Origin of the sequence: Lonsdalea iberica, assembly GCF_002111585.1 — a bacterium.
Classification (GTDB): Bacteria; Pseudomonadota; Gammaproteobacteria; order Enterobacterales; family Enterobacteriaceae; genus Lonsdalea; species Lonsdalea iberica.
Genome location: NZ_LUTP01000023.1, coordinates 1 through 57,671, shown reverse-complemented (window position 1 = coordinate 57,671; position 57,671 = coordinate 1). Strand labels below are relative to the sequence as shown.

The following is a 57,671-nucleotide window of genomic DNA, read 5'->3' as shown; positions in this document are numbered from 1 at the left end:
GGACGGACATATAACCCACGGCGGGCGATGCGGATGCCGGTCTGCCGGCATAACGCAGGGAAGCGCCGAAGGGGATCGCCTCGCGCAGATGATGCTGGCTGCAGTACCAGGCGCCCTGATTCAGCGGCTCTTCCTGACACCAGACGAAATCGTGAACGTGAGCATACGGTTCCAGCACGGACTGCACATATTGCTGAGGGAAGGGATACAGCTGCTCGATGCGGACAATCGCCACATTTTTCTGCTCATTCTTGCGTCGTTTTTCCAGCAGGTCGTAGTAGACCTTGCCGGCGCACATCACGACTCGCTTCACGTCGCGCGGATCGATATCGTCGGCTTCGCCGATCGCGGGCTGGAATTTGCCAGAGGCCAGCTCATCCAGCGTCGACGTCGCCAACGGATGACGCAGCAGCGACTTGGGCGACATCACCACCAACGGACGCCGCATTCCGCGTAGCGCCTGACGTCGCAGCATGTGGTAAACCTGCGCCGGGGTGGAGGGGATACAGACCTGCATATTTTGTTCAGCGCACAGCTGCAGATAACGTTCCAGGCGGGCCGAGGAGTGTTCCGGACCCTGCCCTTCATAGCCGTGCGGCAGCAGCATCACCAAGCCGCACATCCGTCCCCACTTCTGCTCGCCGGAGCTGATGAACTGATCGATAACCACCTGTGCGCCGTTGGCGAAGTCGCCAAACTGCGCCTCCCAGATGGTCAGCGTACGCGGCTCGGCCGTGGCATAGCCGTACTCGAAAGCCAGCACCGCCTCTTCCGAGAGCACCGAGTCCCATACCTTAAACTCTCCCTGTGCGTTATGCACATGCGACAGCGGCGTATAGGTTGAGCCGTTTTTCTGGTTGTGGACAACCGCGTGACGGTGGAAGAAGGTGCCGCGGCCGGTATCTTCACCCGACAGCCGGATAGGTATGCCCTCATCTACCAGCGTGGCGTAGGCCAGCGTTTCGGCGCCGCCCCAGTCAAAAGGCTTTCTGCCCTCCGCCATCTCAGCGCGGTCGTTGTAGATCTTCGCCACCCGGGATTGCATTTCTATCGCCGGGGGGATTGTGCTGATTCGACGGGCCAGCTCCTGCAGGCGCTTCATCTCAATCTGATACGGGTAATCTTCATCCCAGTCGTGATTAAGATAGGGCATCCACGCCAGCGCCTGCATGTCCATCGGCAGCCACTCTTCCACCACGCATTCGCCCGCGTCGAGCGCATCGCGGTACAGATTGACCATCTCGGTCGCGTCTTCAAGCTGAATCAGCTGTTGCTGCTCCAGACGGTCCGCGTAGATTTTACGCGGCGTCGGGTGCTTTTTGATTTTGTGATACATCAGGGGCTGCGTGGCGCTCGGTTCATCGGCCTCGTTGTGTCCATGGCGGCGGTAACACACCATGTCAATGAAGACATCACGCTTGAAGGTGTTGCGGAAGTCGAGCGCCAGTTGGGTTACGAAGGCCACGGCCTCGGGGTCATCCGCATTCACGTGGAAAATGGGCGCCTGCACCATTTTTCCGATGTCGGTACAGTATTCGGTCGAGCGCGCGTCGCGCGGATTGGAGGTCGTGAATCCTATCTGGTTATTGATGACGATGCGGATCGTACCGCCGACGTCGTAACCGCGCGCTTTGGACATATTCAGCGTTTCCTGCACCACGCCCTGCCCAGTCATGGCCGCATCGCCGTGAATGGTGATGGGGAGGACCAGCGCGCTGCTGGGATTATCCAGACGGTCCAGACGCGCCCGCACCGAGCCGATGACGACCGGGCTGACGATCTCCAGATGCGAGGGGTTGAAGGCCAATGCAAGGTGCACTCTGCCGCCTTCAGTATCGACATCCGAAGAGAAGCCCTGATGATATTTCACATCGCCCGTGCCGAGATGCTCCTTGTGCTTGCCGATGAACTCGTCGAACAGATCCTGCGGCTTTTTACCCAGGACGTTGACCAGCACATTCAGACGTCCGCGGTGCGCCATTCCCAAGACGACCTCGCGCGTGCCGTTTTTACCGGCATGCCGCACGATTTCCTTCAGCATCGGGATCAGCGCGTCCCCGCCTTCCAGAGAGAAACGTTTGGCGCCGGGGAATTTCGCGCCCAGATAGCGCTCCAGGCCTTCCGCCGCCGTCAACTCTTTCAGAAAACGCTTACGCTCATCGACACTGAATGACGGCTGACCGACCACGGATTCGATGCGCTGCTGAATCCAGCGTTTCTCTTCCGTATTGGTAATATGCATGTACTCCGCGCCGATGGGGCCGCAGTATGTCTGCCGCAGCGCAGCGTACAAATCCCGCAGCTTCATGGTCTCTTTGCCGATAGCGAACGAACCGACATTAAAGGTATCGTCCAAATCTGCTTCGGTCAGATTGTGATAGGCGAGGCCGAGGTCAGGAACGGCCTCTTGTTTCCAAAGATCCAGCGGGTCGAGGTTGGCATGCTGATGGCCGCGAAAGCGAAACGCATTAATCAGCTGCAGCACCTTGACCTGTTTGGCGTCGCTGTCCGGATCGTGGATAGAGGAGGTATACCGCGAGCTGTCCTTCGCCAGACGACGAAAATAGTCTCGGGTTTGAGAGTGCAGTTGATCGGGTTTGACTCCCGTCGCCACCATTTGCTGGAAAAGCGTTTGCCAACTGGTGTCGATTGAGGCCGGATCGGTTAAATAATCTTCATAGAGCTGCTCTATGTAGGACTGGTTCGCCCCCGCCAGATACGAGGAATCCAGCCAGGCCTTCATTGCACCATTCTGCATTGTGATCCCTTAAGCTGATGTGCTTCAGTTTTCGCCGTGGTTAACATTTTTTGTCGTGCCGTATAAAAGCGTCATTGTCGGATAAACGGTTCACTCTTTATGCCGACGGAGAGCATATAAAGGTGAGTACTGCCCGCCAAAAGAACCTTCAAATCAGAGGCTATCCTGCCTGTTCGCTGTATAAGTCAGCGTCCCCGACGGTCTCCGTCCGACGGCGGAGACCCTCCCGTCGATGCGGTCATCAGGCGCCGCGTTGCAACAACATCGACTTGATATGGCCGATGGCTCGCGTCGGATTCAACCCTTTGGGACACACGCTGACGCAGTTCATGATGCTATGGCAGCGGAACACGCTGAACGCGTCGTCCAGCCCATCAAGACGCGGTTGGGTTTCCGTGTCGCGGTCATCTATCAGGAAGCGGTAGGCCGTCAGTAATCCGGCCGGACCGATGAACTTATCCGGGTTCCACCAGAAGGACGGACACGAGGTGGAACAGCAGGCGCACATGATGCATTCGTACAATCCATCCAGCTTCGCCCGATCCTGCGGCAACTGCAAATTTTCGCGTGCTGGAGGATTCTTCCCATTATTCAACAGGTAAGGCTTAACTTTCTCATATTGGGCATAGAATTGTCCCATGTCTACCACCAAATCACGGACAACCGGCAACCCCGGCAGCGGACGCACCACAATTTTGTGACTGCCGCGACGCAGGCTCGACACCGGCGTGATGCACGCCAGTCCGTTTTTACCATTGATGTTCACCCCGTCCGAACCACACACCCCCTCACGGCAGGAGCGGCGAAACGTCAGCGTCGGGTCCTGCTCTTTCAGTTGGATTAATGCGTCGAGCAACATCATGTCTGTGCCCTCGTCGGCCTCCAGTTGGTAGTCCTGCATCCGCGGGGCATTATCAATGTCCGGGTTGTAACGATAAATCGAAAATTCAAGTTTCATCGCTCTCTCTCCGTCCTTTAATAGGTGCGCGCTTTCGGCGGGAATGCTTCACGCAGCGTCGGCTGCATGTTCACCTCACGGCGCGTCATGCTTTCAGTGTCCGGCAGATACAGCGTGTGGCAGAGCCAATGTTCATCGTCCCGATCGGGATGGTCGGAGCGGCTATGCGCGCCACGGCTTTCAGTGCGGTAATTTGCAGCCAGCGCGGTGGCGAACGCGGTATCCATCAGATTATCCAGTTCCAGACACTCAATGCGCTGGGTGTTGAACTCCTGCGATGTGTCGTCCAGACGGGCGTGTTGCAACCGCTCGCGAATCGTTTTCAGCTCTTCCAGTCCCTGAGCCATCGCATCGGCTTCGCGGAAAACGGAGAAGTTATGCTGCATACACTCCTGCAATGCCCGGCGGATCTCCACAGGGTTTTCCCCATCGCGGTTGTTGTTCCAGCGGTTAAGTCGGGTCAGCGAGGCCTCGATATCCGACTCGCTGGCATCGCGGCTGGCGCCCTGCTCAGACAGCGACGCCTCGAGGTGCATCCCCACGGCGCGGCCGAACACCACCAAGTCGAGCAGCGAATTGCCGCCGAGACGATTGGCGCCGTGTACCGAAACGCAGGCGATTTCCCCCACGGCGAACAGGCCGGGGATCACCACGTCCTCGCCACGCTCGTTGACGGTCAGCGCCTGACCGGTAATTTTGGTGGGGATGCCGCCCATCATGTAGTGACAGGTCGGAATGACCGGAATCGGTTCTTTCACCGGATCCACGTGCGCGAAGGTACGGGAGAGCTCAAGAATGCCCGGCAGGCGGGACTCCAAAACGTCTTTGCCAAGATGGTCGAGCTTCAGCTTAACGTGCGGCCCCCAAGGGCCATCGCAGCCGCGGCCTTCGCGGATTTCAATCATGATGGAGCGCGCGACAACGTCGCGGCCCGCCAAATCTTTAGCGTTCGGCGCATATCGTTCCATGAAGCGTTCGCCATCCTTATTCAGCAGATAACCCCCTTCACCACGGCAGCCTTCTGTCACCAACACCCCCGCCCCCGCGATCCCCGTCGGGTGGAACTGCCACATTTCCATGTCCTGTACCGGCACGCCGGCGCGCAGCGCCATGCCCACCCCGTCACCGGTATTGATGTGCGCATTGGTCGTCGACTGGTAGATACGGCCTGCGCCGCCGGTCGCCAGCACCGTCGCGCGTGCCTTGAAATAGACGACTTCGCCGGTTTCGATACAAATCGCCGTACAGCCCACCACCGCACCGTCCTGATTTTTCACCAGATCCAGCGCGTACCACTCGGAAAAAATGGTGGTGTGATTTTTCAGGTTTTGCTGATAGAGCGTGTGCAACAGCGCATGCCCCGTGCGGTCGGCCGCCGCCGCGGTACGCGCGGCCTGCTCGCCGCCGAAGTTTTTCGACTGGCCGCCGAACGGACGCTGATAAATACGTCCGTCATCCAGCCGTGAAAACGGCAGCCCCATGTGTTCAAGCTCAAGCACGGCCTCCGGCCCGGTCTTGCACATGTACTCAATGGCATTCTGATCGCCGATATAGTCCGATCCTTTTACCGTGTCATACATATGCCATTGCCAGTTATCTTCGTGGGTATTTCCCAGCGCGACCGTGATGCCTCCTTGTGCGGAGACGGTATGAGAACGCGTCGGAAATACCTTGGAAATCAGGGCGCAGGACAGCCCCATCTGGGAAATTTGCAACGCGGCGCGCATACCCGCGCCGCCCGCGCCCACCACAACTGCATCAAACTCTCTGACTGGCAGATTCATTACGCCCCCCACACCACAATCGTTCCATAAATGACATACACCATCAGCACGACCACAACCGCCAACTGTAACGTGAGCCGAACGGCCAGCGGTTTGATGTAGTCGGTCAACACCTGCCACAGGCCGATCCAGGCATGCACCAGAATCGACAGCAGGGCCAGCAGGGTGAGCACTTTAGTGAGACGCAGGGCGAAGAAATCACGCCAGAGGGGATAGGTGAGTTCGGGCGCAGTGACGTAAAAACCCACCAGATACAGAACGTACAGCACGATGACGATGGCAGCAGCGCGAAGTAATAACCAATCGTGTACTCCATTACGCCCGAGTGCAGAAGCATTGCTTACCATACAAGGACTCCAGACAAGATTGAAAGCACGACAGTAATAACAAAAGCGATCCATGCGGAGCGCTCACCCGAGGCGAAGGTTTCCTCGATGCCGCCGAAATCCATTAACAAATGGCGCAAGCCGCCCACGGCATGGTAGGCCAGCGCGGTCAGAATGCCCCAAACGACCAACTTAACGATGACGCTATCCATAATGGCCGCCGCCTGCATAAAGCCATCTTCGGAAGACAGAGAAAGACCCAGTAGCCAGAGCAGGATACCGATGGAAATAAAAGTGATAACGCCGGAAACGCGATGAAGAATGGAGGCTACCGCGGTAGCGGGAAAATGGATCGTTTGCAGATCCAGATTGACAGGTCTTTGTTTTTTCACAGGTTCGCCCACACAACTTTTATTATTTTCTTACTCCGGACCTGTTGTGGGGGTCAGACAGCATGAGAGATTGCAGGAAGGAAGATAAGTCGGGCATCTCCATATTTCACCGCACGCCCCGTCAGCCGAATTCAAGCCTGGGCGGCGCAAACCTATCACGCTGGGTGCTCCTACTGCAGGGTGTTCCGGAGACCTGAAAAAAGTATAGGTGCTTCACAATATCATTACAAATAGCACACATAGAGTTTGAGGGAATTTGCTGTAAATGGTGAATTAGATCACGCATTTAACAAATTATTAAAAATAAACCAGTGGCGCATACAGTCATTAAACATTAATTTAACAACTGATTTTTCATGCTTGTGGCTGATATCAAAGGCGATACATGGTGCTTTTCGATTGCAGAGGCTTGTGTAACAGTGTCGAAAGAGTCCACGTAATAGTCATCGGTATGACTACAATGAATTCAGGACGACGCGCCGGGTTACCGGCGACGCCGGGTGTAACCGCCTGGGCGCTGCGGCAAATCCCGGCCGACTGCCCGTCCCGAACAACCGGTTTTTACCGAGTCATGCCAGCCGGCTTCCGGCCACCTCTCCCAGGTAGGATGACTCGCTGTCACGGTGAGTAATGTCGTCAACTAAAACGCTAAGGAGAATATCAATGGCTGACAAACACGCCACGATTACCATCGACGGTCAAGAGCCTATCGCGCTTGATGTCCTGTCCGGTACGCTCGGTTACGACGAAATCGATATCCGCAGCCTCGGTGCAAAAGGTTATTTCACATTTGATCCCGGCTTCACCTCCACAGCGTCCTGCGAGTCCAAAATCACCTTTATCGACGGCGAAAAAGGCATTTTGCTGCATCGGGGTTACCCGATTGATCAGCTCGCCGAAAAGTCCAACTATCTGGAAGTCTGTTACCTGTTGCTGTTCGGAGAAGCGCCTACGCAGGCGCAGTACGACGAATTTAAAACCATCGTGACCCGCCACACCATGATCCACGAGCAAATTACGCGCCTGTTTCATGGTTTTCGCCGCGACTCGCATCCGATGGCGGTGCTGTGCGGCGTGACCGGCGCGCTGGCCGCCTTCTATCACGACTCGTTGGACATCAGCAATGCGCGGCACCGCGAGATAGCGGCCTATCGTCTGCTGTCGAAAATGCCGACCGTGGCCGCCATGTGCTACAAATATTCGCTGGGCCAGCCGTTCATCTATCCGCGTAACGACCTCTCCTATGCAGGCAACTTCCTGCACATGATGTTCGCCACGCCGTGCGAAGACTATGTGGTCAATCCCGTGCTGGAGCGCGCCATGGATAAAATTCTGATCCTGCATGCGGACCATGAACAGAACGCCTCCACGTCGACCGTGCGCACCGCCGGTTCCTCCGGCGCCAATCCGTTCGCCTGTATCGCCGCCGGTATCGCATCGCTGTGGGGACCCGCCCACGGCGGCGCAAACGAAGCCTGTTTGCGAATGCTCGAAGAGATCAGTTCGGTCAAACACATCCCGGAATTTATTGAGCGCGCGAAAGACAAAAACGATGCGTTCCGCCTGATGGGATTCGGCCACCGTGTGTACAAAAATTACGACCCGCGCGCCACCGTTATGCGTAAAACCTGTCACGAAGTGCTGAAAGAATTGAAAACCAAGGACGATCTGCTAGAGGTCGCGCTGGAGCTGGAGCACATCGCCCTGAACGACCCGTACTTCATTGAGCGCAAACTCTACCCGAATGTGGACTTCTACTCCGGCATCATCCTCAAAGCGATGGGGATCCCGTCATCGATGTTCACCGTCATCTTTGCGATGGCGCGCACGGTCGGCTGGATTGCCCACTGGAGTGAGATGCACGGCGATGGCCTCAAGATCGCACGTCCGCGACAGCTTTATACCGGCTATGAACGACGCGACTTCGAACCTGAGGTGAAAAAGCATTAATAACATGTCGCTTCGGGCCGGATAGGACCCGTCCGAAGCTCTACCGTCAGCTTACCCGTCGCCGCTCTGCACGCGCCTCACAGTTCCCCCCGGCACACCTCTATTCCAGCCCACGACGTGTCTTGCTGAGCCTAACGCTGACAGTGTGGACAGCCATAAAACGGGCGCGACGATAGCACGGTGCGCTCAATGGGGTGACCGCAGCGCTCGCAGGGTTTACCCGCGCGATGGAAAACGCGAAAGCGGAACACAGCGCCGTGATGCCGTCGCTCGCTCCCTTCGCCGCGAGTCCGATAAGATAAACGAGGAATGTCCAGCAAGGCCTGACTCAGCGCCGCCAATTGCTCCGGCGATAAGTCCGCGGCGCGGTGCTGGGGCGCCAACGCGGCCTGCCACAAAATCTCCGCTCGAAGGTAGTTGCCCAATCCGGCCAGAAAAGCCTGATCCAGCAATAGGCCGCTGAACTGGCGACGACGAAAACGAGGCAGCAGCAGTCGCGCTTGCACTTGTTCAGCCGTCACCGTCTCATTCAGCACATCCGGGCCAATGCGTTGCAAGAAAGGGTGCGTGACCAGTTGGTCCATCGTCAGCATGTCGATATCGGAAGCGCTGTACAGAGACACGGCGGTGTCTGATGCCGTCAGGCGAACGCGCAGGTCGCGTTTGGTCTCGGGCAACGTTTCAGGCAACCCCACGCGCCAAACGCCGTACAGCTGATTGTGGCTGTATAGCACTAAATCGTTGGAAAAATAGGTCAGCAGGGCCTTGCCGCGGGTCACAATCTGCGTCACCTGCGCGCCCGTCAGTCGTTGTTGGTAGATTTTCAATGCGGGAAACGCGAACCAGGCGGCGGTCAGCGTTTTCCCGACGATAGCCGCCGACAACGCATCGGCCGCGCGACGAATTTCAGGGCCTTCCGGCATAACCCCGCTCCCGTTAACGGTATTTCTTCAGCAGGCGGCGATATGAATGCCGTACTGCGCAAAACTGTGATGCAGCTTGCTGGCGAACTGCAACGCGTGGTCGCCGTCGCCGTGCAGGCACACCGTATCGGCCTTTACCGGAACCCAACTGCCGTCGGTGGCGCGGACCCGCTGACGCTGGATCATTTCCAGCGTTTGCGCCAGCGCTAGTTCATCGCTGGTGATCAGCGCGCTGACCTGATCGCGCGGCACCAGCGTGCCGTCGGCCTGATAGCTACGATCGGCGAACACTTCTTCGCGCGTCTTCAGCCCCTGTCGTTTTCCGGCCTCAATCAGCTCGCTCCCCGCCAGACCGACCAGATGCAGCAAGGGATCGACCACTTTGACCGCGCTGGCGATCGCGTCCGCCAGTTGCGGATCTTTGGCGGCCTGATTGTAGAGCATGCCGTGGGGCTTTACGTGGAACATCCGCGCCCCCTCCGCTTTAACTAACGCCGCCAGCGCACCGACCTGATAAACCACCTGAGCAAAGACCGCATCGGGCGAAAGCTGCAACGCCCGGCGGCCGAAATGTTCCCGGTCGGGATAGCCCGGATGCGCGCCGATGGTAACGCCATATTTGATGGCCGAACGCACCGAACGGCGCATCGTCTGCGCATCGCCGGCATGAAAGCCGCAGGCGATGTTGGCGGAGCTAATCAACCGCAGCAGCGCCTCGTCATGTTTCCCGCCTTCTCCCAGATCCGCGTTCAAGTCAATCACCATGTAGCCTCCAAGCCAGTTGTTCCAGATAACGCCGTTGAGTCAGCCATGCCTGCCGAGCCTCGGGCAGCGAGCAGTGAACGAAATGCACCGACTCGCCCAGACGGATCTGGGCCAGATGATAAAGATCGGCGGCGATCACGCTGGCGATGCATGGATAGCCGCCGGTCGTCTGAGCATCCGCCATCAGGACGATCGGTTTGCCGTTGTGCGGCACCTGAATCACACCCGGTAATACGCCGTGAGACAATATCTCGCGGTGGGAAACGCGCACCAGCTCTGGCCCTTGCAGCCGATATCCCATTCGGTTGCTCTGGGAGCTCAACTGCCAGCCGCTACGCCAGAACTCGTCATGCGCGACTTCGCTGAATTCCTGATACTCCGGCCCGGTTAAAACCCGAACCCGATTGTGAAACAGGAGCTGTTTTACGCCGATTGACTGGCTTGGCTGCCGTAGCGGAGCGCCTAGTGGCAGGCTATCGCCATCCGCCAGCGGACGTCCCGACAATCCACCGAAGGCGGCTTTAAGATCGGTGCTCCGCGACCCCAACACTTCCGGCACGTCGATGCCGCCGGAAATCGCCAGATAGCTGCGCATGCCGTGTCTCGGCATGCCCAGGTGCAGCGTCTGTCCCGGCTCGACCGGATAGCGCCATCCGGTCCACAACGTTTGACCGTCCAGCTCCGCGTGCGCGTCCGCCCCGCTCAGCGCTATCCAGCTGCGGCGGGTGAATTTGGCCGTAAACTGGCCGAGCGTGATTTCCAGAGCGGCTGTACCGGCCTCATTCCCTACCAGCAGGTTGGCGATGCTCAGCGCGGGCACATCCAAAGCCCCGCATTGACCAATGCCAAACTGGCGATGGCCAAAGCGGCCCAGGTCCTGAACCGTGGTTTGCAAACCGCCCGAATAATATTCAGCATAGTCCCTCCCGCTGTGGAACAAAGCGAACCCGATCGCCCGGACGCAACAGCGTCGGCGGAGTCGAGTCGGGCGTGAACAGCGAAAGCGCTGTGCGCCCTATCAGTTGCCAACCGCCGGGAGTCGATAGAGGATAAATACCGGTCTGATGGCCGCCGATGCCGACGGATCCAGCAGGCACCTTCAAACGGGGGTCTGCGCGTCGCGGGGTATGCAGCCGCGCATCCAGATCGCCCAGATAGGCGAAGCCGGGCTGAAAGCCGATGAAATAAACGACATAGCGCGTGGCGGCATGGCACTCGACGACCTGACGCGGCGTCATGCCGCAGTGCGCCGCGACATGCGCTAAATCCGGCCCATGCGCCCCGCCGTAGATCACCGGAATATCGACGTCCCGTGAAGCCTGAGGCTTCGCGGAGATCTCATCCCAGGCATGGCGAAGCTGGGCTAACACCGCCGTCGGCGCGAATACCGGCTGGGCCAGAATGACGGTCAGATTGTTCATTCCGGGAATGACCTCTTCTACCCCGCTTTCACCGCGCAAACGCTCCGCGAGCGCCCAGATACGTTGCTGACTGTGCAGCGCCGCCGGCGCGCCAGCTCAAGCACTGCCGCACTCTCTCCCATCAGATAACAGCGAACCTGTTGCATCCTCACCTCCCGTGAAAACCTCCGCTGCGACGCGGCATCACCGTCGTCCAGTTTCATCCCCAGCGATGACGGTCAATTAGGCCGGATTGGGAATGTCGATAAAGGTCACGTCAAAGCCATGCTGCGCCGCCAGCCATTCGCCCAGCGCGCGGATCCCCGCTCGCTCCGTGGCGTGATGCCCGGCCGCATAAAAGTGAAGTCCCATTTCCCGTGCGGTATGCACTGTCTTTTCGGATACTTCGCCGGTAATGAAGGCATCCACGCCGAAGTCGGCGGCCTGATCGATAAATCCCTGCCCGCCGCCGGTACACCAGGCCACGCGCTTGATCATCGCCGGAGCATGATCGCCGCAGTGCAGCACCGAGCGTCCTAACGCCTCTTCCAACTGATGGCGCAACTCATCGCCGCTCTGCGGCTGCCGCAGCTCGCCATAAGGCAGCAGCGATTCGATCTCGCCCAGCGTCGTGATGTTCAGCATATCCGCCAGACAGGCGTTGTTGCCGATCTCAGGGTGCGCGTCCAGCGGCAGATGATAGCCGTACAGATTGATGTCGTTAGCCAATAGCGTTTTCAGACGCCGACGTTTCATTCCGCGAATAACCGCTGGTTCGCTTTTCCAGAAGTAACCGTGATGCACCAGCACCGCATCAGCCTGCTGCGCCACGGCGGCATCCAGCAACGCCTGACAGGCCGTTACCCCGGTGACGATGCGTTTCACATCGCGACGACCTTCGACCTGCAGCCCATTCGGGGCATAGTCGGAAAAAGCGGACACATTCAGAAATTGGTCAATAACGGTTTCCAGTTCGGTATTACGCATAGGTACAACGGCTCCCTGATAAATTATTGTTTGTTCTTTGCGGCCTCGAACGCCGCCAACGTGCGGGTTCTCGCCTGTTTATGGTCGACGATCGGCGCCGGGTAGTCGAGCTTTTGCCCCTGCTGCTCCGCCCAACGCAGAGGATGATGAATCGCTTTGCCGGCCACCTTAGATAGCTCCGGCACCCAGCGCCGGATAAAGTCGCCGTCCGGGTCGAAGCGCTCCCCTTGCGTGGTCGGGTTGAAGATGCGGAAGTATGGCGCAGAGTCAGTCCCGGTCGACGCGGCCCACTGCCAGCCGCCATTGTTGGCGGCCAGATCGCCATCCACCAGTCGGCTCATGAAATACCGCTCGCCCTCGTGCCAGTCAATCAGCAGATCCTTGATAAGGAAGCTGGCGCAGATCATGCGCAGCCGGTTATGCATCCAGCCCGTGTGGTTAAGCTGTCGCATACCCGCATCCACAATGGGAAAGCCGGTGCGGCCTTCCTGCCAGGCCTTAAGCCCTTTAGGATCGTCCCGCCACTCAATCTGCTTCGTCCAGGGAATGAAGGGCTGATGGCGACACAGCTCCGGGCTGAAGACCATCAGATGGCGGTAAAACTCTCGCCAGACCAACTCATTAAACCAGACAAAAGCGCCGCTTTCGGGCTGGTTCAGCGCCTCGGGATACTCCGCGAGCAGCCCTTCGAGACACTGCCGCGGCGAAATGACGCCGAGCGCCAGATAAGGGGACAGCTGGCTGGTGCCGGGCGCGGCGGGAAGGTCGCGCTGGGAGGCGTAGCCGTCAACTTTCTGGCGACAGAACTGACGCAGCCGCTGCTGAGCTGCCGCTTCGCCAGCCGGAAAATCGTCGGAAACGGAGATTGACGGATAGTCGAACGGCTTCACCGGCGGGACATCCTCCGTCATCTTGCCGCGCGAAGCGGGGGCTGGCACGCAGACGGTTTCGCTCTGTTGAAGTCGTTTGACGAACGCTTTGCTGAACGGCGTGAAAACGCGATACATCTTGCCGTCGCCCGTCATGACGCTGCCGGGCGGCAACAGTAGGCTGTCATCAAAGCCCTGACAGACGACCTTTCCATCCAGCGCCTGCTCCATTTGTCGGTCACGCTGGCGTTCATTCAGCTCGTACTGATAGTTATAGAACAGGTTCGTGACCTGTTCGCGCTGGCAAAACTCGACCAATGCATTAACGCTGTCTTTAAAGTCGCCGCACTGCTGATAAAAAAGCGGGATGCCTTTATCGTGCAGAGACTGCTGCAGCCGCTGCAGGTTATCGAACATCAAGGCAGCCTGACGCTCGGACATATCATGGTTAGCCCACTGCCGGGGCGTGGCGATGAATAGCCCAATTACACGGGCTTTTTTATCCTGACAGGCAGCATTGAGCGCGAGATTATCGCTCATGCGTAGATCGTGGCGAAACCAGACCAAGTGCGTAGCCATAGCGAGTCCTTGTGACAACAAACTAGTAGCCGTACCGCAAGCGCAACGCTTCGGGATACGGCGAGAAATAGCGCTGCTGCTCGAGATAGTCGTCCGGATATTCGGACAGATAGTGGCGCAGGAGCGTAATGGGAGCGAGTAGCGGCTGGACGCCTTGACGATAACGATCGATGAGCTGAGTCAGCTCCTGCCGCTGCGAGGCATTCAGTTGATTGCGGAAATAACCCTGTACGTGCATGAGCACGTTGGTGTGATTGCGGCGAGTCGCAGGATGAGAGAGCAGCGACATCAAGCGCAGCCGGTATTCCACAGCAAAGGCCTCCAGAGACGGCCACTGATCCATTGTGGCGACAAAGCGCCCCAGCGTGCGATATTCCGGCTGGGAGTGCGCCAGCAGCAACAGCTTATAACGACTGTGAAACGCCATCAGCCGCCCGCGGGTCAGCCCCTGCTGCCACAGCTGATTTAGTTCATATAGCGCGAAAACCCGCTCGATGAAGTTCTCGCGGAGCACCGCGTCGTTCAGGCGGCCGTTCTCTTCTACAGGCAGCCACGGCATGGCGGCCATCAACTGCTCGGTAAACAGACCAACGCCGCTTCGCCGCGCGTTTTTCTGGTCGGCGTCATACACGCGCACGCGCTCCATCCCACAACTGGGGGATTTGGCGCAGACGATATAACCGCACAAATGACTCAGTTCGAGCACCTTGCAAACAGAAAAGGCATGCATTTTTTCGGTGACGTCCAGATCGCTGCCATTGCTGGCGCGCAACGCGACCTCGTCTTGGTCATTCTTGACTAGCCGCAGCGCTGGGCGCGGCGTCGGCAGCCCGACCGCGATCTCAGGGCATATAGGCTCAAAGCTGAAATAAGGGGTGAGTTGGTCCGCGGCAAACCCAAAACGCTTGTGTCCGCCATCAAAACGGACCTGATTTCCCAGCAGGCAGGCGCTTATGCCAACGGGAATTAACGAGTTCGACATGAGGTGCCTCATCAAAAGAAATTGCTATCTCAATAGCATAGCGGATTTACAGGCAACTCATGAGAAAGAGGAGGAAAATCATGCCGTCGCGCCTGACGATTTCAGACGCGAATAAAGCGGGAGGAACGCGGCCCGTCGGGCCTGCGCTTAATAAAAGTGGCCGGCGGCGTGCTCTGACTGCATGTGCCACACCGGTTCGTCGCTGGTTTTTAACCAGACTCGATGCAAATAACTGTAAAAACGGGCGCGATCGCGACGGAACAGCATCACCGGCAAAGCCAGCAGACCAATAATCACAACCGCGCTGCGGCGCAGAACAATACGGTGGAACGGGTAAGCGTAAGACATGGCCATCCTCCGAGTCATACAATACGCGGGAGGCACTCCCGCAGGTGATGAACGCGTCACTGCAACAGGTTAAAACTGTACCCCCTTTGCGCCCGGTTAGCTACTCATCCGACCAGAAAAGCGGACCGTATTTATCCTAAAAATTGATGAAGCGACCAGCCTGACGATGATAAAAAAGCCGACTTTTGCCACCCTGTATCAAACCCCGGATACGCCTAGCTCTGGCGGCAACGCATCCGCTCATGTATTACTGTACATCCCAACCGATGATTCACTCCGCCTTGGCGATAAGGATCGTTAATGACCCATGAGGAACCGCGTCGTCCCGACCCGGATGCGTTGCTGTCCCAGTTGGGAGGCTCCCCCCGGGGCAAACTGAAAATTTTTTTCGGCGCCAGCGCGGGCGTCGGGAAAACCTACGCAATGCTGCAAGAAGCGCGACGCCTCAAGGAGCAGGGACTGGATGTGCTGGTCGGCGTGGTGGAAACCCACGGACGCGCGGAGACCTTCGCACAGTTAGACGGGTTGCCGCAGCTACCAGGAAAAAAAATTGGCGCGGCGGGCCGCGATCATGAGGAGTTTGACCTGGACGCCGCGCTGGCGCGGGCGCCTGCGCTGATCCTCGTAGACGAGCTGGCCCACAGTAACCTACGCGGGAATCGTCATCCTAAACGCTGGCAGGATGTGCAGGAGCTCTTGGAAGCCGGGATCGATGTTTTCACAACGGTCAACGTACAACATCTGGAAAGCCTCAATGATGTGGTGGGCGGGATCACCGGTATTCGCGTACGCGAAACCCTGCCCGACCCGTTCTTTGACGATGCGGACGAAGTCGTGCTGGTGGATTTGCCGCCGGACGATCTCCGCCAGCGCTTGCAGGAAGGCAAGGTGTATCTTCCGCAGCAGGCGGAGCGCGCCATTGAACATTTTTTCCGCAAAGGCAATCTCGTTGCGCTGCGTGAGCTGGCTCTGCGTCGGCTGGCAGACCGCGTGGACGACCAGGTACGGGCGATGCGCGACCTTCAGGGCGACGAGCGCGTATGGCATACCCGCGATGCGATTCTGCTCTGCATCGGTCAGGACGCGGGGAATGAAAAACTGGTGCGTACCGCCGCCCGGCTGGCGGCGCGGTTGGGCGGCGTCTGGCACGCGGTATACGTGGAAACGCCACGGTTACACCGACTGCCCGAATCCCGACGCCGGGCAATCTTGAGCGCGTTGAAGCTGGCGCAGGATTTGGGAGCAGAAACAGCCACTTTGTCCGATCCCTCCGTAGCAAACGCCATTCTCCGTTACGCACGCGAACATAATCTGGGCAAAATCATCATTGGGCGTCACACGGATCGACGATGGAATCGCTGGCGTCGGGCGCGTTTCGCCGAGAAGCTGGGACTATTGGGACCCGATCTCGATTTGCTGGTGGTTTCCGTGCAGGATGAGCCTTCTTCCCCCCAGCTCAAACCGGAAGACAACCGAAGTCTCACCGAAAAATGGCGGCGTCAGCTGTATGGCGGCGCGCTGGCGATTGCCCTATGCGCCGCCATCACGCTGCTGGCGCTGTGGTCTCCATTTTCCATGCTCGAACCGGTGAATCTGGTGATGATTTACCTGCTTGGCGTGGCGATCGTCGCGCTATTTTTCGGACGTTGGCCCTCCGTTTTCGCCGCGCTGATCAACGTCATCGCCTTCGATCTCTGCTTCATCGCGCCGCGCGGCAAACTGGCCGTGGCCGACGCACAGTACCTGGTCACGTTCATCGTTATGCTCAGTGTCGGCATTCTCGTGGGCAGCCTGACTGCTGGCGTGCGCTATCAGGCGCGCGTCGCCCGCTACCGTGAACAGCGCATGCGCCATCTGTACGAGATGTCCAACGCGCTTAACCGCAGCCTGACCGTGGAAGATATCGCCGCCGCCAGCCGTCGCTATCTTGCCTCGACGTTTCAGGCTCGCGCCGCGATCTGGCTGGCGGATAGGCCGTCCTCGCCGACGGCCGAGCTGGAGCCCGTCTCAACGCAATCGCCGGAACCGCTTATCGTCGACCCGGCTATCGCACGCTGGAGCTTCGACCATCATGCGCCGGCGGGCTACGGAACTCGTACCCTGCCCGGCGTTCCCTACCAGATTCAGCCGCTGTCGACGCCGCAGCTGACGTTCGGCGTCATCGCGCTTGAGCCGTTGCATGCGCGCCAACTGATGATCCCCGAACAGCAGCGCATGCTGGAGACCTGCACTGTTTTGATCGCCAATGCGCTGGAACGGCTGCATCTCATTAAAAGCGCCGAGAAAGCACGTCTCGACACCGAGCGCGAGCAACTGCGCAACTCGCTGCTTTCCGCGCTGTCCCACGATCTGAGAACGCCGTTGACGGTGCTGTCCGGCCAGGCGGAAATTCTAACGCGTAATCTGAGCGCACAGGCGTCCCCTTATGCTTCGCAGGCCGGTCAGATCGGACGGCAAATCCAGAACACGACGCGGCTGGTCAATAACCTGCTGGAGATGGCTCGTCTCCAGTCGGATGGTTTCCATCCCCGCAAAGCCTGGCAGTCCCTCCTGGAGCTGGCGGACAGCGCACTGCGCCATCTGGAAAATGGCGAAGACGCGCCAAACGTCACGCTGGCGCTGCCGCAAGAACTGATGCTGGTCTATTGCGATGCCACCCTGATAGAACGGGTGCTGATCAACCTTTTGGAGAATGCCGTCAAGTATGCAGGCAACCGGGCGGCCATCACGCTTTCCGCTCTGCCGCATGTTGCGGCGACCGGCGAGCGCCACGTCGAAGTGCGCGTACAGGACAACGGTCCCGGCATCGACCCCGACAACGCGCAGATGATTTTCGATAAATTCTCCCGCGGGCATCAGGAGTCCGCTATTCCTGGTGTAGGCTTGGGACTGGCTATCTGTCGGGCCATCGTCGCCATTCACGGCGGAAAGATCTGGGCGACGAATGCCGAAGGCGGCGGTGCCGTGTTTCACTTCACACTGCCGCTGATAACCCCGCCGGATATGGAACCTGAATAAGAGGAGTCACCACGCAGGTGCTTATCAACGTATTGATTGTGGAAGATGAAAAAGAGATACGGCGCTTCGTGCGGCAAGCGCTCGAAGCGGAAGGGTGTCATGTCTTTGAGGCCGACACGCTACAGCGCGGCCTGCTTGAGGCCGCCACCCGCAAGCCGTCGCTGATTATCCTCGATCTGGGACTGCCGGACGGCAACGGCATCGATTATATTCACGACCTGCGTCAGTGGAGCAGCATCCCGATTATCGTCCTGTCCGCCCGCAGCGATGAACAGGATAAAATCGCGGCGCTGGATGCTGGCGCCGACGATTTTCTGACAAAACCCTTTGGCATTGGAGAGCTACTGGCCCGGCTGCGCGTCGCGCAGCGCCGGTTTACGCTGTCGCGTCAGGAGAGCCCGAAGGTGACGTTCGGCGACGTCAGTGTCGATCTGCTCGACCGACAGGTGAGCCGCAACGGCGAAACGCTGCATCTGACGCCCACCGAGTTCCGCCTATTGTCCCTGTTGGTCGCCAATCCCGGCAAAGTTTTGACGCAGCGCCAATTGCTGAACGACGTTTGGGGGCCTAACGCGGTCGAAAATAGTCACTACCTGCGCATCTATATGGGACACCTGCGCCAGAAACTGGAGCTGGACCCCGCCCGCCCACGGCACCTGGTTACGGAGACCGCCGTCGGCTATCGCTTCATCCCGTGAACATCGCCTTTCTGATGAGGCAGGAGTCGCATCCTCGCTTATTTCTGAGCGGGAAAGAGTCATGAATAGCTGGTTGAGCTATGTACTGCTATCCGCGCAGTGCCCCGCGCCGGTAGCGATATTCGCTAAAGCAGGACTACAACCGCTGGACGCCAATACGGCGACCGCCGTGCGGGTCGTCATCATGGCTCTGTTTCTGATCGGTATTGTCGTCGCGCAAAGCAAACTGGGCCTGGTAGGCTCGATTCTGACGCAGCGTTCATCGTCCTCAGCGGCGTCGCCGAGGCCATGACGTGGCTGTTCTACTTCATGGCGCTCAAAAATGGCTCTGTCGCGCAGGTCGCCCCGATCGATAAACTCAGCATCGTCTTTGCCGTGTTTTGGCAGTGATCCTGCTGGGGAAAAGATATCTTTGCTGACAGGCGTGGGCGTCGCGCTGATCTCAACTGGCGCGCTGTTGATCGCATTAGAATTACGTCAAGCGGCCCGTTGTTCGATGAAACCGGTCTGTTCGTCACGGTGGGCTTCACCCCGACATGAGAAACGGAAACGCTCGCCCCCTTTATTCAACACGATAGGCGGGCGGGTTCGTCCGGACGAGACATTCGCATCATCGTTGAAATTGCGTCCGCTCCAAACGACGGGCAACGCTCCCCGTCGTTTGGGGCTGCCTCGAATAACAAAAAGGCACCCTTTTCGGTGCCTTTTTAAATTTCGCATTGCCGTGAGCGCTATTTCGCGTTGTTCAGCACTTCGCTGACAATCTCTACCGCTTCTTTTTCAATTTTCCGCAGATGGTCATCGCCGAGGAAACTTTCACAGTAGATTTTGTAGGCTTCTTCCGTGCCGGAAGGCCGCGCGGCAAACCAGCCGTTGTCCGTAATCACCTTCAGCCCACCGATGGACGCGCCATTACCCGGCGCGGTGGTCAGACGCGCGGTGATCGGATCGCCCGCCAGCGTACTGGCTGAGACCTGTTCCGGTGACAACTTGGATAACGCGGCTTTTTGCGCGTGCGTAGCCGGAGCCTGGATACGGTTATAGCTAGGCGCGCCGAAGCGTTTCGCCAATTCATCGTAGTGCTGCTGCGGATTCTTACCGGTCACGGCCGTGATCTCCGCCGCCAGCAGACACATGATGATACCGTCTTTGTCGGTTGACCACGGCTGAGTGTCAAAGCGCAGGAAGGACGCGCCCGCGCTTTCCTCGCCGCCGAAGCCCAGACTGCCGTCGAACAACCCATCGACAAACCATTTGAAGCCGACCGGCACTTCCACCAGCTTGCGGCCCAGATCGTTGACGACCCGGTCGATCATCGCGCTGGAAACCAGCGTTTTGCCGACCGCGACGCTGTCGCTCCACTGCGGACGATGCTGGAACAGGTAGTTGATAGCGACGGCGAGATAGTGGTTAGGATTCATCAGCCCGGCGGGGGTCACGATACCGTGGCGGTCGTAGTCTGGGTCGTTGGCGAAGGCCAGATCGAACTTGTCGCGCAGCGCCAGCAGTCCAGCCATGGCGAATTCGGATGAACAGTCCATGCGAATGACGCCATCATGATCCAGCGTCATAAAGCGGAACGTCTGATCAACTTCGTCGTTAACCATCGTCAGATCCAGCTTGTAGTGTTCGGCGATCCGCTGCCAGTAAGCGATGCCGGAACCGCCCAGAGGATCGACGCCCAGCTTCAGTCCGGCGCGCTGAATGGCCGCCATATCGACGACATCGCCCAGCCCTTCCACATAGGCCTGCACAAGATCCTGCTCTCGAAGATGACCGCCTTGTCTGGCCGCGTCCATGGTCTGACGTTTCACGCCACGCAGCGATTCGGCCAGCAACGCGTTGGCGCGCTTTTCAATCACGCTGGTCAGATTGGTGTCTGCGGGTCCGCCATTGGGGGGATTGTACTTGATGCCGCCGTCTTCCGGCGGGTTGTGCGACGGCGTAATGACAATGCCATCCGCCAATGCGCCGCCGTTACGGTTGTACGTCAAAATCGCGTTGGAGACCGCCGGTGTTGGGGTGAAGCCATTATCCTCCTGGATAATCACATCCACACCGTTTGCCGTCAGCACTTCCAAAACGGAAATAAACGCGGGTTCAGACAACGCGTGCGTGTCTTTCCCCACGTAACAAGGGCCGCTAATCCCCTGGCGACTGCGCTCTTCGGCGATGGCCTGAGCAATAGCCAGAATATGCGCTTCATTAAAACTGTGACGCGCGGCGCTGCCGCGATGGCCGGAGGTGCCGAATTTAACGGCATGGGCCGGGTTAGCGGGGTCCGGTTGCAACACGTAATACTGTGACGTCAACTGCGCGACGTTAATCAAGTCGCTCTGCCGGGTAGGTTGTCCAGCTCTCGGGTGATTAGCCATTGCCTTGTTTTCCTGACGCGTGATTTAGATGGTGCCGCAGACTTTCTCGATCAGCTCCGGCGGGAACTGCATCGACTGCATGATGTGTTCAATCATGCTTCGTTTACGACCCGTATTGGTGTTAGTGATAACCCAGTATGGCGTGCCCTGGATGTGTTTGGGTTTAGTGTGCGTGCCATTTTGCACCAGCGTGTGCTCGTCACCGGCAAAGTAGACGCGGGTCCGGCCATGGAGCGACTCGGTCGCCGCGCCGAATTCCGCAGGTGACAGCTCATATAACGCGGACAATATCAACATGAAGCGGTTGATCGCTTTGTTCTTTTCAGCGTATTCGTCAGATAACAGCAGCTCGCGGAGCGCTCTCACCCGGTCACGCGGGCTGTGTTGAATCGTCGCCGGTGGCTGTTCCGCCGCCGCAGCTTTGGAGGGAGCTGTCTGTACAACCTGTCCGGCGCTGAATTTCAGCATGCGCCGTAAAATGTCGGATGCGCTTTCGCCAATATGCTGGGTATGGCTGGCGATATAACGATAAAGCTCTTCGTCGACCTCAATAGTTTTCATCTTTATCCAGTACGGTTTTATTTCTTCAATCATCAGGGAGTATAAAGTTACCTTTCTCCCGCGAACAGCAGCAAACGCGGGTATCCGCATAAAGTCGGATTAGGCTGAGTGATGCCTTTGCGCATGGAGGGTCGCTAGGGGCGATCGTTCATGGCACCGCGGGATCGCGGGATAAACTCATGATACCCTAAGCAAACGTCTCCCTGAATGAACTTCACTATGAAATTGAATTATCGCTGGCAAAACGCGCAACTGCCCCAGCAGCTGCTTCCGGTTATTCTCATTCACGGCCTGTTCGGTAACCTTGATAATCTTGGCGTATTGGCCCGCGATCTGCAAAATCAACACGATATTTTACAGATCGATCTGCGTAATCACGGGTTGTCTCCGCGCGATCCTTCCATGCAGTATCAGGATATGGCGCAAGATGTCGTGGATCTGTTGGACGAACTGGCGCTGGATCGTGTCATTGTGATCGGCCACTCCATGGGCGGTAAAGTCGCCATGGCGCTGAGCGCGCTGATCCCGGATCGCATTGAGCGCATCGTCGCGATTGATATTGCCCCGGTGCATTATCACAGCCGACGACACGACGACATTTTTGCCGCGCTAAGAGCCGTCAGCGCCGCCGGGATCACACAACGTACTGCCGCAGCGCAATTGATGCGCGAAAGCATTGCCGATGAAGGCGTGATTCAGTTCCTGCTGAAGTCATTTTCTCAGGGAGAGTGGCGATTCAACGTGCCGGTTTTATGGGATCAATATGATGTGATTTCAGGCTGGCAGGACGTCCCCGTCTGGGCGCATCCCATTTTGTTTATTCGCGGTGAGAATTCGCCTTATCTGGATCGCCGTTATCGCGATGCGCTGCTGAGTCAGTTTCCCGGCGCGACAGCTTATGCCATTGCGGGAGCGGGACATTGGGTGCATGCGGAAAAACCTGAGGCCGTGCTGCGGGCAATACACCGTTTTATGGCGCAGAGTTAGCCACCCGTTCGCCGCGACGCCGTAAACCATTGTCGCGGCTGGTTCCGCTGGGGTATCATGTCGCCCGCTTTACGCACTTAAGGGTCGGCTGTCTAGCCACTGGCATTGTTAACCACATCATCAAAATGTCGCGAATGAAATGCGCGTTTTGGTCCGAATCTTTGCAGTACCACTACCTATGGCAAAAGAACAAACGGATCGCACCACACCGGATCTGTTCGCTGATGAGCGTCGTCCGGGCCGTCCGAAAACCAATCCGCTTTCACGAGATGAACAGCTGAGGATCAATAAGCGCAATCAGCTGCGACGAGACAAGAATCGTGGGCTACGGCGAGTTGAGCTGAAAATTAACGCGGAAGCGGTCGATATTCTCAACGCATTGGCGGAAGAGAAAAATATCAGCCGGAGTGAGCTTATCGAGCAAATTCTGCTGTCTCAGCTGGCCGGCGCTAAGCGATGATTTCAATCAGGATGTCGTTCAGCAGGCTCTGAATGCGAGGGAGTCATGACGACGTTCGCTGGCTTCGCCACTCCGCCCCGCTTTTCCCATGAAACCTTCATCCTCCCTTATCATCGCGCTCCTCGCTGCGACGATAAGGTAGACGAGCATGTCAGATGGCGTCTGAACCCGTGCCGCTTTTTAGAATTTTTCCCAATTATCCGTCGACTTCCTGGAAGGCAGCGCTTTTAACGCAGGCGCGGCGGCGGCGGCGGCTTTAACTTCACGGTTACGGGCTACGGGCGCGTCTTTGGCCGACGATTCCGTCAGGCGGAAGACCGAGACGGCCTGCGTCAGCAGAGCCGCCTGCTCTTCCAGCGAGCGCGCGGCTGCGGAAGCTTCTTCAACCAACGCGGCGTTCTGCTGCGTCACGCCATCCATTTCCGCAATCGCCTGCCCTGCCTGAGCGATCCCTTTACTCTGTTCCTCTGAGGCCGTGGCAATCTCCGCCATGATATCGGTCACATTCGAGACGGAGCGGACAATTTCACTCATGGTGGTGCCGGCGTCCGCGACCTGAGAGGATCCGGAATCGACGCTGCGCACTGAATCGGAAATTAAATGTTCAATCTCCTTGGCCGCCTGCGCGCTTCGCTGAGCCAGATTTCGCACTTCTCCCGCGACGACGGCGAAGCCACGTCCCTGCTCCCCGGCGCGGGCCGCTTCCACCGCGGCGTTCAGCGCCAGAATGTTGGTCTGGAACGCAATCCCGTTGATGACCGTGGTGATTTCAGCGATCTTCTTGGAACTGCTGGCGATTTCAGACATGGTTTTCACCACATTATCGACCAGTTCTCCCCCCTTATGCGCCGTCGTCGACGCCTGCTGCGCCAGCTGACGCGCATGTCCGGCGTTTTCGGCGTTCTGTTTCACCGTCGAGGTTAACTCCTCCATACTGGCTGCGCTCTCTTCAAGCGCGGAGGCCTGCGACTCCGTACGCGCCGAGAGGTCATTGTTGCCAGCGGCGATTTCCGCAACGCCCTGATAAATGGATTCCGCGCTACTGCGAATAGTGCTGACCGTATTCGCCAGGCTGCTCTGCATATCACGCAGTAGAGGGAACAGTTTGCCCACGCAGTTGTTGCCGAAGTCCGCAATCGGTTTTCCCAACCGTCCGGCGGCGATAATCTGGAAGTAATCGCGAAGTTCGTTAAGAGGACGCATCAAATATTTGACCAGATAACGGTCGGTGAACAGCAACATCAATACGCCCGCGATCAGTCCCGCAACCAGGATAGTCTGGCCGATGAAGGTTAGCCGGTTGAAGCGTTCGCCCGCCGCGCTAAATTTCTCCGCCCCCGCTTTGTTGAAGGCCGTCACTGAGATGCCGAACTGCCGGCTCAATGCGGGGACGGTCGTTTTGGCATAGCCTTGATACTCGTCCAGCGCGGAGGAAGCCGCACGCTGAAACATTGGCTCTACGCCATTTTGAATGAGATTCGTCCAGTCGTTGCTCACCGCATCGGCCAAAGAACCATCCATACCGCCGTGGTCGATTTCTTTGAACGCCGCCAAATTCTCTTTCATATTATTGAGCGCTTCCGCCGCGGACTGCTGCTCTTTGTCCGCGTTGGCAATATCGCCCGACCGACGATAATCCACCGATCTGGCCAGTCGAGTGACCATGCGAAAATACTGATCGTTACCCATGTTGACCAGGTTCATATTTTTAACCAGCAGGGTACTGGTGTGTGATGTTTGGGTCATCGCATGGAATGAATAGAAGGTGTAAGCAGAGACCGCGCCCCATAAAACGCAGAAAGTGCCTAATACCCATAGTAATGCCGTACGGATAGCAATATTTCTCAGCAATTGCATATCAAAACTCCCTGCCGAAGCAAAAGATTAAGTTTGGTGTCGCTAAAATTGGCTGAAGCGCCGTTGTTGAGGAAGATCACGGTGCTGACTGGGCGTCACTGAAAAAGCGCTCAGTGTTCACCATCGTCAATATCGGACAAACATTTAGAGGACGGACCTCGCAAAAATGAGAAAAAAACCTGAAATAATATTTAGTTAAAACCTTTCAATAAGATAGTGGATTAAAAAAGTTATAAAAATATTTAAGACATGAAGAATCAACGCGAAGCCAGAGAGAACCCAGGCATCGGCAGATACAAGTTTCTCCCTCATAAAGGGTCTGCTATCATTACCCGATCTGTGGTAGCTCTGGCACCATTTCAATAGGAATCAAGAGGTTATATTATCCATGGCACTTATAGGTATTTTCTTCGGCAGTGATACTGGCAATACCGAAAACATTGCCAAGGCAATCCAACAGCAGCTGGGCAGCGATGTCGCAGAAGTCCACGACATCGCCAAAAGCAGCAAAGAAGATCTTGAGCGTTTCGACATTCTGTTGCTGGGCATTCCAACCTGGTACTACGGCGAAGCACAGTGTGACTGGGACGACTTCTTCCCGACGCTGGAAGACATCGATTTTACCGGCAAGCGCGTAGCGCTCTTTGGCTGCGGCGATCAGGAAGACTATGCCGAGTATTTCTGTGATGCCATGGGCACCTTGCGCGACATTATCGAACCGCGCGGCGCGACCATCGTCGGTAACTGGTCGACTGAAGGCTATTACTTCGAAGCTTCTAAAGGTCTGGCGGACGACTCGCACTTCATCGGCCTGGCGATTGATGAAGATCGTCAGCCGGAACTGACCAACGAGCGCGTGAGCGCATGGGTGAAACAAATCAGCGCTGAGCTGGATTTGTAAGCTTTTTGGAACAGTTCTCCTCGTTGCGGCCCGGCGCAAATTTGTGTCGGAGCCGTATCAATAGGTAAAATCTGTCGTAAAGATAGATACATTTTTTTAACTTTCCCGCTTTGCGCGGTACAATACCCCCTTCGGTTAGCTGGTTTCTCACCATTTTTCGCTTTTAAAACGGCGTTGCGCCGTCCCCCTCACCGATGGGTAAGCCTGATATGGTTACGGTTCTGCGGTTTTCATTTCGCCTGTGCAGTTCTATAATTGAGACGAATAAACATGTTTGAGCCGACCGATGATATTAGGCTAGTTAGCCTCCCTTGATGAAAGTAGAGTAACAGGACTAAATCCGCATGACTGACAACAACACCGCATTAAAGAAGGCCGGCCTGAAAGTAACCCTTCCTCGTCTTAAAATCTTGGAAGTACTGCAGGACCCATCTTGCCATCACGTCAGTGCGGAAGATTTGTATAAAAAGCTGATTGATATGGGAGAGGAAATTGGTCTGGCCACCGTTTATCGCGTGCTGAACCAGTTTGATGATGCCGGTATCGTCACCCGCCATAACTTTGAAGGCGGAAAATCAGTTTTCGAACTGACTCAGCAACAGCATCACGATCACCTGATTTGTCTGGACTGCGGACGCGTCATTGAATTCAGCGATGAATCTATTGAAGCTCGCCAGCGTGAGATTTCAGAGCGCCACGGTATCAAACTGACCAACCACAGTTTGTACCTTTACGGCCACTGCAGCTCAGGCAACTGCCGTGAAGATGAAAAAATTCACGAAGGGAATTAATTCCTGTTTTAGCTAACAAACTCCAATCCGTACAAAAAGAAAACCGCCGCGGCGGTTTTCTTTTTTGTTTATTTAGGCCTGGTTAAATTAACCCACCCAAGTATCTCGCAAACCCGTCGTACGGTTGAAGACCAGATGATCGGCGCTGGAGTAAACGCGGTCCGCACAGAAGTACCCTTCACGTTCGAACTGGTACGCCTTCTCCACTACCGCATCCGCCATGCTGGCTTCAACGAATCCGTTAGCAATCTGCAGCGATTCTGGGTTGATGGTCGACAGGAAATCTTCCGCGGCTCCCGGGTTCGCCACGCTGAACAAACGGTCATACAGGCGGAATTCGGCCGGAATGCCGTGCGCAACGGAAACCCAGTGGATGACGCCTTTTACCTTACGGCCATCAGCGGGATCTTTGCTCAACGTATCCGGATCGTAGCTGCAGTAAATCGTTGTAATCTCGCCCTGCTCGTCTTTTTCAACGCGGTCAGCTTTGATCACATAGGCGTTGCGAAGGCGGACTTCCTTTCCCAGCACCAGACGTTTGTACTGCTTGTTGGCGGCTTCACGGAAGTCGGCACGGTCGATGTACAGCTCGCGGCTGAAACCGACCTGACGCGTTCCCATCTCCGGTTTGTTGGGATGGTTCGGCATAGTCACCCGCTCTTCGTGACCTTCCGGCAGATTTTCGATAATGACTTTCACCGGATCCAGCACGGCCATGGCTCGCGGGGCATTTTCATTCAAATCATCACGAATGCAGGATTCCAACGACGCCATTTCTACCGTGTTGTCCTGCTTGGTCACTCCAATACGACGGCAAAACTCGCGAATGGAAGCCGCGGTATAACCACGACGACGCAAACCAGAGATGGTCGGCATACGCGGATCGTCCCAGCCTTCCACGAACTTTTCCGTCACTAACTGATTCAACTTGCGCTTGGACATCACCGCGTATTCGAGATTCAGACGAGAAAATTCATACTGACGCGGATGAGCGGGGATAGAAATGTTGTCCAGCACCCAGTCATACAGGCGGCGGTTGTCCTGGAACTCCAGCGTACACAAGGAGTGAGTCACGCCTTCCAGCGCATCGGAGATGCAGTGGGTAAAGTCATACATCGGGTAGATGCACCACTTGTTGCCGGTCTGGTGGTGGTCGGCGAATTTGATGCGGTACAGCACCGGATCGCGCATCACCATGAAAGGCGACGCCATATCGATTTTGGCGCGTAGGCACGCCGTGCCTTCGGCAAAACCGCCGCTACGCATTTTTTCGAACAACGCCAGGTTTTCCTGAACGTCACGATCGCGGTAAGGACTGTTTTTACCTGGGGAGGTCAGCGTACCGCGATACTCGCGGATTTGCTCCGGCGTCAGCTCATCGACATACGCCAATCCTTTATTAATCAGCTCAATCGCATACTGATGCAGTTGGTCGAAATAGTTGGATGAATAACGGATTTCTCCGCTCCAGGAGAAGCCTAGCCATTGAACGTCGTGTTTGATGGAGTCGACAAATTCGATGTCTTCTTTTACCGGATTGGTATCGTCAAAGCGCAGATTGCATTGACCCTGATAATCTTCGGCAATACCGAAATTCAGGCAAATCGACTTTGCATGACCGATGTGCAGATAACCATTAGGCTCCGGCGGGAAACGCGTTTGAATATGATCATGCTTACCCGATGACAGGTCTTCATCGATGATCTGGCGAATAAAATTCGTTGGGCGGGCTTCTGCCTCACTCATGCTTGATTCCTTAAAAACGAAAAACAACACATAACCGCTAATGATCCAACAAGCCACGCCGGGAAACAACCGTTTGTTTCACCTAAATTGCATGGAAAAGGTCAGCATAAAAAACGGGGTGAAGATTGATCTTCACCCCGCCATGGATATTCCAATGACTGAATCGCCCGGCGGGGTGATCCGTCATGACAAGCCCCCTAAAGTGTAGCCCTAAATTTTTGATACCTGCCGCATAGCGGACGCGATAGTTTCAGCCTGTGTCCCCACGACGATCTGCACGCTTTGCGCATTCAGGCGAATCACACCGGAAGCCCCCAGCTGTTTGGCTAACGCTTCATCCACCCGCCCGGAGTCTTTCACATTCAAGCGCAGACGCGTGATGCAGGCATCGATCCCGGTCAGGTTTTCTTTTCCCCCGACAGCGCGTAAATATCCTTCGGCCACCGTTTCCAGCTTGTCTGAAGACGCAGCCGCCGTAGACGGAGTTGAGGACGCTTCGCGTCCCGGCGTCAGGAGATTAAAACGCTGGATGGTGAAGCGGAACACAACGTAGTAGATGACGAAGAATGCCAGCCCCTGCGGGATCAACATATACCACTGCGTCGCCAGGGGATTACGGGACGAGAGCACCATATCCACCAGACCCGCGCTGAAGCCGAAACCGGCGATCCAATGCATGCTGGCGGCAATGTAGACCGACAGCCCGGTCAGCAGCGCATGGAGAAAATACAGCACCGGCGCTACAAACATAAAGGAGAACTCCAGCGGCTCCGTGATCCCGGTAAAGAACGCGGCAAAAGCGCCGGCTATCATAATCCCGGCCACCCGGCTGCGATTCTCAGGGCGGGCACAGTGGTAAATCGCCAACGCGGCGCCTGGCACGCCGAACATCATGATGGGGAAGAAGCCCGCCTGATAACGCCCGGTAATACCTGGAATCGCTTTACCCGCATCAATCGCCTGCTGTCCGCTCAGGAAATTAGGAATATCGTTGATCCCCGCGACGTCGAACCAGAAGACGGAGTTCAACGCATGGTGCAGCCCAACGGGGATCAGCATGCGGTTAAAGAAGGCGTAAATACCTGCGCCGACGGAGCCAAGCCGCTGGATGTGTTCGCCAAAGGAGACCAGCCCACCGTAAATCACCGGCCATACATACATGAGAATAGCGGCGACGACGATCATGAGCATAGAGGTGAGGATCGGCACCAGACGGCGGCCGCTGAAGAAAGAGAGAGCCCGCGGCAGTTCCACGCCGCTGAAACGGTTATAGAGTTCCGCCGAAATCACCCCGACCAGGATGCCGACAAACTGGTTTTCTATTTTACCGAATGCTGCCGGAACCTGGTCCAGCGGCATTTGCTGGATCATGGCGACCGCCGCCGGCGAGCACAGCGTGGTCAGAACGAGATAGCCCACGAACCCGTTTAACGCCGCGGAACCATCTTTGTCCTTGGACATGCCGTACGCGACGCCGATGGCGAACAGTACCGACATATGTTCAATGATGGCAGCGCCAGATTTGAGCAACAGCGCGGCCAGCGCGTTCTGACTGCCCCATCCCGTCGGGTCGATCCAGTATCCTACCCCCATCAATATGGCGGCGGCAGGCAACGTGGCGACAGGCACCATCAGCGCCCGGCCTATATTCTGTAGATAACCGAGTATACTCACTTTCCTCTCTCCCCTTGCGAACAATAAAACAGCCAGTCGATGTATTCGTTTTAGCCCCATCCTGCGGACAGGTTTTGAGTGTAAGAAAAATAATTTTTATTGCGAAATAACATCACTGATTATGTGACAAACCTCACCTAAAAATCACATATAAAAAGTTTATGGGTGAAGCAGCCATGACACTTATTTCAAGATAAAAAAAAACGCGCTAGACTACATTTCGTAGCACGATGGTGGAATATCGCCGTGTCATTCGACTATAGACCTAAATTTCAAGCGATTGCTGACGCTTCAGGAGAACGCCAATGAGACTGATCCCACTCAACACCGCCGAGGAAGTCGGCAAATGGGCCGCTCGTTATATCGCAGAGCGCATTAACGACTTTAAACCCACGCCCGAAAGACCTTTCGTTCTGGGGCTTCCCACCGGCAGCACGCCGCTGGAAGCCTACAAGGCGTTGATTGCACTACACAAGGCGGGCGAACTCAGTTTTCAGCATGTCGTTACCTTCAATATGGACGAATACGTCGGGCTTCCACCGGAACATCCGGAGAGTTATCGGACTTTCATGTTTCAGAATTTCTTTAATCACATTGATATCCCACATAAAAACATTAATCTGTTGAACGGAAACGCGAAGGATATCACCGCAGAGTGCCAACGTTATGAGGATAAAATCCACGCTTACGGCAAAATTCACCTGTTTATGGGCGGCGTAGGCAGCGATGGTCATATCGCGTTCAACGAACCAGCGTCATCTCTGGTGTCGCGCACGCGCATCAAAACCCTGACCGAAGAAACCCGCGTCGCCAACTCGCGCTTTTTCGGCGGCGACGTCAGCCTGGTGCCCAAATATGCCCTGACCGTGGGTGTCGGCACGCTGCTCGATGCGGAAGAAATCATGATTTTGGTCACTGGTCGCAACAAGGCGCAGGCGCTGCAGGCCGCGGTTGAAGGCAACGTCAATCATCTGTGGACCATCAGCTGTCTGCAACTACATGCCAAATCCATGATGGTCTGCGACGAACCTTCGACGATGGAACTGAAGGTAAAAACCGTTAAATATTTTCGCGAACTGGAAGCTGAAAACCTCACACATTTTTAATCGGTTAGCCGGGAGCTCACGATGTACGCTTTAACTCATGGCCGTATTTTTACCGGTCATCAAATTCTCGATGGTCACGCCGTTGTCATTGCCGACGGCCTGATAGACCGTGTTTGTCCGCTAAACGAATTACCGGCCGATATTGCAACACGCGACCTCAACGGCGCCCTACTCGCTCCGGGATTTATTGACCTCCAGTTGAACGGATGTGGCGGCGTGCAGTTCAACGACACGCTGGACGATATCTCGGTCAAAACGTTGGAAATCATGCAGCAGGCCAATGAAAAGTCCGGCTGTACCAGTTTCCTGCCGACGCTGATCACCGCTTCGGACGACTTCATCCGGCGCGGTGTGGAAGTCATGCGCGCCTATCTGGCGCAGAACCACCATCAGGCATTGGGGCTACACATAGAAGGCCCGTGGCTGAATCCCATCAAGAAAGGCACACATGACATCACGCTGATCCGCCAGCCGGATGAGGCACTGGTCGAGTTTCTATGCAATAACGCGGATGTCATCACCCAAATCACGCTGGCGCCCGAGCAGGTTTCCGCCGACGTCATCCAGCGGCTGACCCGCGCCGGCATTATCGTTTCCGCGGGTCATTCCAACGCGACCTGGGAAGAGGCCAAACGCGGCTTCGCCGCCGGCATCCGCTGCGCCACGCACCTTTTCAACGCCATGCCGGTCGTTGCCGGGCGCGAGCCGGGACTGGTCGGCGCGATTTACGACGCGCCGGAAATCTATAGCGGCATCATCGCCGACGGCCATCACGTCAGCTGGGCCAATATCCGCAATAGCAAACGTATCAAGGGCGACCGACTGCTCTTGGTCACCGACGCCACGGCGCCCGCCGGCGCCGAAATTGACCAGTTCATTTTTGCCGGCAAACCCATATACTACCGCGACGGCATCTGCGTGGATGAGAACGGCACCCTCAGCGGGTCGGCGCTCACCATGATCGATGCGGTACGCAATTGCGTAGAACAGGCGGGGATCGCCCTGGATGAAGCGCTCCGAATGGCCTCGCTCTACCCTGCCCGCGCCATCGGCATCGACCAACGACTGGGCAGTATCGAGTGCGGCAAAGTCGCGAATCTGACGGCGTTCACCCGTGATTTCCATGTCATCAATACTTTTGTCAACGGCGAGGAAGTATTGAACTAAGTCGGGCAACTTTTCATGACTACAGGCGAGCAGGCGAAGATAGGCAATATCGATCTGGTAAAGCAGTTAAACAGCGCGGTAGTTTACCGGCTCATCGACCAGCAAGGTCCGATCTCCCGGATACAAGTCGCCGAACAGAGCCAGCTTGCGCCCGCCAGCATCACGAAAATCACTCGCCAACTGCTGGAGCGCGGGCTGATTAAAGAAGTCGATCAGCAAGCTTCCACCGGGGGTCGCCGGGCAATCTCGATTGTGTCGGAGACCCGCCCTTTCCATACTATTGCTGTCCGCCTTGGACGCCACGACGCCACCATCGCGCTCTACAATTTGGCTGGGCGGCAACTGGCGGAAACGCACTATACCCTGCCGGAGAAGACGCAGGAGACGGTGGAAACCGCACTCTTCAAGGCAATAGACCACTTCATCAGTCAGCATCAAAACCGCATTCGCGAACTAATCGCTATTTCTGTGGTGCTGCCGGGCCTGGTTGACCCTACCGCCGGTCTGGTGCGTTACATGCCGCATATCGACGTCGACAACTGGCCGCTGGTGGAGCATTTGCAAGCGCGCTTCGCGGTCAACTGCTTTATCGGCCATGACATTCGCAGCCTGGCGCTGGCCGAGCACTATTTCGGGGCAAGCCGCCACTGTCAGGATTCGATTCTGATTCGGGTTCATCGCGGCACCGGCGCGGGGATCATCGTCAATGGGCAGATTTTTCTCGGCAGCAACGGCAACGTCGGCGAAATCGGTCATATTCAGATTGATCCGCTGGGGGATCACTGCCACTGCGGCAATTTCGGCTGTCTGGAAACCGTGGTATCCAACTCCGCCATTGAGCAGCGCGTACTCCACCTGTTGAAGCAGGGTTATCCTAGCAAACTGACCATGGAAACCAGCCAGATAGCGCCTATCTGTCTGGCCGCCAATCGTGGCGATGCGCTGGCGCATGAAGTGATTGAACATGCAGGGTTGTACCTGGGCAGAGCCATCGCTCTGACAGTCAACCTCTTCAACCCGCAGCAAGTCGTGATCGCCGGAGAAGTGACCGAAGCGGCGAAAATTTTGCTGCCCGCTATCCAGCGCTGCATCAATACGCAGGTATTGAAGGATTTTCGCAATAACCTGCCCGTCGTGGTTTCCGAGCTGCATCATCTGTCCGCCATCGGCGCCTTCGCGCTGGTCAAACGGGCGATGCTTAACGGTACGTTGCTGATCCGGCTGCTGGAAAAAGAATAAGCGCCTATTAAGGCCATAAGGCCGAATTATGGAATCACCAAAAAAAGGCGCATCCCGCAAATGCATTTTATGGAATGTTTATTATATTGCGCCAAATATTAAGCATTCCTCATCATGAATGCTTTTTTCATTAAAGGTTATTGAACTCAAGTGCCATTTTGATGCTAAATCTTCGTTACTGACACAGCAGCGGTACACACAGCGCGGTCATTCGGCATAGAAACATCGCTCCATCCACTGCTGGCAACACCTCATCTATTTGACTCGCGACCACTCGCGAGATCGGAGAATCAAGGAGCTTCATTTTATGTGTTCTATTTTTGGTGTGCTCGATCTGAAAACCGACCCGGTTGAACTGCGTAAAAAAGCGCTGGAGCTGTCCCGTCTGATGCGCCACCGCGGTCCGGATTGGTCCGGCGTCTATGCCAGCGATAAAGCGATTCTGGCGCATGAGCGTCTTTCTATCGTCGATGTCAACACCGGCGCTCAGCCGCTGTACAACAAGTCACGCACCCACGTTCTGGCCGTCAACGGCGAAATTTACAACCATCAGGAACTGCGTGAGAAGTACGCCGACCGTTACGAATTCCAGACGGGTTCCGACTGTGAAGTCATTCTGGCCCTCTATCAGGAAAAAGGTCCGGAATTCCTTGATGAGCTGTACGGCATGTTCGCCTTCGCGCTGTACGACAGCGAAAAAGAGGCTTACCTGATTGGTCGCGACCATCTGGGTATTATCCCGCTATACATGGGTTACGACGAACATGGCAACTTCTATGTCGCGTCCGAAATGAAATCGCTGGTGCCTGTATGCCGTACGATTAAAGAATTCCCGGCGGGCAGCTACCTTTGGAGCCAGGAAGGTGAAGTTCGCGAGTACTACCGTCGCGACTGGTTTGATTACGAAAACGTTAAAGACAACGTGACGGATAAAGAACAACTGCGCGATGCGCTGGAAGAGTCGGTTAAAAGTCATTTAATGTCTGATGTTCCTTACGGCGTACTGCTGTCCGGCGGATTGGACTCTTCTATCATTTCCGCCATCACCAAAAAGTACGCGGCTCGCCGTGTGGAAGACGATGCGCGCAGCGAAGCCTGGTGGCCGCAGTTACACTCTTTCGCCGTCGGTCTCAAAGGCGCGCCGGATTTGAAGGCGGCCAAGCAGGTCGCTGACCATCTGGGCACCGTGCACCACGAGATCAACTTTACGGTGCAGGAAGGCCTGGATGCCATCCGCGATGTGATTTACCACATCGAAACTTACGACGTAACGACCATTCGCGCGTCCACGCCGATGTATCTGATGTCCCGTAAAATTAAAGCGATGGGAATCAAAATGGTGTTGTCCGGCGAAGGCGCCGACGAAGTGTTTGGCGGCTACCTTTACTTCCATAAAGCGCCTAACGCCAAAGAGTTCCACGAAGAAACCGTGCGTAAACTGCTGGCGCTGCATCAGTACGACTGCGCCCGCGCCAACAAAGCGATGTCCGCATGGGGGGTTGAAGCCCGCGTTCCTTTCCTGGATAAGGCGTTTCTCGACGTGGCAATGCGCGTTAACCCGAAAGACAAGATGTGCGGCAACGGCAAAATGGAAAAACACATCCTGCGCGAGTGCTTCGAGTCTTATCTGCCACACGACGTGGCATGGCGTCAGAAAGAGCAGTTCTCCGACGGTGTCGGCTACAGCTGGATTGATTCTCTGAAAGAGATCGCTGCGGAGCAAGTTTCCGACCAGCAGATGGAAACCGCGCACTTCCGTTTCCCGTACAACACGCCGACCTCTAAAGAAGGCTACCTGTACCGCGAGATCTTTGAAGAGCTGTTCCCGGTTCCCAGCGCTGCGGAATGCGTTCCCGGTGGACCATCCGTCGCCTGCTCTTCCGCCAAGGCGATTGAGTGGGACGAATCCTTCAAAAAGATGGACGATCCGTCTGGCCGCGCCGTAGGCGTGCATCAGTCAGCCTATTAACCGTCGATTTCACGGTTCTCACACTAAACGGGCCTCCAGAGGCCCGTTTTCCTTATCGATGATGGCAAAAAAAACGGTCTTTTGACGCTTTTCTGCCCATACTGTTCATAACCCAGACAAACGGCCGCCGACAGGCCATTTTCGGGAAAAAATGTGTTGACGGTTCAAAGTCAACTACGCATAATGCGCCCCGCAACGCCGATGAAGGTGACGCGGAAAAGATGGCTACGTAGCTCAGCTGGTTAGAGCACAGCACTCATAATGCTGGGGTCACAGGTTCGATTCCCGTCGTAGCCACCATCTTTTTGCGGGAGTGGCGAAATTGGTAGACGCACCAGATTTAGGTTCTGGCGCCGCAAGGTGTGCGAGTTCAAGTCTCGCCTCCCGCACCATGTAATCTTCTAGGTCAAGCAACGTTTTATTGGGGTATCGCCAAGCGGTAAGGCACTGGGTTTTGATCCCAGCATTCCCAGGTTCGAATCCTGGTACCCCAGCCAATTTTAGTGAGACACTTCATCAGAAGTGCAACCCGTTGGGGTATCGCCAAGCGGTAAGGCACCGGATTCTGATTCCGGCATTCCCAGGTTCGAATCCTGGTACCCCAGCCAAACATTCGTCACGAAGAAACTTTCTTCTGACAAATAGAAGTACTAAGGCTACGTAGCTCAGCTGGTTAGAGCACAGCACTCATAATGCTGGGGTCACAGGTTCGAATCCCGTCGTAGCCACCATATTATTGGGGTATCGCCAAGCGGTAAGGCACCGGATTCTGATTCCGGCATTCCCAGGTTCGAATCCTGGTACCCCAGCCACGAATACAAAAAAGCCTGCTTATGCAGCTTTTTTGTTGCTGGTGACCCGGCCTAAATCGCGTTGACTCTCCTCAGTCTCAATGCAGTAATGCCCCACCCAACATGTTCAACGCTGCGACCGGTACACCAGTCGGCATTTCGCCAACGCTTATTCCTTCTTTATCTATCGATTTTAATGCGCGACGGATTTGGAAAAGACGTTAATCACGATCACGCCGGCAATAATCAGCCCCATGCCCAACACAGCGGGTAAATCCAGACGCTGACCATAGATAACCCAGCTAACGCCTGCAATTAATACAATCCCCGCCCCGGACCAGATGGCGTAGATGACGCCTGTCGGGAGCGTGCGCATCGTGATGGTCAGGCAATAGAAGGCGACCGCATAAAACACCAGGGTAACGATGCTGGGCACCAAACGGGTAAAGCTATCCGATAGCTTGAGCGCCGTCGTGGCGATCACTTCAGCGACGATCGCTAAAAACAGATATAGATATGTCATCATTCTCTTCACACTGGTTTTTGTTGGATAAACGCGATGTTCAGCGCAAGACGGCGCACTGTACCGCGCCGTGGTTAAACACGGCCTAGACCAGCCGCCTGAACTAAAGTCCCAGCGCGTACTTCAACGCCCGCTGTTTTAGCTTACCCGCGCGTTGAGCCGCCATCAGCGCCACATTCCTTGCCAGCGTCAGCGGAGCAAGACGGTTGCTGAAAGCTCCGTAGAATAAATCCATCCCGCTTTGCATCAGCAGATTGTCAGTCCTGCGCTGTTGCTGATAACGCTGGAGGACAGACGCCTCATACCAGCACTCGCCGCGATCCCGAGCCTGAGAGACGACCGCCAGCAAGGCCTCGACATCGCGATACCCCAGATTCACGCCCTGCCCCGCCAGTGGGTTGATGGTGTGCGCCGCATCCCCCAGCAGCGCCAGTCCGGGCGCCACGTAGCGCTGGGCATGCCGACGAATTAACGGGAAAGCGCCCGCCGCCACGGCAGTGACCCGCCCAGTGCGCGCAGGAAAAGTTTCTGCGATTGCGTCGTCCAACTGCGCCATCGATAGACTTTGCAACTGACGGATGCGCTGCGGGCTGTCGTACCACACCAGCGATCCCCACTGGCCGAACAGAGGCAAAAAGGCACGAGGGCCATCCGGAGTGAACTGCTGCCAGGTCACATCCTGCTGCGCCCCTTCCGTACGAACGCTGATTAATAGACAAGACTGGCGATACTGCCAACCGCTGACGCCGATTCCCGCCCACTGGCGAACTCGCGACTGCGCACCATCCGCCCCCACCACCAGCGTCGTTTCGATGACGGCGTCGTCATCCAGCGTCAGTCGCCAGACCGGCGCATCGTAGTCCAACTGTTTAAGATGCCGCGGGCAGAGAAACGTCACGCCCTGAGTCTTTTCCAGCGACTGCCACAGTGCCAGTTGCAATACCCGGTTTTCAACCATGTAACCCAATTCCGGCAAGTTCAGTTCGCTGGCATCGAAGGCGACCCGGGCGCTGTCCCACTCCCAGGTTTCCAACCGACGATAGGGCGCGCTGCGCATCTGTTCCACGTTCGCCCACGCCCCTAGCTGGCGCAACAGCGCCACGGAAGCATAGCCGATGGCGGATAGCCGCAAATCTGGCGGGCTTTCGGCTTCAAACGCCGGCGGCGCTTCCTGCTCCACCAATGCCACCTGAAAACCGTTTTGCGCCAATCCCAATGCGGCGGCGGCGCCCACCATCCCCCCGCCGACAACGACTGCGTCAAAGTGCATACGTGCCCCACTATTTGCGATAAGAATCCCGTGCGTAACAGGAAAAGAATTAAGCACAGTTTACTGGATTTCGGCCGTTTTTATCAGAAAAGCGAAGATTGGCGCATGCTGGTCACAGCGGCGCCAAACGATTACAATACGCGCCCGCATCAAGGTAAAGCGTGTTCACCCGAACTGAGTAATGGCAAGTCGATGACAATGACAAAAAAACTGCATATAAAAACCTGGGGCTGTCAGATGAACGAATACGATTCATCCAAGATAGCCGGCTTACTGGAAAGCACTCACGGTTATGAGCTGACCGACATCGCAGAAGAGGCGGACATTCTGCTGCTGAACACCTGTTCGATCCGTGAAAAGGCGCAGGAAAAAGTCTTTCATCAGCTCGGCCGCTGGAAAGCGCTGAAAGACAGCAATCCGAACCTGATCATTGGCGTCGGCGGCTGCGTCGCTTCCCAGGAAGGCGCGCACATTCGCGAACGCGCCCACTACGTAGACGTCATTTTTGGGCCGCAAACGCTGCACCGCCTGCCCGAAATGATTAATCACGTGAACGGTACGCACAGCCCGATCGTTGACGTGAGCTTCCCCGAAATCGAGAAATTCGACCGTCTGCCGGAACCGCGCGCCGAAGGCCCGACCGCCTTTGTCTCCATCATGGAAGGCTGCAATAAATATTGTACGTTCTGCGTGGTCCCCTATACCCGCGGCGAAGAAGTTAGCCGTCCCTGCGACGATGTGCTATTTGAAGTTGCGCAACTGGCCGAACAGGGCGTGCGCGAAGTTAACTTGCTGGGCCAGAACGTTAACGCCTATCGCGGCGAAACCTATGACGGCAACATCTGCACCTTCGCCGAACTGATTCGTTTGGTGGCCGCCATCGACGGCATCGACCGTATTCGTTTCACCACCAGCCATCCGATCGAATTCACCGACGATATCATCAGCGTGTATGAAGATACGCCGGAGCTGGTCAGCTTCCTGCATCTGCCGGTGCAAAGTGGATCCGACCGCGTGCTGACGATGATGAAGCGTCGTCATACCGCGCTGGAATACAAAGCGATTATCCGCAAGTTACATAAAGCGCGTCCGGGCATTCAGATCAGTTCCGACTTTATTGTCGGCTTCCCCGGCGAGACTAAAGACGATTTTGAGCAGACCATGAACCTGATTGCCGACGTCAATTTCGACATGAGCTTCAGCTTCATCTATTCACCGCGCCCCGGCACCCCGGCGGCCGATATGGTGGACGACGTCAGCGAAGACGAGAAAAAACAGCGTCTGTATCTTCTGCAGGAACGCATTACCCAGCAGGCGATGCGTTTCAGTCGGCAGATGATGGGGACGGTACAGCGCGTACTGGTCGAAGGTACGTCCCGCAAGAACGTCATGGAGCTTTCCGGCCGCACCGAAAACAACCGTGTCGTCAACTTCGAAGGGTCGCCTGAGATGATCGGCAAGTTTGTAGACGTGGAAATCGTCGACGTTTACCCGAACTCGCTACGCGGCATACTGGTTCGCACCGAAGATCAAATGGGGCTACGCGTGATAGAATCGCCGGCGGCGGTCATCGCCCGTACCCGCAAAGAAAATGAGATTGGCGTTGGCATTTATCAACCCTGATAATCTCGCGAGCAACGGGCAGCCTTGGCTGCCCGAGTTCCCATCCCGATAATCCTGCCTTGTTTTTATGAAACTGCCCCCAATATCGGTAGTGCGACTTGCACCTTTTCGGGTTAGCGATAAATAATCATGGTTATTCATGCATAGCTAACGATCGCCAGTCGACGGGACTCCCGTCTCAATCCGTCCATTTTCCGGTTAAATACCAAGAGGAATAATTTGAACGTAACGACCAAAGAGATCACCCTCGAACCCGCGGACAATAAACGTTTACTCAGCCTGTGCGGCCCGTTTGATGACAACATCAAACAGTTAGAACGACGCCTGGGCATTGAAATCAACCGACGCGATAATCAATTCAAATTAGTCGGTACCGAACTTTGCGTTAAGGCGGCCGCCGATATCCTGCTGCATCTGTACGTTGATACCGCGCCGATGAAAGGTGCGAGCCAAGATATTGATCCAGAACAGATCCATCTGGCGATCAAAGAGTCCGGCGTCCTGGAGCAATCTGCCGACAGCGTGCCTGAATTCGGCAAAGCGGTGAACATTCGCACTAAACGCGGCGTCATCAAACCACGTACGCCGAATCAGGCGCAGTATATCGCCCATATTCTTGACCACGATATCTCGTTTGGCGTGGGCCCGGCCGGTACCGGGAAAACCTATCTGGCGGTCGCCGCCGCCGTCGATGCGCTGGAGCGCCAGGAAATCCGCCGAATTTTGCTGACCCGTCCGGCGGTGGAAGCCGGTGAAAAACTGGGCTTCCTGCCGGGTGACCTAAGCCAGAAAGTCGACCCGTATCTGCGCCCGCTGTATGACGCTTTGTTCGAAATGCTGGGCTTCGAAAAAGTCGAGAAACTGATTGAACGCAATGTGATTGAAGTCGCTCCGCTTGCTTATATGCGCGGTCGCACGCTCAACGATGCCTTCATCATTCTGGATGAAAGTCAGAACACCACGATCGAACAGATGAAGATGTTCCTGACGCGTATCGGCTTCAATTCGAAAGCCGTCATCACCGGCGACGTGACGCAGATCGACCTGCCGCGCAACCAGAAATCCGGGCTGCGGCACGCAATTGAAGTGCTGTCAGACGTCGAAGAAATCAGTTTCAACTTCTTCCACAGTGAAGACGTGGTGCGCCATCCGGTGGTCGCTCGTATCGTCAACGCCTATGAGGCCTGGGAAACGGCGGAGCAAAAGCGAAAAGATGCGCTAGCCGAACAGCGTAAACGCGAAGCGCTGCAAGCCGCGGGGCAGGAGCACAAATGAGTCAGGTCATTCTCGATCTGCAGATCGCCTGTGAAAACAGCAGCGGTCTGCCCTCAGAGGCTCATTTCCAGCGCTGGCTGGATACGGTGCTACCGCAGTTTCAGGCCGAGTCGGAGGTCACTATCCGCATCGTCGATGAGGCGGAAAGCCATGAGCTGAACCACACCTATCGCGGTAAAGACAAGCCCACCAACGTGCTCTCCTTCCCGTTCGAAGCACCGCCCGAAGTAGAACTGCCTCTGCTGGGCGACCTCATCATTTGCCGTCAGGTCGTCGAACAGGAAGCGGCCGAACAGGAAAAGACATCGGAAGAGCACTGGGCGCATATGGTGGTACACGGCTGCCTGCATCTGCTGGGCTACGACCACATTGAAGACAGCGAGGCCGAAGAGATGGAATCGCTGGAAACCGAGATCATGAAAGGGATGGGGTACGCCGATCCCTATCTGGCAGAAAAATAAACGGTTACCGAGTTGCGTTAAATTCGGTATCTTACACAGCTATATGCCAGCGGCGGCTTAACACGACCGTTTCCCCGCTGGTTTTCTTTCCCTAAACTGAGAGACGTAAACAGATACGCCATGAGCGACGACCATTCTTCCAACAGCGATAACCCCAGCCCCAAAAAAGGCTTCTTTTCTCTTATTCTCAACCAGCTTTTTCACGGTGAACCCAAAGATCGTAACGACCTGCTCACGCTGATTCGTGATTCGGAACAAAACGATCTCATCGACCCGGAAACCCGCGACATGCTGGAAGGGGTAATGGATATCGCTGAACAGCGAGTACGGGATATCATGATCCCGCGTTCGCAGATGATTACCCTGAAGCACAATCAAACGCTTGAAGAGTGCCTGGACGTGATTATCGAGTCCGCCCACTCCCGCTTCCCGGTCATCAGCGAAGATAAAGATCACATCGAAGGGATTCTGATGGCCAAGGATTTGCTGCCGTTCATGCGCAGCGATTCCGAACCGTTTAGTATGGACAAAGTCCTGCGCCCTGCCGTCGTCGTACCGGAAAGCAAACGCGTCGACCGTATGCTGAATGAATTCCGCTCGTTGCGCTATCACATGGCTATCGTCATCGACGAATTCGGCGGTGTTTCCGGGCTGGTCACGATTGAAGACATTCTGGAACTCATCGTCGGGGAGATCGAAGATGAATACGATGATGAGGAAGATCGCGACATCCGCCATTTGACCCGCCAGACATATACCGTCCGGGCGCTGACGCCGATTGAAGACTTCAACGAGTCCTTCTCCACCCAATTCAGCGACGAAGAGGTAGACACCATCGGCGGTCTGATTATGCAGGCATTCGGTCATCTGCCGGCTCGGGGGGAAACCATCGAGCTGGACGGCTACCAATTTAAAGTCGCCATGGCGGACAGCCGCCGGATTATTCAAGTCCACGTCAGAATACCTGACCACGCTCCGCAACCCATATTGGAAAACTAGTCAGCTATGACTGTTGCTTCCCTGTTACAACGCCAGCAGAGCCGGATTCTGCTGGCGCTTTTATTCGGCGCCAGCGGCACGCTGGCATTTTCCCCTTTTGATATCTGGCCCGCCGCCCTGCTCTCCCTCTTCGGTTTACAGGCGCTGACGCTGGGCCGTAGCGTCCGTCAGTCTGCCGCCGTTGGTTTTGCGTGGGGCTTCGGGCTATTCATCAGCGGCGTACAGTGGGTGTATGTCAGCATCGCCAATTTCGGCGGTATGCCGGGCCCCATTAACGTGGGTCTGGTTGTTCTGCTGGCGCTCTATCTGGCGCTGTACCCGATGCTGTTTGCCGGCGTCCTGGCCCGTTTTTGGCCTAAGGCAAACCTGTGGCGCGTCGCTATCGCCGCGCCCGCGCTCTGGCAGCTGACCGAGTTCCTGCGCGGCTGGGTGCTGACCGGCTTTCCGTGGCTCCAGTTCGGCTATAGCCAAATCGACGGTCCCTTAAAGGGGCTGGCGCCGATTCTCGGCGTAGACGCCGTCACGTTTGTGCTGATGATCGTCAGTGGGTTACTGACCTTTGCCATCACGATCCGCCATTGGCTGCCGGTGATCATCGCCGCGGCCATGCTTCTGCTGCCGTGGCCATTGCGAGGCGTCGCCTGGTTCAAACTGGAGCCGGATCGCGCGGTCAACGTCGCGCTGGTGCAAGGCAACATTCCCCAGTCGCTGAAATGGGATCCGGACGAGCTGCTGAACACGCTAAAAATCTATCTGGACAGCAGTCTGCCCGCGATGGGAAAAGCGCCGATCATCATTTGGCCGGAGTCGGCGATTCCCGACATAGAATCCCGCCAGCAGGCGTATTTGAATCTGGTCGATCGCGCGCTGCTTGAGCGCCATAGCAGCCTGATCACCGGCATCGTCGACGTCCGTCCGAAAGACAACGACGCGGACTATTACAACAGCATCATCGTTCTGGGTGACAAGCAGCCTTACCACTACCCCACCAGCAACCGCTACAACAAGCACCACTTGGTGCCTTTCGGCGAGTTTGTACCGCTGGAGACCCTGCTACGCCCGTTGGCGCCGCTGTTCGATCTGCCGATGTCGTCATTTAGTCGCGGCAACTATGTGCAGCCGCAGCTGGAAGTGAGCGGCTACCGGCTTACGGCCACGATTTGCTACGAGATTATTCTGGGTCAGCAGGTGCGTGACAATTTCCGGGAAAATACCGATATGCTGCTCACCATCTCGAACGATGCGTGGTTTGGTCACTCCATTGGGCCGTGGCAGCACTTACAGATGGCGAGAATGCGTGCGCTGGAACTTGGCCGACCGTTGCTGCGCAGCACGAACAACGGCATTACGGCCGTCGTCACGCCGAATGGCGACGTCAGCGCCTCCCTGCCGCAGTTCACGCGTGAAGTGCTGGAAACCTCCGTCACCCCGGCGACCGGCATGACGCCTTACGCACGTTGGGGCGCGTGGCCGCTATGGGCGCTGACAGCCATCTTCGGCTTCTGCGCCATACTCTCCCCCCGCCGCCGCTGACCCTCCCCCCGTTATCGGACATCGTGAATAAGAAAGGGCATGCTAAGCATGCCCTTTTTAACTCCTGGCATATTAATTGCTAAAACCTATGCGACGCGGCCAACCTGGCGTCTTTTAAGCGTGTCTGATCCCACGCAGCACGAATTCGGGGCAGCGATAGCACCAAAGTAGTGCCAAGCCGACCAAGTGCTGCAATTTAGTGCAGTTCAACTCTCAAAAAGAGACATAACGGGCTCAGATTGTTAACAGTTGGCTTTTTTTAACGATGTAGTTGTTTATTTGCGCTTTCGCGGTGCACCCGCAAAGCGCCACTCATTGATTAGCGCCATCACTACAGCAAAGGAGTTAGCACATGCAATTGCGTAAACTGGCACTTTCACTACTTCTGGCAGGTACGGCGGCAGGCAGTCTGGCTCATGCGGAAGAGCTGACCGGCACATTGAAGAAAGTGAAAGACAACGGGGTCATCGTTATCGGACACCGCGAATCTTCCGTTCCTTTCTCTTATTACGACAATCAACAGAAAGTCGTGGGTTATTCCGAAGCCTATTCAGACAGGATCGTTGAAGCCGTCAAAAAGAAAATTGGGGCGCCAAACCTTCAGGTCAAACTGCTTCCTATCACCGCGCAGAACCGAATCCCGCTGCTGCAAAACGGCACTTACGATCTGGAGTGCGGTTCCACCACTAATAACCTGGAGCGTCAGAAACAGGCCGACTTCTCCAACACCATCTTCATCATCGGCACCCGTCTGATGACCAAAGTGGATTCCGGCATCAAGGATTTCCCGGACTTGGCCGGCAAAACCGTCGTGGTGACCTCCGGAACCACCTCTGAAGTGCTGCTGAACAAGATGAACGACGAGAAGAAAATGAAGATGCGCATCATCAGCGCGAAAGACCACGGTGACTCCTTCCGCACGCTGGAAAGCGGCCGGGCGGTAGCCTTTATGATGGATGATGCTCTGCTGGCGGGCGAACGCGCCAAGTCAAAAAATCAAAATCAGTGGGTCATTCTTGGGCAACCGCAGTCCAAAGAAGCCTATGGCTGCATGATGCGTAAAGACGATCCGCAATTCAAAGCCCTGGTCGACGAAACCATCGCCCAGATCCAGACGTCAGGTGAGGCCGAAAAATGGTTTGATACCTGGTTCAAGCAGCCGATTCCGCCGCGCAATCTGAACCTGAACTTCGAACTGTCTGACGATATGAAAGCCTTGTTCAAAGCACCCAACGACAAAGCCTTTTAAGCTCAGCGCTCACAAGATAATGGTTCAGGCATTTTGATTGCTGATTTGCGAACATGCTGACGGGCTCGGGTCAGTCGCTCCCTGGCTTGAGCTCCAGACCGTTCACAAGTCTTCGGGTAGCCTAGACGGCTACCCTTTTTACCGGAGTTTTTTATGTCAACAGATTGGAATTGGGGTATTTTCCTGCAATCCGCTCCATTTGGTAATACCACTTACCTTGGATGGATTATTTCCGGCCTACAAGTGACCGTCTCACTGTCCCTGTGCGCCTGGGTCATCGCATTCTTGCTGGGTTCGCTGCTGGGGATTATTCGTACCGCGCCCAATCGTTTCATCTCTGGCATCGGCACCTGTTACGTGGAGCTGTTTCGTAACGTCCCGCTTATCGTCCAGTTCTTCATCTGGTATCTCGTGGTTCCCGAACTGCTGCCGGTCGAACTTGGCATGTGGTTCAAAGCGGAGCTGGATCCGAATATTCAGTTTTTCCTGTCGTCCATGATCTGCCTCGGTATGTTCACGGCCGCACGTGTCTGCGAACAGGTTCGCGCCGGCATTCAGTCTCTGCCCCGAGGCCAGAGAGCCGCCGGTCTGGCGATTGGCCTGACGCTGCCGCAGACCTACCGCTACGTGCTCTTGCCCAACGCCTATCGCGTTATCGTTCCGCCATTGACGTCAGAGATGCTCAATCTGGTCAAAAATTCTGCGATAGCCTCGACGATCGGTCTGGTCGACATGGCCGCGCAGGCGGGCAAACTGCTCGACTATTCCGCGCACGCCTATGAGTCTTTCACGGCGATTACGCTGGCCTATATCGCCATCAACGCCATCATCATGTTGCTGATGCAGGTCGTTGAACGAAAAACCCGTTTGCCGGGCAATATGGGGAGCAAATAACAATGTATGAATTCGATTGGAGCTCGATCGCTCCCAGCCTGCCTTACCTGCTGCAAGGCCTTGGCGTCACGATTAAAATTACGGTGATTGCCGTTATTTTCGGTATTCTCTGGGGAACCCTTCTCGCCGTCATGCGGCTGTCTTCGTTCAAACCCATCAGCTGGTTTGCCAAACTGTACGTAAACTTGTTTCGTTCCGTACCGTTAGTCATGGTACTGCTGTGGTTTTACCTGATTGTGCCAAGCTTTTTACAAAATGTGCTTGGGCTGTCGCCGAAAACCGATATTCGGCTAGTTTCGGCTATGGTAGCCTTCTCCCTGTTTGAGGCGGCCTACTACTCTGAGATCATCCGCGCCGGGATTCAGAGTATCGCGCGCGGACAGGCTTCCGCCGCATTGGCGCTGGGCATGACACACTGGCAGTCCATGAGACTGGTGATACTGCCTCAAGCTTTCCGGGCAATGGTTCCGCTACTGCTGACTCAGGGTATTGTCCTATTTCAGGACACCTCTCTGGTGTACGTACTCAGTCTGGCTGATTTCTTCCGCACCGCCTCCAGCATCGGTGAGCGCGACGGAACTCAGGTCGAGATGATTCTGTTTGCCGGGTTTGTTTATTTTATTATCAGCATCTGCGCATCAATGCTGGTTAATTATCTGAAGAAAAGGACGGTTTGATGATTTCCCTGAAAAATGTTTCTAAGTGGTACGGTCAATTTCAGGTACTTACCGACTGCTCCACAGAAGTCAAAAAAGGTGAGGTAGTCGTCGTTTGCGGCCCTTCCGGCTCCGGTAAATCGACCCTCATCAAAACCGTTAATGGACTCGAGCCCATTCAGGAAGGGCAAATTGAAGTTAATGGCATCGCCGTTAACGACAAGCGCACCAATCTGGCCCAGCTGCGCTCTAAAGTCGGCATGGTGTTCCAGCATTTTGAGCTATTTCCGCATTTATCGATCATCGATAACCTCACCCTGGCGCAGGTCAAGGTGCTCAAGCGTGAGCGTGATCCTGCCCGTGAAAAGGCCAAAAAGCTGCTGGATCGCGTCGGTCTCTCCGCGCACGCGGACAAATATCCGGGACAGCTTTCCGGCGGCCAGCAGCAGCGTGTGGCTATCGCCCGTGCGCTGTGCATGGACCCCATCGCGATGCTGTTCGACGAACCAACTTCGGCGCTTGACCCGGAAATGATTAATGAAGTGCTGGACGTGATGGTCGAACTGGCGCAAGAAGGAATGACTATGATGGTCGTGACCCACGAAATGGGCTTCGCTCGCAAAGTGGCGCACCGGGTCATTTTCATGGACGAGGGCAAGATTGTCGAAGACACCCGCAAAGAGGACTTCTTCACGAATCCCAAGTCCGAACGCGCTAAAGACTTTCTGGCGAAAATCCTGCACTAATATTCGAGTTCAGCGCAGTGCATCACTGCACAACGTCAGCATTGTGATCCCAAAATCCCGGCAACCGATGCCGGGATTTTTTACATCAATGGTGACCGTGGGAATGAACGCCGGAAACCCCGAGAGTGCGACGTTCTCGCTAGGGCTGGAAAGGCTGGCGATGAAATTGGTCGTGCGAACATTTCGGGCAGCGCGGCAGTACCTCCGGGGTATAAAAAGTCAGGTGGTAGTGGCAGTTTTCGCACACCAGGTTACCTAACCCGACCACCTCGCCGCTGTGATAGACGCCGTGGTGGTTGACGTCCTGAAACATCTCCCTCCACTCCAACTGCGTTTTGTCTGTGATGTCCGCCAGCTCCTGCCACAGGCTTTCCTTGATGACGCGCATAAAAACGCTGTCGGTGATTTCGTCCCGGCTCTCCTCATAGCTACGTGCGAACTCAGCGAGATCGCGCCGGATTGCCTTAAGGATCTGTTCGCCTTCCTGCTCCGTCAAGGCGTTATCCTCTGCAATACGGCGGCGCGCATGATCGATAAGCTTCGCCATATCACGCTCTCCGCCATGTAAACGCGCGGTGATATCCGACATTAACGTCTGGTAGTAACGACTGACTGTCTTCATTACGACTCCTCAACAAACCGGGTGGAATGAGGCATGCGCCACCCTTTTTGCCGCAGGGCGACCCCCTGGTGATATCAGCACTCAGGATGGTTTCAGTGTAGATGATTTTCCTGAGCGAACCGCAGGCCGGGTCACGCTCTGAGCTTCCCCCGCCTTTTCGCCGCCATCGGAAGCGCGAACGAACCGTCGCTGATGAACGACTACGGCATAAATCCGCCCCGGACGGCCTCAAGGTGTTGTTGCCCAAGACGCTTATCAGCTATGCTATGCGGATCTTTTAGTATGCACAATGGGCTACAAACGTAGCCATTATCACTACCCAAAGGACCACTGGCAGCCATGCATGAGCAATACCGCCCAGATGAAATAGAAGCGCAAGTCCAGCTTCACTGGCAAGAAAAACAAACCTTCAAAGTGACCGAAGACTCCAGCAAGGAAAAATACTATTGCCTTTCCATGCTGCCTTACCCTTCTGGCCGACTCCATATGGGACACGTCCGTAACTACACCATCGGCGATGTCATCTCACGCTATCAGCGCATGCTCGGTAAAAACGTGCTACAGCCTATCGGCTGGGACGCCTTTGGTCTGCCGGCGGAAGGCGCGGCGGTTAAAAATAAAACCGCTCCCGCTCCCTGGACCTACGACAACATCGAATACATGAAGAACCAGCTGAAACTGCTGGGCTTCGGTTACGACTGGGATCGCGAGATCGCCACCTGCAAACCTGACTATTACCGTTGGGAACAGTGGTTCTTCACCAAGCTGTACGAAAAGGGCCTGGTCTATAAGAAAACGTCCGCCGTCAACTGGTGCCCGAACGATCAAACCGTACTGGCTAATGAACAGGTCATCGACGGCTGCTGCTGGCGCTGTGACAGCAAGGTGGAACGCAAAGAAATCCCACAGTGGTTCATCAAAATCACTGACTACGCGGACCAACTGCTGAACGATCTGGATACGCTGGAAAGCTGGCCGGAGCAGGTGAAAACCATGCAACGTAACTGGATCGGCCGTTCCGAAGGCGTCGAAATTACCTTCGACATCGCGGACAGCGATCGCCAGATGACGGTTTACACGACGCGCCCCGATACCTTCATGGGCGTGACCTATGTCGCCGTCGCCGCAGGGCATCCTTTATCTCTGCTGGCCGCAGAAAAAAATCCTGCGCTGAATGACTTCATCGAAGAGTGCCGCAATACCAAAGTGGCCGAAGCCGACATGGCGACGATGGAGAAAAAAGGCATGGCGACCGGGCTGTACGCCATTCACCCACTGAACGGCGAAAAAGTACCGGTATGGATCGCGAACTTTGTGCTGATGGAATACGGCACCGGCGCAGTCATGGCCGTACCGGCTCACGACCAACGCGACTGGGAGTTCGCCACCAAATACGGTCTGCCGATCAAACAGGTGATTCAGGCCGCGGAAGGCCAAGACGTCGACCTGTCCGCTCAGGCGCTGACGGAGAAAGGCCGCCTGTTCAACTCCGGCGAATTCGACGGTCTTGATTACGATGAAGCCTTCAAAGCCATCGCCGACACGCTGGTTGAAAAAGGCGTCGGACAGCGCAAGGTCAATTACCGGCTGCGCGACTGGGGCGTTTCCCGTCAGCGTTACTGGGGCGCACCGATCCCAATGGTCACGCTGGAAGACGGCACGGTCATACCGACGCCTGAAGATCAGCTGCCGGTCAAATTGCCCGAAGATGTGGTCATGGACGGCATCACCAGCCCGATCAAAGCCGATCCTGAATGGGCGAAAACCACGGTCAACGGCCAGCCAGCGCTGCGTGAAACCGATACCTTCGATACCTTCATGGAATCGTCCTGGTACTATGCGCGCTACACCTGCCCGCAGTTCGACGAAGGCATGCTGGATCCCGCCGCGGCCAACTACTGGCTGCCGGTCGACCAGTATGTTGGCGGCATCGAACACGCCATCATGCATCTGATGTATTTCCGTTTCTTCCACAAACTGCTGCGCGACGCCGGTCTGGTCAACTCCGACGAACCTGCTAAGCGCCTGCTGTGTCAGGGGATGGTGTTGGCGGACGCCTTCTACTACGTCGGCAAAAACGGCGAGCGCGTGTGGATCTCTCCGGCCGACGTGACCGTTGAGCGCGATGAGAAAGGCCGTATTGTGAAAGCCTTCGACGCCGAAGGCCGCGAAGTGATTTATGCCGGCATGAGCAAAATGTCGAAATCGAAAAATAACGGCATCGACCCGCAGGTCATGGTGGAAAAATACGGCGCGGATACCGTACGTCTGTTTATGATGTTCGCTTCCCCCGCAGAAATGACGCTTGAGTGGCAGGAATCCGGCGTTGAAGGCGCTAACCGCTTCCTGAAACGCGTATGGAAACAGGTTCTGGATCACACCGCCAAAGGTGCGGTACAGCCGCTCGACGTGGCGAAATTGACGGACGGTCAGAAGTCCCTGCGTCGCGATCTGCACAAAACCATCGCCAAGGTCACTGACGATATTGGTCGTCGTCAGACGTTCAATACCGCCATTGCCGCTATCATGGAACTGATGAACAAGCTGGCGAAGGCTTCCCAGGACAGTGACCAGGATCGCGCCCTGACTCAGGAAACGCTGCAAGCCGTCGTCCGCATGCTGTATCCGTTCACCCCGCATATTTGCTTCACGCTGTGGCAAGAGCTGCACGGCGAAAGCGATATCGATAACGCGCCGTGGCCGGTGGCGGATGAACAGGCTATGGTTGAAGACTCGAAGCTGGTCGTCATTCAGGTCAACGGCAAAGTCCGCGGCAAAATTACCGTTGCGGCCGACGCCAACGAGCAGCAAGTTCGTGAACGCGCTGCAGAAGAACCGCTGGTTGCCAAGTATCTTGATGGCGTGACCGTGCGGAAAGTGATTTACGTCCCTGGAAAACTGCTTAACCTGGTTGTGGGTTAAGGCGAGGAGGAACTTGTGCGACACCCACTTTTGACGTTGTTGCTGGGACTGGCGGTACTTATTACCGCTGGTTGCGGTTTTCATCTGCGCGGCACGACTCAGGTGCCGCATCAGTTGCATAATCTGATTCTGGATAGCTCAGACCCGTATGGGCCGATGACGCGCGCGGTGCGCGAACAGCTTCGTCTCAACGATGTGAACATCGTTGAGAACTCCAAACGTCAGGACATTCCGTCCCTGCGCGTGCTTAACACCACGCTGACACGCAGCACCGCGTCTGTTTTCCAGGATGGTAAAGCCGCTGAGTATCAGTTTGTCATGGAGCTGAAAGCACAGGTGCTGATGCCGGGAGACGACATCTACCCGATCAGCGTCAAAGTTTTCCGCACCTTCTTTGATAACCCGCTCACGGCGCTCGCCAAAGACGCCGAGCAGGATATTATCCTCCAGGAAATGCGCGTACAGGCCGCCCAACAATTGGTGCGAAACCTGCTGACCGTGAAGGTAAGCAAAAACGCCCAGCAGGAGAAGGAAACGACGTCCCCTGCTCCTGCCGTGCCTGCACGTTCATGACCCGGATTTATCCTGAGCAACTCGCCGCGCAGCTCCGAGAGGGGCTGCGCGGTTGTTATCTGCTGTTCGGCAACGATCCGCTGCTACTGCAGGAAAGTCAGGATCACATCAGCCGTACCGCTCAACAGCAAGATTTTAATGAACAATTCCGGTTTACGCTGGATAACACGACTGACTGGGACGCCATCTTCGGCGCCTGTCAGGCGCTAAGTCTATTCTCATCACGACAGATATTGTCGCTGACGCTGCCAGACTCCGGTCCTGGGGCGCCGATAGGCGAACAGCTGGTGAAACTCGCCGGATTACTCCATCCTGACATTCTGCTGATTTTGCGCGGCGCCAAGCTCACCCGCGCCCAGGAGAACAGCGCCTGGTTCAAAGCCTTGTCGCAAAAAAGCATCTACGTGCCCTGCATGACGCCCGAACAGGAGCAACTGCCGCGCTGGGTTATGCAACGCGCCAAGAGTATGAAGCTGGAACTGGATGAGCCGGCCTGCCAGTTGCTCTGCTACTGCTATGAAGGCAACCTGCTGGCCTTGTCCCAGGCACTGGAACGTCTATCGTTGCTCTACCCCGACGGCAAATTGCCGCTGCCCCGCGTTGAACAGGCCGTCAGCGATGCCGCGCATTTTTCGCCATTTCATTGGCTGGACGCGCTCCTGGCGGGAAAAAGCAAACGCGCCTGGCACATCCTGCACCAGCTACGTTTGGAAGAGTGCGAGCCCGTCATTTTACTGCGAACCGTGCAGCGTGAACTATTGCTGCTGCTACAGTTGAAACGGCAGATGGTCGCCACTCCACTGCGTACCTTGTTCGACCAACATAAAATCTGGCAAAACCGCCGTTCCCTGATAACGCAGGCCTTGCAGCGCCTGTCGTTGGAACAGCTACAGCAGGCCATCACCCTGCTCGCCAGACTGGAAATCACCCTGAAACAGAATTACGGCCAGCCTATTTGGGCAGAATTAGAGACACTGGCGATGATCTTGTGTGGAAAAGCCCTGCCCGATAGTTTGATTGAGGTCTACTGATTTGCCGATCCCGGATACCACTAGCGAACTGACCGCCTACTTCGGCGGGACGTTCGACCCGATTCACTTCGGCCACCTGCGCCCCGTGGCCGCACTGGCGGCTGAAGTCGGATTGCAGCAGGTCGTCCTGCTGCCCAATAATGTCCCCCCACACCGCGAACAACCTGAAGCCGACGCCCGTCAGCGTAAAGAGATGGCCGCGCTGGCGATCGCGAATAACCCGCTTTTCCGCATCGATGACCGTGAACTACGGCGGGAAACGCCTTCGTACACGATTGAGACATTGGAAGCGTTAAGACGGGAAGCCGGTCCGACGACACCGCTGGCGTTTATCATCGGTCAGGATTCGCTGCTCACGCTGCATCGCTGGCACCGCTGGCAGGAAATTCTGTCCTATTGCCACCTGCTGGTATGCGCCCGCCCAGGCTATAGCCGCACGCTGGAAACCCCTGAATTACAGCAATGGCTGACGTCCCGTCACACTACCGAGGTTAGCCGGTTGCACCAGCATCCGCACGGGTTAATCTATCTGGCGAACACTCCGCTGCTGCCCATTTCCGCTACTGAAATTCGTCAGCGCAGGCAACAGGGGCGCGACTGCAGCGACCTTTTGCCCGCCCCCGTGCTGAATTATATAGATACACACGGGCTGTACCGATAGCGACGGCTTTATACCACTCAACATGACTGCATGGTATACTCCGCCGCTGGTTCAAACGGCAGGCAACCCGCCTGCCCCGGCAGACTCGCCACGCTTTTGCGCGCATGCTGAAAGCGACATCGCTCCGCCCATCAAGCTCAGGCTGATTAACATTACCCCAGGGGGAACATTTGCAAGGCCAAGCACTCCAAGACTTCGTTATTGATAAAATCGACGACCTGAAAGGTCAGGACATCGTGGCGTTGGACGTCACCAAGAAGTCCAGCATCACAGACTGCATGATCATCTGTACCGGAACTTCTAGCCGCCACGTCGCGTCCATCGCCGACCACGTCGTGCAAGAATCTCGCGCCGCTGGTCTGCTCCCGCTGGGCATAGAGGGCGAAGCGCTGGCTGACTGGGTTGTTGTCGACCTGGGCGACGTGATTGTCCATGTCATGCAGGAAGACAGCCGTCAGCTGTACGAACTGGAAAAGCTCTGGAGTTGATATGAAACTGCAACTGGTCGCCGTGGGCACCAAAATGCCCGACTGGGTGCAGACCGGCTTTAGCGATTATCTGCACCGTTTTCCGAAGGATATGCCACTGGAACTGGTGGAGGTTCCTGCCGGGAAACGGGGCAAAAACGCCGATATTCGCCGCATTCTTGAGCGAGAGGGCGAACAAATGCTGGCCGCCGTGGGGAAAGGCAACCTGATTGTGACGCTGGATATTCCCGGCTCACCGTGGGAAACCCCGCAGCTGGCCCAACAGCTGGAACGTTGGAAACTGGACGGGCGCAACGTGAGTTTGCTGATTGGCGGGCCGGAAGGCCTGTCGCCGCAATGCAAAACGGCGGCCGAACAGAGCTGGTCACTGTCCCCATTGACGCTGCCCCACCCACTGGTGCGCGTACTGGTGGCAGAGAGCCTGTACCGGGCCTGGAGTATTACGGCTAACCATCCTTACCACCGGGAGTAAGGCGATACTATGAACTATCAGAACTGATCCTGCCGGATGAACATAGAGCGTAAACCTTTTCGTGATTATACGGCTGAGTCGGCCCTGTTTGTACGCCGCGCGCTGGTGGCGTTTTTGGGCATTCTGCTGCTGATCGGCATCCTCGTTGTCAATCTGTATCATCTACAGATTTCACGCTTTGACGACTACCGCACCCGCTCCAACGAAAACCGCATCAAGTTGGTCCCTATCGCGCCCAGCCGTGGCATTATCTATGACCGCAACGGCACGCCCCTGGCCCTGAACCGGACCATCTACCAGCTAGAGCTAATCCCTGAAAAGGTCAATAACCTTGAAGCTACGCTGGACGCACTGAAGCCCATCGCCGATCTCACCGACGAAGACCTGGATGCTTTCCGCAAAGAGCGCAAGCGTTCGCGCCGTTTCACCTCTATCGCGGTGAAAACCGGCCTGTCCGATGTGCAGGTCGCGCGCTTTGCGGTGAACCAATATCGCTTCCCCGGCGTTGAAGTCAAAGGCTACCAGCGTCGCTATTATCCCTACGGTTCCGCGCTGACCCACGTTATCGGCTACGTATCCAAAATCAACGACCGTGATCTCGACCGGCTGGCGAAAGAGGACAAGCTGGCGGACTACGCGGCAACGCACGATATCGGCAAACTCGGCATAGAACGCTACTACGAAGACCTGCTGCACGGCAGACCGGGCTATGAAGAGGTTGAAGTCAATAACCGTGGACGCGTCATTCGCCAGCTGCACGAACAGCCGCCGCAGGCTGGAAAAGATGTCTATCTGACGCTGGATCTGAATTTGCAGATTTACATCGAAAAACTGCTGGAAGGCAGTCGCGCTGCGGTCATCGTCACCGATCCGCGCGACGGCGGTCTTTTGGCGATGGTATCCACGCCCAGCTACAACCCAAACCTGTTTGTCGACGGCATTTCAGGCAAAGATTATCGCACGCTGCTCAACGACCCCAACCGCCCGCTGATTAACCGTGCCACGCAAGGCGTCTATCCGCCGGCGTCGACCGTAAAACCCTATATCGCGGTTTCCGCGCTGACGGCAGGCGTCATTACGCCCAATACTTCGCTGTTCGACCCTGGCTGGTGGCAGCTTCCAGGGTCGGAAAAACGCTTCCGCGACTGGAAAAAATGGGGACACGGACGGCTCAATCTGACCAAAGCGCTGGAAGAGTCGGCGGATACCTATTTCTACCAGGTCGCCTACGACTTGGGCATCGATCGCCTGTCTGAGTGGATGACGAAATTCGGTTACGGCGACTATACCGGTATCGATTTGTCTGAAGAGCGCGCCGGAATTATGCCGACGCGAGACTGGAAGATGCGGCGATATAAAAAGCCCTGGTATCAGGGTGATACCATCCCGGTCGGTATTGGTCAGGGCTACTGGACCGCCACGCCCATCCAAATGCTGAAAGCGTTGACGACTCTGATCAACGACGGTCAGGTTAAAACGCCGCACCTGCTCGCCAGTACGCAGGAGCACGGCGTCAAAGTGCCTTTCGCCCAGCAAGAGCATACGCAGATTGGCGATATTCACTCGGGCTATTGGGAACTGGTCAAAGACGGCATGTATGGCGTCGCCAACCGCGCCAACGGCACTGCGCACAAAACCTTTGCGGACTCGCCGTACAAAATCGCGGCCAAGTCCGGTACGGCGCAGGTATTCGGCCTGAAGGAAAACGAGACCTATAACGCTCATAAAATTGCTGAACGGCTGCGCGACCACAAGCTCATGGTTGCCTTCGCCCCGTACAATGACCCGAAAGTGGCCATGACCATTATTTTGGAAAACGGCGGCGCCGGACCCGCGGTCGGGACAATCGTGCGCCAGATCCTCGACCATATTATTTTGGGCGACAACAACGTCAATCTCCCGGTCGCGCCCCCCGCGCCTCCCGGCAGTGAAACTGAGTAGGCAAATTCATGACCGACAGCCAACAAAAAGGCTCAATCTGGACCAAGATCCATATTGATCTCCCGTTTCTTCTCTGCGTACTGGCGCTGCTCTCCTACAGCCTGATTGTCATGTGGAGCGCCAGCGGGCAGAACATTGATATGATGGAGCGCAAAGTCGCTCAATGCATACTCGGCCTGATTGTGATGATCATCATGGCTCAGATCCCGCCCCGTGTGTACGAAGGCTGGGCGCCTTACTTATATGTCGTATGCGTGATCCTGTTGGTATTAGTGGACGTCTTCGGCCAGATTAGTAAAGGCGCGCAGCGCTGGTTGGATCTGGGCGTGGTCCGGTTCCAGCCGTCCGAGATCGCCAAAATCGCGGTTCCGCTGATGGTATCGCGCTATATCAACCGCGATATGTGTCCTCCTTCCCTGAAAAATACCGCCATAGCGCTAACCCTGATTTTCGTGCCTACGCTGCTGGTAGCGGCGCAGCCTGATCTGGGGACGTCGATTTTGATCTGCGCATCGGGCCTGTTCGTTCTCTTTCTCGCGGGTATGAGCTGGCGACTGATTGGCTTCGCCGCCTTACTGCTGGCCGCCTTCATCCCCATTCTTTGGTTTTTCCTCATGCACGATTATCAGCGAGACAGGGTAATGATGCTGTTGGACCCGGAGACCGATCCCTTGGGTGCGGGTTATCATATTATCCAGTCCAAAATCGCCATTGGTTCTGGCGGCCTTTCCGGCAAGGGCTGGTTGCAGGGCACGCAGTCGCAGTTGGAATTCCTGCCGGAACGCCATACCGACTTCATTTTTGCCGTGTTGGCGGAAGAGCTTGGCCTGATTGGCGTGCTGATTCTGCTGACGCTTTATCTGTTCCTGATTATGCGCGGTCTGGTGATCGCCGCCAACGCACAGAATTCCTTCGGCCGCGTCATGGTCGGCGGTTTGATGCTAATCTTCTTTGTCTACGTTTTCGTCAACATCGGCATGGTCAGTGGTATTCTGCCCGTGGTCGGTGTACCGCTGCCATTGGTCAGCTATGGCGGATCGGCTCTGGTGGTCTTGATGGCGGGATTCGGTATCGTCATGTCGATACATACTCACCGCAAAATGTTATCCAAAAGCTTATAGAGGTGGGCAATGCGTAAGAATTGGCTAGGGATTGTCACACTCGGTCTGCTGTTGTCTGGTTGTAGCACCGAGATGGAACAGGCGAGGCCCGCGCCTGCGCCGACGGTTTACAACGGCCCGGTGGAAGAGATCGGCGGGGCGGAGCCGCGCTATGAACCGTTCAATCCTTCCACGATGAAGGATTACACCGTTAACGGCCGAAGCTACAAAATCGTCAAAGATCCGCAGAACTTCAGCCAGACCGGTTTGG

General features: G+C 56.1%; 48 protein-coding genes, 6 tRNA genes and 3 pseudogenes (1 of these 57 running past the window's edge). 36 read left to right on the top strand and 21 right to left on the bottom strand.

All coding sequences use genetic code 11. From position 1 onward, the window contains the following. The 5 genes from sucA to sdhC form a co-directional block, all read right to left on the bottom strand. Positions 1-2,758: the 5' portion of a 2-oxoglutarate dehydrogenase E1 component gene (gene sucA, locus AU511_RS10585; RefSeq protein WP_094099674.1), read on the bottom strand. Its footprint begins 50 nt before the window's first position; 2,758 of the gene's 2,808 nt are visible here — the first part of the coding sequence; its start codon is at positions 2,756-2,758; the stop codon falls past the left edge of the window. 241 nt (positions 2,759-2,999) lie between these two features. After that, positions 3,000-3,716 (bottom strand): succinate dehydrogenase iron-sulfur subunit, encoded by a 717-nt coding sequence (locus tag AU511_RS10580; RefSeq protein ID WP_094109618.1) that lies wholly within the window; start codon positions 3,714-3,716, stop codon positions 3,000-3,002. Between the two features lie 17 nt (positions 3,717-3,733). Then, positions 3,734-5,500 (bottom strand): succinate dehydrogenase flavoprotein subunit, encoded by a 1,767-nt coding sequence (gene sdhA, locus AU511_RS10575; RefSeq protein ID WP_094109617.1) that lies wholly within the window; start codon positions 5,498-5,500, stop codon positions 3,734-3,736. Continuing rightward, positions 5,500-5,847, bottom strand: coding sequence for a succinate dehydrogenase membrane anchor subunit (gene sdhD, locus AU511_RS10570; protein WP_094099671.1), 348 nt, complete (start codon positions 5,845-5,847; stop codon positions 5,500-5,502). The genes sdhA and sdhD overlap by 1 nt, the downstream gene beginning before the upstream one ends. Further along, positions 5,841-6,230, bottom strand: a complete 390-nt coding sequence (sdhC, locus tag AU511_RS10565) for a succinate dehydrogenase cytochrome b556 subunit (protein ID WP_094099670.1) — start codon at positions 6,228-6,230, stop codon at positions 5,841-5,843. The genes sdhD and sdhC overlap by 7 nt, the downstream gene beginning before the upstream one ends. Before the next feature lie 651 nt (positions 6,231-6,881). Here sdhC and AU511_RS10560 point away from each other — a divergent pair. Then, positions 6,882-8,168: a citrate synthase gene (locus AU511_RS10560; RefSeq protein WP_094099669.1), complete on the top strand. Its 1,287-nt coding sequence runs from the start codon at positions 6,882-6,884 to the stop codon at positions 8,166-8,168. Positions 8,169-8,299: 131 nt separating this feature from the next. On the opposite strand, the gene nei is transcribed toward AU511_RS10560, so the two are convergent. The 8 genes and pseudogenes from nei to AU511_RS10520 form a co-directional block, all read right to left on the bottom strand. Then, positions 8,300-9,091 carry an endonuclease VIII gene (nei, locus tag AU511_RS10555; RefSeq protein WP_094109616.1) on the bottom strand — a complete coding sequence of 264 codons (792 nt, stop codon included), beginning with the start codon at positions 9,089-9,091 and terminating at the stop codon, positions 8,300-8,302. 27 nt (positions 9,092-9,118) lie between these two features. After that, complete coding sequence (gene pxpA, locus AU511_RS10550; RefSeq protein ID WP_094099667.1) at positions 9,119-9,856, bottom strand: 5-oxoprolinase subunit PxpA; 738 nt, start codon at positions 9,854-9,856, stop codon at positions 9,119-9,121. Continuing rightward, positions 9,846-10,774 (bottom strand): annotated as a pseudogene (gene pxpC / locus AU511_RS10545) (5-oxoprolinase subunit PxpC). Before pxpC ends, pxpA begins: the two are co-directional and overlap by 11 nt. After that, entirely contained in the window at positions 10,768-11,316 is a 549-nt protein-coding gene (gene pxpB, locus AU511_RS10540) for a 5-oxoprolinase subunit PxpB (protein ID WP_420843447.1), read from the bottom strand. Before pxpB ends, pxpC begins: the two are co-directional and overlap by 7 nt. A 183-nt stretch (positions 11,317-11,499) precedes the next feature. Continuing rightward, positions 11,500-12,243, bottom strand: a complete 744-nt coding sequence (locus AU511_RS10535) for a type 2 GTP cyclohydrolase I (RefSeq protein WP_094099666.1) — start codon at positions 12,241-12,243, stop codon at positions 11,500-11,502. 23 nt (positions 12,244-12,266) lie between these two features. Further along, a complete protein-coding gene (gene phrB, locus AU511_RS10530; protein WP_094109615.1) occupies positions 12,267-13,691 on the bottom strand; it encodes a deoxyribodipyrimidine photo-lyase in 1,425 nt (474 codons plus the stop codon). Positions 13,692-13,713: 22 nt separating this feature from the next. Then, the gene (locus AU511_RS10525; protein ID WP_094109614.1) at positions 13,714-14,673 is read right to left on the bottom strand and encodes a YbgA family protein; all 960 of its coding nucleotides are present in this window, start codon (positions 14,671-14,673) and stop codon (positions 13,714-13,716) included. Between the two features lie 147 nt (positions 14,674-14,820). After that, the gene (locus tag AU511_RS10520) at positions 14,821-15,027 is read right to left on the bottom strand and encodes a YbfA family protein (protein WP_026738965.1); all 207 of its coding nucleotides are present in this window, start codon (positions 15,025-15,027) and stop codon (positions 14,821-14,823) included. 294 nt (positions 15,028-15,321) lie between these two features. On the opposite strand from AU511_RS10520, the gene kdpD reads away from it, so the two are divergent. The 3 genes and pseudogenes from kdpD to AU511_RS10505 form a co-directional block, all read left to right on the top strand. Continuing rightward, a complete protein-coding gene (kdpD, locus tag AU511_RS10515; protein ID WP_094109613.1) occupies positions 15,322-18,039 on the top strand; it encodes a two-component system sensor histidine kinase KdpD in 2,718 nt (905 codons plus the stop codon). Between the two features lie 17 nt (positions 18,040-18,056). After that, complete coding sequence (gene kdpE / locus AU511_RS10510) at positions 18,057-18,737, top strand: two-component system response regulator KdpE (protein WP_094099661.1); 681 nt, start codon at positions 18,057-18,059, stop codon at positions 18,735-18,737. Positions 18,738-18,798: 61 nt separating this feature from the next. Beyond that, positions 18,799-19,206, top strand: a pseudogene (locus tag AU511_RS10505) (EamA family transporter); the annotation flags it as partial. Between the two features lie 262 nt (positions 19,207-19,468). On the opposite strand, the gene pgm reads toward AU511_RS10505, so the two are convergent. Both pgm and seqA read right to left on the bottom strand, forming a co-directional pair. Further along, entirely contained in the window at positions 19,469-21,112 is a 1,644-nt protein-coding gene (gene pgm, locus AU511_RS10500; protein ID WP_094109612.1) for a phosphoglucomutase (alpha-D-glucose-1,6-bisphosphate-dependent), read from the bottom strand. Positions 21,113-21,136: 24 nt separating this feature from the next. Next, a complete protein-coding gene (seqA, locus tag AU511_RS10495) occupies positions 21,137-21,673 on the bottom strand; it encodes a replication initiation negative regulator SeqA (protein ID WP_085652464.1) in 537 nt (178 codons plus the stop codon). A gap of 219 nt (positions 21,674-21,892) precedes the next feature. Between seqA and ybfF the strand changes: the two genes are divergently transcribed. Together ybfF and ybfE are read left to right on the top strand one after the other, a co-directional pair. Beyond that, positions 21,893-22,660, top strand: a complete 768-nt coding sequence (gene ybfF, locus AU511_RS10490; RefSeq protein WP_085652455.1) for an esterase — start codon at positions 21,893-21,895, stop codon at positions 22,658-22,660. A 178-nt stretch (positions 22,661-22,838) separates the two neighbouring features. Continuing rightward, complete coding sequence (gene ybfE, locus AU511_RS10485; protein ID WP_026738958.1) at positions 22,839-23,120, top strand: LexA regulated protein; 282 nt, start codon at positions 22,839-22,841, stop codon at positions 23,118-23,120. Between the two features lie 180 nt (positions 23,121-23,300). Here the strand turns inward: ybfE and AU511_RS10480 are convergent, their stop codons facing one another. Further along, a complete protein-coding gene (locus AU511_RS10480) occupies positions 23,301-24,977 on the bottom strand; it encodes a methyl-accepting chemotaxis protein (RefSeq protein ID WP_094109611.1) in 1,677 nt (558 codons plus the stop codon). A 388-nt stretch (positions 24,978-25,365) separates the two neighbouring features. On the opposite strand from AU511_RS10480, the gene fldA reads away from it, so the two are divergent. Together fldA and fur are read left to right on the top strand one after the other, a co-directional pair. Further along, the gene (fldA, locus tag AU511_RS10475) at positions 25,366-25,878 is read left to right on the top strand and encodes a flavodoxin FldA (protein WP_094099657.1); all 513 of its coding nucleotides are present in this window, start codon (positions 25,366-25,368) and stop codon (positions 25,876-25,878) included. Between the two features lie 344 nt (positions 25,879-26,222). Next, the gene (gene fur, locus AU511_RS10470) at positions 26,223-26,669 is read left to right on the top strand and encodes a ferric iron uptake transcriptional regulator (RefSeq protein ID WP_094099656.1); all 447 of its coding nucleotides are present in this window, start codon (positions 26,223-26,225) and stop codon (positions 26,667-26,669) included. Positions 26,670-26,756: 87 nt separating this feature from the next. Here the strand turns inward: fur and glnS are convergent, their stop codons facing one another. After that, positions 26,757-28,415 (bottom strand): glutamine--tRNA ligase, encoded by a 1,659-nt coding sequence (gene glnS, locus AU511_RS10465; RefSeq protein ID WP_094109610.1) that lies wholly within the window; start codon positions 28,413-28,415, stop codon positions 26,757-26,759. 210 nt (positions 28,416-28,625) lie between these two features. Next, a complete protein-coding gene (gene nagE / locus AU511_RS10460) occupies positions 28,626-30,089 on the bottom strand; it encodes an N-acetylglucosamine-specific PTS transporter subunit IIBC (protein WP_094109609.1) in 1,464 nt (487 codons plus the stop codon). Between the two features lie 305 nt (positions 30,090-30,394). Here nagE and nagB point away from each other — a divergent pair, with 305 nt between their 5' ends. The 10 genes from nagB (at position 30,395) to AU511_RS10405 (ending at position 36,382) form a co-directional block, all read left to right on the top strand. Continuing rightward, positions 30,395-31,195, top strand: a complete 801-nt coding sequence (gene nagB / locus AU511_RS10455; RefSeq protein WP_094109608.1) for a glucosamine-6-phosphate deaminase — start codon at positions 30,395-30,397, stop codon at positions 31,193-31,195. 21 nt (positions 31,196-31,216) lie between these two features. Beyond that, the gene (nagA, locus tag AU511_RS10450; protein WP_094109607.1) at positions 31,217-32,362 is read left to right on the top strand and encodes an N-acetylglucosamine-6-phosphate deacetylase; all 1,146 of its coding nucleotides are present in this window, start codon (positions 31,217-31,219) and stop codon (positions 32,360-32,362) included. A gap of 15 nt (positions 32,363-32,377) precedes the next feature. Next, on the top strand, positions 32,378-33,601 hold the full coding sequence (gene nagC / locus AU511_RS10445; RefSeq protein WP_094099652.1) for a DNA-binding transcriptional regulator NagC: 1,224 nt from the start codon (positions 32,378-32,380) through the stop codon (positions 33,599-33,601). Positions 33,602-33,908: 307 nt separating this feature from the next. Continuing rightward, positions 33,909-35,570, top strand: coding sequence for an asparagine synthase B (asnB, locus tag AU511_RS10440; protein WP_094099651.1), 1,662 nt, complete (start codon positions 33,909-33,911; stop codon positions 35,568-35,570). Positions 35,571-35,793: 223 nt separating this feature from the next. Then, positions 35,794-35,870: transfer RNA gene (locus tag AU511_RS10430), tRNA-Met, on the top strand. Between the two features lie 7 nt (positions 35,871-35,877). Then, positions 35,878-35,962, top strand: a tRNA-Leu gene (locus AU511_RS10425). A 30-nt stretch (positions 35,963-35,992) separates the two neighbouring features. Continuing rightward, a tRNA-Gln gene (locus tag AU511_RS10420) sits at positions 35,993-36,067 on the top strand. A gap of 36 nt (positions 36,068-36,103) precedes the next feature. Beyond that, a tRNA-Gln gene (locus AU511_RS10415) sits at positions 36,104-36,178 on the top strand. 46 nt (positions 36,179-36,224) lie between these two features. Next, a tRNA-Met gene (locus AU511_RS10410) sits at positions 36,225-36,301 on the top strand. 6 nt (positions 36,302-36,307) lie between these two features. After that, positions 36,308-36,382, top strand: a tRNA-Gln gene (locus tag AU511_RS10405). A gap of 172 nt (positions 36,383-36,554) precedes the next feature. Here the strand turns inward: AU511_RS10405 and AU511_RS10400 are convergent. Continuing rightward, positions 36,555-36,887, bottom strand: a complete 333-nt coding sequence (locus AU511_RS10400; RefSeq protein ID WP_167372020.1) for an SMR family transporter — start codon at positions 36,885-36,887, stop codon at positions 36,555-36,557. Positions 36,888-36,987: 100 nt separating this feature from the next. Then, positions 36,988-38,154: a 3-demethoxyubiquinol 3-hydroxylase gene (gene ubiF / locus AU511_RS10395; RefSeq protein WP_094109605.1), complete on the bottom strand. Its 1,167-nt coding sequence runs from the start codon at positions 38,152-38,154 to the stop codon at positions 36,988-36,990. Between the two features lie 198 nt (positions 38,155-38,352). On the opposite strand from ubiF, the gene miaB reads away from it, so the two are divergent. The 9 genes from miaB to AU511_RS10350 all read left to right on the top strand — a co-directional run bounded on the left by miaB (position 38,353) and on the right by AU511_RS10350 (position 47,590). Then, complete coding sequence (gene miaB, locus AU511_RS10390) at positions 38,353-39,777, top strand: tRNA (N6-isopentenyl adenosine(37)-C2)-methylthiotransferase MiaB (RefSeq protein ID WP_094109622.1); 1,425 nt, start codon at positions 38,353-38,355, stop codon at positions 39,775-39,777. A gap of 219 nt (positions 39,778-39,996) precedes the next feature. Continuing rightward, the gene (locus AU511_RS10385; protein WP_094109604.1) at positions 39,997-41,052 is read left to right on the top strand and encodes a PhoH family protein; all 1,056 of its coding nucleotides are present in this window, start codon (positions 39,997-39,999) and stop codon (positions 41,050-41,052) included. Further along, positions 41,049-41,513, top strand: coding sequence for an rRNA maturation RNase YbeY (gene ybeY, locus AU511_RS10380; RefSeq protein WP_094099648.1), 465 nt, complete (start codon positions 41,049-41,051; stop codon positions 41,511-41,513). The genes AU511_RS10385 and ybeY overlap by 4 nt, the downstream gene beginning before the upstream one ends. 120 nt (positions 41,514-41,633) lie before the next feature. Beyond that, positions 41,634-42,512, top strand: coding sequence for a CNNM family magnesium/cobalt transport protein CorC (gene corC / locus AU511_RS10375; protein ID WP_094109603.1), 879 nt, complete (start codon positions 41,634-41,636; stop codon positions 42,510-42,512). Positions 42,513-42,518: 6 nt separating this feature from the next. Then, the gene (gene lnt / locus AU511_RS10370) at positions 42,519-44,045 is read left to right on the top strand and encodes an apolipoprotein N-acyltransferase (RefSeq protein ID WP_094109602.1); all 1,527 of its coding nucleotides are present in this window, start codon (positions 42,519-42,521) and stop codon (positions 44,043-44,045) included. 352 nt (positions 44,046-44,397) lie between these two features. Continuing rightward, positions 44,398-45,294 carry a glutamate/aspartate ABC transporter substrate-binding protein gene (locus AU511_RS10365; protein ID WP_094109601.1) on the top strand — a complete coding sequence of 299 codons (897 nt, stop codon included), beginning with the start codon at positions 44,398-44,400 and terminating at the stop codon, positions 45,292-45,294. Between the two features lie 153 nt (positions 45,295-45,447). Next, positions 45,448-46,188: an amino acid ABC transporter permease gene (locus tag AU511_RS10360; protein ID WP_094109600.1), complete on the top strand. Its 741-nt coding sequence runs from the start codon at positions 45,448-45,450 to the stop codon at positions 46,186-46,188. A 2-nt stretch (positions 46,189-46,190) separates the two neighbouring features. After that, on the top strand, positions 46,191-46,865 hold the full coding sequence (gene gltK / locus AU511_RS10355) for a glutamate/aspartate ABC transporter permease GltK (protein ID WP_026738939.1): 675 nt from the start codon (positions 46,191-46,193) through the stop codon (positions 46,863-46,865). Beyond that, positions 46,865-47,590 carry an amino acid ABC transporter ATP-binding protein gene (locus AU511_RS10350; RefSeq protein WP_094109599.1) on the top strand — a complete coding sequence of 242 codons (726 nt, stop codon included), beginning with the start codon at positions 46,865-46,867 and terminating at the stop codon, positions 47,588-47,590. The genes gltK and AU511_RS10350 overlap by 1 nt, the downstream gene beginning before the upstream one ends. A 139-nt stretch (positions 47,591-47,729) precedes the next feature. On the opposite strand, the gene AU511_RS10345 is transcribed toward AU511_RS10350, so the two are convergent. Continuing rightward, the gene (locus tag AU511_RS10345; protein ID WP_094099643.1) at positions 47,730-48,212 is read right to left on the bottom strand and encodes a zinc ribbon-containing protein; all 483 of its coding nucleotides are present in this window, start codon (positions 48,210-48,212) and stop codon (positions 47,730-47,732) included. A gap of 339 nt (positions 48,213-48,551) precedes the next feature. Here AU511_RS10345 and leuS point away from each other — a divergent pair, with 339 nt between their 5' ends. The 9 genes and pseudogenes from leuS to AU511_RS10295 form a co-directional block, all read left to right on the top strand. Further along, a complete protein-coding gene (gene leuS / locus AU511_RS10335; RefSeq protein WP_094099641.1) occupies positions 48,552-51,134 on the top strand; it encodes a leucine--tRNA ligase in 2,583 nt (860 codons plus the stop codon). A 15-nt stretch (positions 51,135-51,149) separates the two neighbouring features. Beyond that, the gene (gene lptE / locus AU511_RS10330) at positions 51,150-51,707 is read left to right on the top strand and encodes an LPS assembly lipoprotein LptE (RefSeq protein ID WP_094099640.1); all 558 of its coding nucleotides are present in this window, start codon (positions 51,150-51,152) and stop codon (positions 51,705-51,707) included. After that, positions 51,704-52,738 (top strand): DNA polymerase III subunit delta, encoded by a 1,035-nt coding sequence (gene holA, locus AU511_RS10325; protein WP_094099639.1) that lies wholly within the window; start codon positions 51,704-51,706, stop codon positions 52,736-52,738. Before lptE ends, holA begins: the two co-directional genes overlap by 4 nt. After that, entirely contained in the window at positions 52,725-53,399 is a 675-nt protein-coding gene (nadD, locus tag AU511_RS10320; protein WP_420843446.1) for a nicotinate-nucleotide adenylyltransferase, read from the top strand. The genes holA and nadD overlap by 14 nt, the downstream gene beginning before the upstream one ends. Before the next feature lie 170 nt (positions 53,400-53,569). Beyond that, a complete protein-coding gene (gene rsfS / locus AU511_RS10315; RefSeq protein WP_094109597.1) occupies positions 53,570-53,887 on the top strand; it encodes a ribosome silencing factor in 318 nt (105 codons plus the stop codon). Position 53,888: 1 nt separating this feature from the next. Then, positions 53,889-54,359 (top strand): 23S rRNA (pseudouridine(1915)-N(3))-methyltransferase RlmH, encoded by a 471-nt coding sequence (gene rlmH / locus AU511_RS10310; protein WP_094109596.1) that lies wholly within the window; start codon positions 53,889-53,891, stop codon positions 54,357-54,359. Positions 54,360-54,395: 36 nt separating this feature from the next. Continuing rightward, positions 54,396-56,300, top strand: a complete 1,905-nt coding sequence (mrdA, locus tag AU511_RS10305) for a peptidoglycan DD-transpeptidase MrdA (RefSeq protein WP_094099635.1) — start codon at positions 54,396-54,398, stop codon at positions 56,298-56,300. Positions 56,301-56,308: 8 nt separating this feature from the next. Continuing rightward, the gene (mrdB, locus tag AU511_RS10300) at positions 56,309-57,421 is read left to right on the top strand and encodes a peptidoglycan glycosyltransferase MrdB (protein WP_094099634.1); all 1,113 of its coding nucleotides are present in this window, start codon (positions 56,309-56,311) and stop codon (positions 57,419-57,421) included. A gap of 9 nt (positions 57,422-57,430) precedes the next feature. Continuing rightward, positions 57,431-57,671 (top strand): annotated as a pseudogene (locus AU511_RS10295) (endolytic peptidoglycan transglycosylase RlpA); the annotation flags it as partial.

What these genes read in the sequence shown, in the direction of transcription:
- AU511_RS10580 (WP_094109618.1), bottom strand. Translation starts at nt 3,716, where the DNA reads ATGAAACTTGAATTTTCGATTTATCGTTACAACCCGGACATTGATAAT.
- sdhA (WP_094109617.1), bottom strand. Translation starts at nt 5,500, where the DNA reads ATGAATCTGCCAGTCAGAGAGTTTGATGCAGTTGTGGTGGGCGCGGGC.
- sdhD (WP_094099671.1), bottom strand. Translation starts at nt 5,847, where the DNA reads ATGGTAAGCAATGCTTCTGCACTCGGGCGTAATGGAGTACACGATTGG.
- AU511_RS10560 (WP_094099669.1), top strand. Translation starts at nt 6,882, where the DNA reads ATGGCTGACAAACACGCCACGATTACCATCGACGGTCAAGAGCCTATC.
- nei (WP_094109616.1), bottom strand. Translation starts at nt 9,091, where the DNA reads ATGCCGGAAGGCCCTGAAATTCGTCGCGCGGCCGATGCGTTGTCGGCG.
- pxpA (WP_094099667.1), bottom strand. Translation starts at nt 9,856, where the DNA reads ATGGTGATTGACTTGAACGCGGATCTGGGAGAAGGCGGGAAACATGAC.
- AU511_RS10535 (WP_094099666.1), bottom strand. Translation starts at nt 12,243, where the DNA reads ATGCGTAATACCGAACTGGAAACCGTTATTGACCAATTTCTGAATGTG.
- phrB (WP_094109615.1), bottom strand. Translation starts at nt 13,691, where the DNA reads ATGGCTACGCACTTGGTCTGGTTTCGCCACGATCTACGCATGAGCGAT.
- AU511_RS10525 (WP_094109614.1), bottom strand. Translation starts at nt 14,673, where the DNA reads ATGTCGAACTCGTTAATTCCCGTTGGCATAAGCGCCTGCCTGCTGGGA.
- AU511_RS10520 (WP_026738965.1), bottom strand. Translation starts at nt 15,027, where the DNA reads ATGGCCATGTCTTACGCTTACCCGTTCCACCGTATTGTTCTGCGCCGC.
- kdpD (WP_094109613.1), top strand. Translation starts at nt 15,322, where the DNA reads ATGACCCATGAGGAACCGCGTCGTCCCGACCCGGATGCGTTGCTGTCC.
- pgm (WP_094109612.1), bottom strand. Translation starts at nt 21,112, where the DNA reads ATGGCTAATCACCCGAGAGCTGGACAACCTACCCGGCAGAGCGACTTG.
- seqA (WP_085652464.1), bottom strand. Translation starts at nt 21,673, where the DNA reads ATGAAAACTATTGAGGTCGACGAAGAGCTTTATCGTTATATCGCCAGC.
- ybfF (WP_085652455.1), top strand. Translation starts at nt 21,893, where the DNA reads ATGAAATTGAATTATCGCTGGCAAAACGCGCAACTGCCCCAGCAGCTG.
- ybfE (WP_026738958.1), top strand. Translation starts at nt 22,839, where the DNA reads ATGGCAAAAGAACAAACGGATCGCACCACACCGGATCTGTTCGCTGAT.
- AU511_RS10480 (WP_094109611.1), bottom strand. Translation starts at nt 24,977, where the DNA reads ATGCAATTGCTGAGAAATATTGCTATCCGTACGGCATTACTATGGGTA.
- fldA (WP_094099657.1), top strand. Translation starts at nt 25,366, where the DNA reads ATGGCACTTATAGGTATTTTCTTCGGCAGTGATACTGGCAATACCGAA.
- fur (WP_094099656.1), top strand. Translation starts at nt 26,223, where the DNA reads ATGACTGACAACAACACCGCATTAAAGAAGGCCGGCCTGAAAGTAACC.
- glnS (WP_094109610.1), bottom strand. Translation starts at nt 28,415, where the DNA reads ATGAGTGAGGCAGAAGCCCGCCCAACGAATTTTATTCGCCAGATCATC.
- nagB (WP_094109608.1), top strand. Translation starts at nt 30,395, where the DNA reads ATGAGACTGATCCCACTCAACACCGCCGAGGAAGTCGGCAAATGGGCC.
- nagA (WP_094109607.1), top strand. Translation starts at nt 31,217, where the DNA reads ATGTACGCTTTAACTCATGGCCGTATTTTTACCGGTCATCAAATTCTC.
- nagC (WP_094099652.1), top strand. Translation starts at nt 32,378, where the DNA reads ATGACTACAGGCGAGCAGGCGAAGATAGGCAATATCGATCTGGTAAAG.
- asnB (WP_094099651.1), top strand. Translation starts at nt 33,909, where the DNA reads ATGTGTTCTATTTTTGGTGTGCTCGATCTGAAAACCGACCCGGTTGAA.
- AU511_RS10400 (WP_167372020.1), bottom strand. Translation starts at nt 36,887, where the DNA reads ATGATGACATATCTATATCTGTTTTTAGCGATCGTCGCTGAAGTGATC.
- ubiF (WP_094109605.1), bottom strand. Translation starts at nt 38,154, where the DNA reads ATGCACTTTGACGCAGTCGTTGTCGGCGGGGGGATGGTGGGCGCCGCC.
- miaB (WP_094109622.1), top strand. Translation starts at nt 38,353, where the DNA reads ATGACAAAAAAACTGCATATAAAAACCTGGGGCTGTCAGATGAACGAA.
- ybeY (WP_094099648.1), top strand. Translation starts at nt 41,049, where the DNA reads ATGAGTCAGGTCATTCTCGATCTGCAGATCGCCTGTGAAAACAGCAGC.
- corC (WP_094109603.1), top strand. Translation starts at nt 41,634, where the DNA reads ATGAGCGACGACCATTCTTCCAACAGCGATAACCCCAGCCCCAAAAAA.
- lnt (WP_094109602.1), top strand. Translation starts at nt 42,519, where the DNA reads ATGACTGTTGCTTCCCTGTTACAACGCCAGCAGAGCCGGATTCTGCTG.
- AU511_RS10365 (WP_094109601.1), top strand. Translation starts at nt 44,398, where the DNA reads ATGCAATTGCGTAAACTGGCACTTTCACTACTTCTGGCAGGTACGGCG.
- AU511_RS10360 (WP_094109600.1), top strand. Translation starts at nt 45,448, where the DNA reads ATGTCAACAGATTGGAATTGGGGTATTTTCCTGCAATCCGCTCCATTT.
- gltK (WP_026738939.1), top strand. Translation starts at nt 46,191, where the DNA reads ATGTATGAATTCGATTGGAGCTCGATCGCTCCCAGCCTGCCTTACCTG.
- AU511_RS10350 (WP_094109599.1), top strand. Translation starts at nt 46,865, where the DNA reads ATGATTTCCCTGAAAAATGTTTCTAAGTGGTACGGTCAATTTCAGGTA.
- AU511_RS10345 (WP_094099643.1), bottom strand. Translation starts at nt 48,212, where the DNA reads ATGAAGACAGTCAGTCGTTACTACCAGACGTTAATGTCGGATATCACC.
- leuS (WP_094099641.1), top strand. Translation starts at nt 48,552, where the DNA reads ATGCATGAGCAATACCGCCCAGATGAAATAGAAGCGCAAGTCCAGCTT.
- holA (WP_094099639.1), top strand. Translation starts at nt 51,704, where the DNA reads ATGACCCGGATTTATCCTGAGCAACTCGCCGCGCAGCTCCGAGAGGGG.
- rlmH (WP_094109596.1), top strand. Translation starts at nt 53,889, where the DNA reads ATGAAACTGCAACTGGTCGCCGTGGGCACCAAAATGCCCGACTGGGTG.
- mrdA (WP_094099635.1), top strand. Translation starts at nt 54,396, where the DNA reads ATGAACATAGAGCGTAAACCTTTTCGTGATTATACGGCTGAGTCGGCC.
- mrdB (WP_094099634.1), top strand. Translation starts at nt 56,309, where the DNA reads ATGACCGACAGCCAACAAAAAGGCTCAATCTGGACCAAGATCCATATT.